This window comes from bacterium, assembly GCA_037143175.1.
In the GTDB taxonomy this organism is placed as follows: Bacteria; Verrucomicrobiota; Kiritimatiellia; order CAIKKV01; family CAITUY01; genus JAABPW01.
This window is the reverse complement of record JBAWZF010000021.1, coordinates 1-45361: the sequence shown is the minus strand read 5'-3', so window position 1 is coordinate 45361 and position 45361 is coordinate 1. Positions and strand designations below refer to the sequence as shown.

At 51.8% G+C, this 45361-nt stretch carries 38 protein-coding genes and 1 tRNA gene; 15 read left to right on the top strand and 24 right to left on the bottom strand.

The features are described 5' to 3' along the window. The first annotated feature begins 160 nt into the window (after positions 1-160). From WCI03_08580 to lpxB, 3 genes are read left to right on the top strand one after another with little or no spacing between them, the layout of a single operon-like run. A complete protein-coding gene (locus WCI03_08580) occupies positions 161-1255 on the top strand; it encodes a PilT/PilU family type 4a pilus ATPase (GenBank protein ID MEI8139908.1) in 1095 nt (364 codons plus the stop codon). A 2-nt stretch (positions 1256-1257) separates the two neighbouring features. Continuing rightward, a complete protein-coding gene (gene lpxI, locus WCI03_08575; protein MEI8139907.1) occupies positions 1258-2136 on the top strand; it encodes a UDP-2,3-diacylglucosamine diphosphatase LpxI in 879 nt (292 codons plus the stop codon). Further along, a complete protein-coding gene (lpxB, locus tag WCI03_08570; protein MEI8139906.1) occupies positions 2133-3305 on the top strand; it encodes a lipid-A-disaccharide synthase in 1173 nt (390 codons plus the stop codon). The genes lpxI and lpxB overlap by 4 nt, the downstream gene beginning before the upstream one ends. On the opposite strand, the gene WCI03_08565 is transcribed toward lpxB, so the two are convergent. From WCI03_08565 to WCI03_08510, 12 genes are all read right to left on the bottom strand, one after another. Further along, complete coding sequence (locus tag WCI03_08565; GenBank protein MEI8139905.1) at positions 3300-4706, bottom strand: hypothetical protein; 1407 nt, start codon at positions 4704-4706, stop codon at positions 3300-3302. The genes lpxB and WCI03_08565 overlap by 6 nt on opposite strands. Before the next feature lie 227 nt (positions 4707-4933). Next, positions 4934-5320 (bottom strand): HEPN domain-containing protein, encoded by a 387-nt coding sequence (locus tag WCI03_08560; protein MEI8139904.1) that lies wholly within the window; start codon positions 5318-5320, stop codon positions 4934-4936. Continuing rightward, on the bottom strand, positions 5301-5621 hold the full coding sequence (locus WCI03_08555) for a nucleotidyltransferase domain-containing protein (protein MEI8139903.1): 321 nt from the start codon (positions 5619-5621) through the stop codon (positions 5301-5303). Before WCI03_08555 ends, WCI03_08560 begins: the two co-directional genes overlap by 20 nt. Positions 5622-5840: 219 nt before the next feature. Next, complete coding sequence (locus tag WCI03_08550; protein MEI8139902.1) at positions 5841-11714, bottom strand: choice-of-anchor Q domain-containing protein; 5874 nt, start codon at positions 11712-11714, stop codon at positions 5841-5843. A 47-nt stretch (positions 11715-11761) separates the two neighbouring features. Further along, the gene (locus WCI03_08545) at positions 11762-12523 is read right to left on the bottom strand and encodes a DUF1566 domain-containing protein (protein MEI8139901.1); all 762 of its coding nucleotides are present in this window, start codon (positions 12521-12523) and stop codon (positions 11762-11764) included. Between the two features lie 41 nt (positions 12524-12564). After that, on the bottom strand, positions 12565-12957 hold the full coding sequence (locus WCI03_08540; protein ID MEI8139900.1) for a hypothetical protein: 393 nt from the start codon (positions 12955-12957) through the stop codon (positions 12565-12567). A gap of 46 nt (positions 12958-13003) precedes the next feature. Next, positions 13004-13468 (bottom strand): hypothetical protein, encoded by a 465-nt coding sequence (locus WCI03_08535; protein ID MEI8139899.1) that lies wholly within the window; start codon positions 13466-13468, stop codon positions 13004-13006. Positions 13469-13724: 256 nt separating this feature from the next. Further along, on the bottom strand, positions 13725-14543 hold the full coding sequence (locus tag WCI03_08530; GenBank protein MEI8139898.1) for a hypothetical protein: 819 nt from the start codon (positions 14541-14543) through the stop codon (positions 13725-13727). 56 nt (positions 14544-14599) lie between these two features. Next, entirely contained in the window at positions 14600-15904 is a 1305-nt protein-coding gene (locus WCI03_08525; protein MEI8139897.1) for a DUF401 family protein, read from the bottom strand. A gap of 10 nt (positions 15905-15914) precedes the next feature. Next, positions 15915-19070, bottom strand: a complete 3156-nt coding sequence (ileS, locus tag WCI03_08520; GenBank protein MEI8139896.1) for an isoleucine--tRNA ligase — start codon at positions 19068-19070, stop codon at positions 15915-15917. Position 19071: 1 nt separating this feature from the next. Then, on the bottom strand, positions 19072-19374 hold the full coding sequence (locus tag WCI03_08515; protein ID MEI8139895.1) for a Trp family transcriptional regulator: 303 nt from the start codon (positions 19372-19374) through the stop codon (positions 19072-19074). Positions 19375-19412: 38 nt separating this feature from the next. Then, positions 19413-19934 carry a hypothetical protein gene (locus WCI03_08510; protein ID MEI8139894.1) on the bottom strand — a complete coding sequence of 174 codons (522 nt, stop codon included), beginning with the start codon at positions 19932-19934 and terminating at the stop codon, positions 19413-19415. A 249-nt stretch (positions 19935-20183) separates the two neighbouring features. Here WCI03_08510 and WCI03_08505 point away from each other — a divergent pair, with 249 nt between their 5' ends. From WCI03_08505 to WCI03_08485, 5 genes are all read left to right on the top strand, one after another. Beyond that, on the top strand, positions 20184-20576 hold the full coding sequence (locus WCI03_08505) for a hypothetical protein (GenBank protein MEI8139893.1): 393 nt from the start codon (positions 20184-20186) through the stop codon (positions 20574-20576). Position 20577: 1 nt separating this feature from the next. Then, entirely contained in the window at positions 20578-22467 is a 1890-nt protein-coding gene (locus WCI03_08500) for a potassium transporter Kup (protein MEI8139892.1), read from the top strand. Beyond that, the gene (locus tag WCI03_08495) at positions 22464-24443 is read left to right on the top strand and encodes a potassium transporter Kup (GenBank protein MEI8139891.1); all 1980 of its coding nucleotides are present in this window, start codon (positions 22464-22466) and stop codon (positions 24441-24443) included. Before WCI03_08500 ends, WCI03_08495 begins: the two co-directional genes overlap by 4 nt. Before the next feature lie 67 nt (positions 24444-24510). Then, a complete protein-coding gene (locus WCI03_08490; GenBank protein ID MEI8139890.1) occupies positions 24511-25131 on the top strand; it encodes a hypothetical protein in 621 nt (206 codons plus the stop codon). Positions 25132-25180: 49 nt separating this feature from the next. Further along, a complete protein-coding gene (locus WCI03_08485) occupies positions 25181-26308 on the top strand; it encodes a hypothetical protein (protein ID MEI8139889.1) in 1128 nt (375 codons plus the stop codon). A 4-nt stretch (positions 26309-26312) separates the two neighbouring features. On the opposite strand, the gene WCI03_08480 is transcribed toward WCI03_08485, so the two are convergent. The 11 genes from WCI03_08480 to WCI03_08430 form a co-directional block, all read right to left on the bottom strand. Next, positions 26313-26756, bottom strand: a complete 444-nt coding sequence (locus WCI03_08480) for a hypothetical protein (protein MEI8139888.1) — start codon at positions 26754-26756, stop codon at positions 26313-26315. A 6-nt stretch (positions 26757-26762) separates the two neighbouring features. After that, a complete protein-coding gene (locus WCI03_08475) occupies positions 26763-27488 on the bottom strand; it encodes a hypothetical protein (GenBank protein ID MEI8139887.1) in 726 nt (241 codons plus the stop codon). Between the two features lie 92 nt (positions 27489-27580). Next, the gene (locus WCI03_08470; protein ID MEI8139886.1) at positions 27581-28279 is read right to left on the bottom strand and encodes a LysM peptidoglycan-binding domain-containing protein; all 699 of its coding nucleotides are present in this window, start codon (positions 28277-28279) and stop codon (positions 27581-27583) included. Positions 28280-28308: 29 nt separating this feature from the next. Further along, positions 28309-29328 (bottom strand): glycosyltransferase family 9 protein, encoded by a 1020-nt coding sequence (locus WCI03_08465; GenBank protein ID MEI8139885.1) that lies wholly within the window; start codon positions 29326-29328, stop codon positions 28309-28311. A gap of 20 nt (positions 29329-29348) precedes the next feature. Next, positions 29349-29648, bottom strand: coding sequence for a hypothetical protein (locus WCI03_08460; protein ID MEI8139884.1), 300 nt, complete (start codon positions 29646-29648; stop codon positions 29349-29351). 3 nt (positions 29649-29651) lie between these two features. After that, entirely contained in the window at positions 29652-30128 is a 477-nt protein-coding gene (locus WCI03_08455; GenBank protein MEI8139883.1) for a phage holin family protein, read from the bottom strand. Beyond that, the gene (locus WCI03_08450; GenBank protein ID MEI8139882.1) at positions 30118-30534 is read right to left on the bottom strand and encodes a peptide chain release factor-like protein; all 417 of its coding nucleotides are present in this window, start codon (positions 30532-30534) and stop codon (positions 30118-30120) included. Before WCI03_08450 ends, WCI03_08455 begins: the two co-directional genes overlap by 11 nt. A gap of 15 nt (positions 30535-30549) precedes the next feature. Then, positions 30550-33228 carry a valine--tRNA ligase gene (locus WCI03_08445; GenBank protein MEI8139881.1) on the bottom strand — a complete coding sequence of 893 codons (2679 nt, stop codon included), beginning with the start codon at positions 33226-33228 and terminating at the stop codon, positions 30550-30552. Positions 33229-33238: 10 nt separating this feature from the next. Beyond that, complete coding sequence (cimA, locus tag WCI03_08440; protein ID MEI8139880.1) at positions 33239-34822, bottom strand: citramalate synthase; 1584 nt, start codon at positions 34820-34822, stop codon at positions 33239-33241. A 4-nt stretch (positions 34823-34826) separates the two neighbouring features. Next, positions 34827-36182, bottom strand: a complete 1356-nt coding sequence (locus WCI03_08435) for an aspartate kinase (GenBank protein MEI8139879.1) — start codon at positions 36180-36182, stop codon at positions 34827-34829. Between the two features lie 26 nt (positions 36183-36208). Continuing rightward, on the bottom strand, positions 36209-37519 hold the full coding sequence (locus WCI03_08430) for a homoserine dehydrogenase (GenBank protein MEI8139878.1): 1311 nt from the start codon (positions 37517-37519) through the stop codon (positions 36209-36211). A gap of 168 nt (positions 37520-37687) precedes the next feature. Between WCI03_08430 and WCI03_08425 the strand changes: the two genes are divergently transcribed. The 7 genes from WCI03_08425 (at position 37688) to WCI03_08395 (ending at position 42826) form a co-directional block, all read left to right on the top strand. Then, positions 37688-38146 carry a divergent PAP2 family protein gene (locus tag WCI03_08425; protein MEI8139877.1) on the top strand — a complete coding sequence of 153 codons (459 nt, stop codon included), beginning with the start codon at positions 37688-37690 and terminating at the stop codon, positions 38144-38146. A gap of 63 nt (positions 38147-38209) precedes the next feature. Then, a tRNA-Ala gene (locus WCI03_08420) sits at positions 38210-38285 on the top strand. A gap of 94 nt (positions 38286-38379) precedes the next feature. Then, positions 38380-38814: an EamA family transporter gene (locus WCI03_08415; GenBank protein MEI8139876.1), complete on the top strand. Its 435-nt coding sequence runs from the start codon at positions 38380-38382 to the stop codon at positions 38812-38814. 150 nt (positions 38815-38964) lie between these two features. Continuing rightward, positions 38965-39150 carry a hypothetical protein gene (locus WCI03_08410; protein ID MEI8139875.1) on the top strand — a complete coding sequence of 62 codons (186 nt, stop codon included), beginning with the start codon at positions 38965-38967 and terminating at the stop codon, positions 39148-39150. Positions 39151-39415: 265 nt separating this feature from the next. After that, on the top strand, positions 39416-39724 hold the full coding sequence (locus WCI03_08405; GenBank protein MEI8139874.1) for a hypothetical protein: 309 nt from the start codon (positions 39416-39418) through the stop codon (positions 39722-39724). Positions 39725-40360: 636 nt separating this feature from the next. Further along, entirely contained in the window at positions 40361-42340 is a 1980-nt protein-coding gene (gene rpoD, locus WCI03_08400; GenBank protein MEI8139873.1) for an RNA polymerase sigma factor RpoD, read from the top strand. Positions 42341-42403: 63 nt separating this feature from the next. Then, entirely contained in the window at positions 42404-42826 is a 423-nt protein-coding gene (locus WCI03_08395; GenBank protein MEI8139872.1) for an RNA-binding protein, read from the top strand. 58 nt (positions 42827-42884) lie between these two features. Here WCI03_08395 and WCI03_08390 read toward each other — a convergent pair whose 3' ends face one another. Further along, complete coding sequence (locus tag WCI03_08390; GenBank protein MEI8139871.1) at positions 42885-45092, bottom strand: ATP-dependent RecD-like DNA helicase; 2208 nt, start codon at positions 45090-45092, stop codon at positions 42885-42887. Positions 45093-45361: the final 269 nt, after the last annotated feature.

The following is a 45361-nucleotide window of genomic DNA, read 5'->3' as shown; positions in this document are numbered from 1 at the left end:
CGCTGCCCTGTCACGGCAGAGGTCGCGGGTTCGAGCCCCGTCGTCCCCGCCAGTTTTGTTGAGACCTGTTCCAGCAAAACAACTCCCCCGGTTTCTGCATCCTTGCCCTCGCGCGGTGCTTTTGCTTTGATCTACGTAATTCCAAGATAGGAGTGACCGGATGTTCAAAATTGATGATTTCCTGAGACTTGCTGTAGAAATGCATGCATCTGACATTCATTTGAAAGTCGGACAATCCCCTTTCATCCGACTTCATAGCGAACTTACGCCCGCAGACCTTCCTGCCCTGACCCCCGATCATCTTCATAAAACCATCCAGCATATTTTGCCTGCCCATCTCGTGACCGATTTTTCAGAACAGCATGAGGCTGATTTTTCCTATTTTGTTGAAGGGGCCGGACGTTTTCGCGTCAATGCGTTTATGAGTCAAGGCCAGCCCGCGCTCGCTTTCCGCCACGTCAAAACCAAAGTTCCCACCGTGGATGACCTCAATCTTCCGCAATCCATCAAGCAAATTTCCGCCTCGCAACGCGGGATTATCATCGTCAGCGGGGCCACCGGCAGCGGAAAATCCACGACACTGGCCAGCATGTTGAATCACATGAATGAAACGGAAAATCTCCGGATCATCACCATTGAGGATCCTATTGAATATCTGTTTGAAGACAAGAAATGCGTCATTTCTCAACGCGAAGTAGGACTGGATACATTAAGTTTCGAGGCCGCCCTCAAACACATTCTGCGACAGGATCCGGATGTGATTATCATCGGAGAAATGCGCGACCAGACCACCTTCCGTACCGCTCTTTCTGCCGCAGAGACCGGACATCTGGTGTTAACGACGCTTCACTCGGGAAACGCCTCTATTGCGGTTCAACGGCTGCTTGAATTTTTTCCTGCGAATGAGTGGGATCAAATCCGTCTGAATCTTGCCAGCAACCTTCAGGCGGTTATCTGTCAGCGGCTGCTTAAAGGCGCCCAGGGAGGCGTCATCCCCGCAGTGGAAATCCTGATCAACACACCCACCGTGCGGAAACTTCTGGAAAAGAACAAACTGGACGTCCTGCCCGCAGCCATCGAAACCGGGGCAGATGACGGCATGCAGACCTTCAACCAATCCATCTATAACCTCATCAAGAACGGCATGATCACCCAGGAGGAAGGCATGATGTATGCCACCAATCCCCAGGCCTTGCGCATGAATCTGCAGGGGATTTTCCTGGATGAGGGCCGCCGTATTCTTTCAACGATTTAATCATGAACGACACCTCACCACATGAAGGAGCCTTCGGGATTCCCAAAGGAATCACCGAAATCGTATTGTTGGCCGGCAAAGGCGATTACCCGCTGTTATTGGCCCAATCGGCACGCGCCCAGGGCGTTCGCCGCATCACGGCCATCGCTTTCCGCCATGAAACGGATCGGGCCATTACCCGTTATGTCGATGATGTAAAGTGGATCTATCTGGGCCAGTTCGGCGCCGTCCTGGGCGCCTTGGACAGCTGGGGTATCAAGCATGCCGTCATGGTGGGCCAAATCACACCCACCCACTTGTTCAGCCTGCGATTCGACCGCATGACATTTGACCTCTTAAAAAACCTCAAACAGCGCAACGCCCACACCATCTACGGGGCGGCCTGTGATGCATTGACTCAACACGGCGTCACCCTGGTTCCGGCCCACCTGTTTATGGAAGCCGCCATGCCGGAGGCCGGCCTGATCGGCGGGCGGGCACCGACCGACGCGGAAATGATGGACATCCTGTTCGGCCTGAATGTGGCTAAAATCACCAGCAGTATTGAAATCGGGCAGACCGTGGCGGTCAAAGAAGGTACCATCCTTGCCGTTGAGGCTTATGAAGGCACGGATGAGACCATCCTGCGCGCCGGCCGCGTGGGCAAGGGCGGCGCCGTTGTGGTTAAGGTGGCGAAGAAAGGCCACGATATGCGTTTTGATATTCCCGTGGTCGGCATGCGCACCATGAAAATTATCAAAAAAAGTAAAACCCAAGTGCTTGCCGTTGAAGCCAAACGCACCATCCTCCTTGAACGGGAGAAATTGATCAAAGAGGCCAACCGGCTGGGAATCTGCTTTATCGCCATGAACACCGAGGACTCGCTTCAAGGCCGCTCATGACGAAACCCCGTTCCATCATGATCCTTGCCGGCGAGATTTCTGGAGACATGCATGCTGCCGGTTTGGTCCGTGCGCTTCGCCAAGCCGATCCCTCCCTCACCTTTTTCGGTATCGGCGGCCCCTTGATGAGGGAGGCTGGCGTCGAAACGTATTACGATGTCAAAGACCTGGCGGTCATGGGAATCGTCGAAGTGCTAAAACGCATTGTCTTTTTCCGCAAGGTATTCCGCCATATGGAGCGGGAGGCATGCGAAAAACGGCCAGATGCCGTTATTCTGGTCGACTACCCCGGCTTCAATCTGAGATTTGCATCCAGTGCCCATGCCATGGGGTTGAAAACCATTTACTATATCTGCCCCCAAGTCTGGGCATGGAAACAAGGACGGATCCCGACCATGGTTGCCGTCCTCGATCGGTTGATGGCGATTTTCCCCTTTGAACCGAAAGTATTTGAGGGAACAAGCCTGAAAGTGGACTTTGTCGGCCATCCCCTAATCGATGAAATTCGCGAGGCAATGCACACCCCCATGGCACCACTCCCCTGGGACGGAGAACCGCAGATTGGTATGCTCCCCGGGAGTCGCCATAACGAGATCGACCGGCTTCTCCCACCCATGCTTGGGGCCGCGCGTCTGATTGAACAACAATTTCCAACAGCCTCGTTTGTCATCCCTACCCCCTCGGATGAAATATCTGAACATGTCCGCCGTGTCATAGCACGCTTCCCCAATGGCCCCAGCCGACTTCAAATCATACGGGGTGAAGCCAGACAGGTCTTCCGTCAAAGCCGGGCCGCCTTGGTCAAATCAGGTACCGCGACGATGGAGGCGGCCCTCGTGGGATGTCCTGCCGTCATCACCTATGCTGTAGCTCCCCTGACCTATTGGATCGCCATTAGAATTATTAAGGTCAAGGTCAAGTTCGCTGGCATTGCAAACATTATTGCCAATCGCTACATCTGCCCCGAGGTGATTCAATTCGACATTACCCCGGAAGCGCTCGCCCGTGAACTGATCCCACTGCTAACAGACTCTCCTGCGCGGCAGACCATGCTGAATGGCTACGCCGAAATCCGGGCACTCCTGGGTGACGGAGGAGCCGCCCAGCGCGCCGCTCAAGTGGTGATGGATGAACTGGAAAAGCCGAAGACCGCAGTCAGTCGGTCATAGGGCTTTCAATTCGAAACGCAGATACTTGGTGAAGGCTTCGTGAACAGCCGCCGCCACATGCCCTGGGGTAACCCCTACATGATGGCGATACCCTTCGTGCCCGATGTACTCCAGTGCGTTTTGCAGGTTTTCAATCCGGACCACGCCGGCACACCCGAAATAATCATCCGCCAATTTGTCGGTTGTAAACTCACCCTGGCCAAGATAACACCAGAGTTTTCCCTCCGCCGTTTTGGCGCTGGCAAACGTCATTGGTGATGGTGCGATGCGACCCACATTGCACCCCCATCCACACCCGGCCCCCAAGGCCTTGGCAAACATCGGATGGTCAACCACCTGGCCTTTTCCCGTCATCAGGCTCTGGGGAACCGGGCCGCAATGGAAAAGCACACACTTGTCAGGATCATCCCCATAATTATTGTTCCAATCAAGGCAGGTTGCGGGGCGTTGGGATGCCAGCGATAACGCATACATCGGTACCGCATTACAAACATCAAGTTCGCAGGCGGAAACGATGCCGCGATCATTCATCTCACTGATAATCACACAAGGGGCCACGCCGAGCTCTTTTTCGAGCTCAATCCAGCAGCGCAAGGCCATACAGTCCATGTGGTAATCATTCATGATATCATCTAGAACAACACCGAGTTTACTGAGGGTCTCAAACTTTTCTTTCGGGATCTTCGTCCAGTTGGTGTAGTTTTTCAGCCGTTCGGCCTTTGCAATAAACTGATCGCTGCCCGTCTTGACATCCCGAATCCGCATGAACACTTCCGAGAGGTCAAGCGCCTCTGTCGTGATGCCGAGGCGCTGCAGTGTCAGCTCATCAAAACGCACCGTTTTAAAGGCAGTCGTACGCGCACCGATGGCACCAACCGTCATGCGTTTCATCTGGTTGGTCACACGGCAAACGGCGGCGAACTGATGAATATGGATTTCAAACGTCTTACTTGTCGGGGCCACGGTATGGGGCTGGAACGTGGTGAATGGCAGTCCGTACTGACAGAACACGTCCATCACGGAAAACTTCCCGCAAAACGCATCACGCCGGTCGGCAAAACCCATTTTCCCCAACTCGTCGGGATAGGCCTGAATCAAGATCGGCACCCCGCAGTCCTGAAGTGCGGCAATGGCACCGGTTTCATCGCCAAAATTCGGCAGACAGAGAATTACACCATCATATTTACCGCGGTTCTCTTCAAGAAATTGCGCGTATTTTAGACCTTCCCCGGTTCCCTCCACGGCACCGAACTTGGTGATCGATTCATCCATCACCAAGCTTCCGTATCCGAGCTTTTTCAGAACCGTAGTCAGTTCTGTCCGGGCTCCCGAGATCAATTTTTCAGGAAAAAAGCCACGATTGCCAAAATAGAGAGCAAAAGTCACCGGTTTATTTTTCATTACAGTATGTCCTTTGGGTTATGCATTCAGTCTGCCATAAAGCCGCCCGTCGCGGAATGGACAAGAAAACTATTTAATGTATAATCCTGCACATATTATTACATACCACGCACAACGGGAATTCGCATGATTCAATACGCGGATCGGCTGGGATATTACGACGCCTTCCATTTCTCCAAAACTTTTAAGCGCTTTTGGGAAAAGACTCCCCGTTGTTTCATCCCACCTTAACGTACAGACAAGGAAAGCAAATGTCGAAGTTCATCCCGAACAGCGCCACTCAACGTAATCGCTTCCTTCGCGACTTCCTGAGACGCACATTCGCCTGGATAACGAAATTCGACGGCATAAGCGGTCAGTGTGGCCATTCCCGAGCGCAGGACATCCAGCGCAGGAGTTGGGGGGATTTCGCTGAGCAGGCGCACGAGATCGTGAGTCTTCGGTATGGGGATATTCAATTCCTGCAAATATGCTTTGAGATATTTCTCGGCAGATTGCTGAGCGTGAAAACACGCGGCATCAAAATTCGGCATTTTGCGTGCCCGGCACTCCCGCTTGGCGCTTATGAAATCGCCCTCAGCTTTATCGACCCATTCAATGACTTCGCGCTTCATACAGCACAAGCCCTTTCTCCGCAATATCCCGCATGAAAAAGTCTTTCATTTTCAACCGCTCGCGGAATTTCTCAGGAGATCGAACAATGACATCGATAGAAACATCATGCGGAAGCGCCATCCGGATATCGGATGCCGCTTTTGCGGCGACGGATTCGTGACGGAGCACCACCAGTAGATCCACATCGGAATCCTCGCGCGGCTTTCCGTAGGCGTATGAACCAAACAATATAATACGTTCCGGCTTGAATTGTTTCGCCAAACACCGGCTCCAATCACGAATTTGTCTCATCTGAACCATTTCGATAAATTATCCCCCCAACTCACCGAAGTCACGAAAAAAGCAGTGACTACCAAACCGCCATGCAATATCTGCCCATTTTCAGGTGTCCAGATCGGTCCAAAGCGGTAAAGTGACGCAGCGGGTCAAAGAAAACTGGGCGCGAAATACAGGCTTGAAACAATATATGTCGTCGATAGACGATACCATGAGGCAAAATGAAGGCAGTACACAAAAGATTTATTCCCGAACGTCAATCCTGTAAAAATACGGCCCGACTCCCTGCACCACGTCAGTGTATATGTTCTGCGATGGCGTAGTTGGCATATTACTGGCACCGGGAAGAATAGTGAATGCGTTTGTGCCCACCATCAGGTTTGTCGACCGACTGAGGTTGTAGAACCGATTCGAGATGCTCGGCCAGCGGACAATCATGCCTTGGCCAAACGTGCCATTAGCGCTTGTGAAGTGGAATACGGAGTTGATGTTCGTGGGATCACTTCCCGCAACCCATTCTTGCCAAGTCAGCATTCCGTCATTATCAACATCCCGCATGGCGTCCACATTGAAGTTCGTGAGGCCAGACTGAGCAAGCCACCACTTAGGGACATTGTTGGTCACTAGCTGCACATTGAAAACCGCCGTAATCGCACGGGAAGCGTTCATAATTACTGTTATCCTGTTGCTCTCGATTGTGCAGCCGTTCGTCTGGCCCTGCCAAGTCCAGAAAGTGAAGTAACTCTCAGGAGTTGCGGTCAATTCAATATTCGCACCTGATGCGAGCCATGAGTTATTGGTGTTAACTGCCCCATTACCTGTCGCGCTCGTTTGCAGCCAGTAATTTGTGCTCCAAAGCCACGTCACTGTTGTGTGATTGGTTATCGTTATAGTACCGACGTTTGTTGTAGCTCCACTTGCTGAAACGCTACCGGTCCCTGTCCACCCCTTACAGGCAAATTGGGTGGTTCCGCCTAAAATGACAGGTGAATTGGTAATAACTACATTTACAGAAGCACCAACATCAAAAAGTCGCGTTCCGGCTTGCGGAAAACCACCAGCATAGGGGGGCATTGAGATGGTCAATGAGTACTGCAGCCCGGGTACATACTCATAACTCCCCATGTCCACAATGCCATCAACGGAAACACGCGGATTGCCACCCAAATCTTTTGAGCTAGTCATCCAGGACTGATTTGATCCAGCATTGATACAGAAGGATCCCGTTTGCAGCCTGTAGTTCCCAGAACCCGGATTTACAAACAGAGGTTCGTCAGCAATATTCCCAGCCCCCGCTGGCAATGGAGTAGTGCAGCTATAGTCAAGACTGGTGCCAGAATAGTTCGGCGCGGATGGTGCTACATTGAAATAGACAATACTGTTGTTCAGAGTGCTTCCGTATGCACCTCCACCAACACCTGCTGAGTTCCCGATCAATGTGCAGTTGGTCAGAGAACCACCCACGGAACCACCACCGGCATATCCTGAGGAATTGCCGGTCAACAGACAGCTATACAACGTGCAGTCTTTAACACCACCACCCCATGAATCTCCGCCTCCAGGACCTGTCGGATGCTCAACTGAATTGCTGGACAATATGCATTTATTGAGAATACTTCCCGCCGCGCCACCACCAGAAAAAGCCGAGTTTCTTGTCAGCGTGCAATTGTTCATTGTGGAATTTATTGCGCCGCCTCCTGAACTGTAGTTGTAACCGGCAGAATTGCCGATCAACGCGCAATTATTAAGCGTGCCTCCAGACACACCGCCACCATCATCATTTGCCGAATTCCCAATGATAACGCAGTTAGTCAATACACCCGACGGCTCCAACCATGCCCCACCACCAGCCTGCTCCAAAGCATGATCTCCACTATATCCCCGGGTTGCCCCGTTCGTGAGGGTAAATCCAGACAAGACCGCGTTGGTCCCCAAATACACACAGCGTATTGCCGCATCACCATGCGGACCTAAACCCTGAATGATCGTTGCTCCAGGGCCGCTAACACTTTGTACCGTGATGGTCTTGGTGATAGCCACGCGGTTTGTCAGAGAACCACGCGCCACTCGCCCACCTGATACATAGACGCCGTTGCTGACCATAATCAGTGAGCCAGGGTACGCCACATCAACGGCACTCTGTATGCGTTGTGCGGCCGTTGCCCAATTCGTATAAGGAATTTGCGGCGAAATTGAACTGGCCGAAACATAGTGAGTCATCGCATTCGTGCAGACATATATGTACTCAGCCTGTTCGTAAGCGCCAATGTCTACAACGGCATTCCCATTACCATCTCCATCCAAAGGCCTTATTTGACCCGCGTAATCGAGAGCCGGAGCACCGACAGAGGTTCCGGCGTCGATACAGGGTGAATTTGCCTGCAATTGATAACCGACACCACTTACAAACATGGGGTCGGTCGTCATGTTGCCGGTTCCGGGGTGAAACTCCTGAACGCAACTGTAAGTAAACGTTGCCGCCGCCTGAAGGTCAATTGGATCGGACGCAGCATCGGAATTACCCCAAACAATGAAATTCTTGAACAAGGGAGCCCCTACTGTCGACAGAGCACTGCCACGATTCGTGGCAACATTATACGCCACCGTACAATTAATACCGGTTGGACTGCATCCCGTGCCCACGTAGAGGCCGCCACCATCGTTGGTGCTACGGTTTCTCACGATAAGCGAATTCACGAGATACGGGTTCGAATTGTTTTCCATATACACTCCGGCTCCGCGGCCCGAGAAATTTGACTGAATAAGACAGCTGTCCAAGGTCGGCGAACTGCCATAACAGACAACGCCCCCTGCATTTGCCTCGATAATCGTCCGACGGATGATGGGGTTCGCCTGGTTGGTGCAATAGATCCCAGCTACCCCGCAATCCCATATCCTGCAATCCTCGATTGACGGACTTGCCTTTCTACACAGAACGCCTGGTTGCCCAAAGAATGATGCCCATGTGTGAATGGTAAACCCTTTGATGACCGTCAGGGCGGTCTCATTGCTGGCACAGATAAACCCACTGTTGACGCTTGCCGCGTCAATCACTGCCGAGTTATAGCCATGCCTCGAACGAACGGTTATGGGTTTCCCCTTCGTGGTGATATCCTGATTGCCAACCCCGGAATATGACCCATCCATTACCACAATGACGGAACCACTTGGCGCCACATTGATTGCCTTCTGGATCGAATCATAGGGATGGTATTGAGTTCCATTTTCATAAGGGGCACTTGTTTCGGGATCTCCAGGAACGGGGTCGTTAGGCCCATCATCATCAACCTGAATTGGGCTTGATGAATTTTTAGGATCTGTCATCAGAACAAAGGCTTCCTCATCATCAGGTATTCCATCTCCATCCCAGTCCCCGTAACCCATTGTGATATTAGCACCAGCAACATTATTGGTTAGATGAATGGGATTGCCTGCATAGGATCCAATTGGCTCAGTGGGGCTCCAGACACCGTCATCGTTTGAATCAATGAAAGCTCTCACCCAGTAGTCCGAGAGGACCGGAACTCCTTGAATCGAAAACCAACCTCCCGTCACTATAGTGCTGTACTGCATATTGTTGGTGGACTTCATATCAGAGTCCGTTGAGGTAAGCATCGCCACAACCCGAATTTTCCCCGGCTTTTCTATGCCGCCAGCAACGACGCCAGTGATCATCTGTGTGACAAGTGTCCAGTGAGCATAGAGGGATGCTTCATGAGCTTCAAACTGCGACTCGGGAGTTCCTCGTAGTTCAATCTCCGAAAACATTGTCCATTCAGAACCTCGTGTCGCCGAAATATTAAATCTGTCACTGACCGTATTAATGCCACCCAACGCAAGCTCAACTGTGCTACCACTTCCCGCCGGATTAGTCACAGAGAAGGTTCTACTGTAACCTACAGGGGTCGAAACAGTAATTTGTGTTGGCAGCCCAACACCTGAGGCATTGTCGCTGTCTGCCGCCCAAATCTTGATCTCTGAGACATTTACCGCTCCCGTAAAAACAAATGAGATGCTTGGATTAACATTCTGCCAACCTACTGTTGAATTCCCATCGGCAGCAATCGAGCCCCCCCAAACCGGAACGAGTGCCATGCCATCAGTCAGCTTGTTTCCGGAGCTGTCCGGATAAAGCGCCGATGGGTTAACACTATAACTATAGCCATACAATATCGGAGCGCTAACCACTGTTCCTGCGGTCACCAGGGTGCCAGCTGATGGAGCGGTCCACCAACCATCGAAATTGTACCACTCACGCGTTATGCTTGGCAGACTTCCGTAGGGCTCGTTGTAGATCACAAGTTTTGAGGTTGGCGCGGGCGTGGTACCACCCTGAGGATTGAAGGTCACCCCATATGTGTTGGTTATCCAGTTCCAATTTATTGATGATAGAAGATTTGTTAGAACAATGATTCCAGTATTGTTGGTTGATCCAGTGGCCGGCACCGATCCCGTTCCTAACCAACCGATAGGAGTGTATCCAGCAACGGACGAAACTGATGCCGTAACGGTAGATTTCCAATTGAAGTTTGAGTATGTATTGACGGCAGGTATAGGTGACCCTCGCATCGAACTCACCGAGAAGATATAATTCCGGGAATCTACACCACAACTGCTGGAAGATGTGAATTGTGGAGCTGTTGTATAATACACCATGAATCCCAATTGCCCGGCATTCCCATTCCAGTTGGTTCCCGCATTCCAAACGAGTGACTTGCCTATCCCGGGCGTAACATTCGTGCCGATAGCCCCAGAAACAACGTTGATTGGAAGTGCGACGCCATTAGATGTCACCACAAGAGAAATTGGAGCACCATTGGAAACAGCACTGATTATGTCGTAAACAATGTCCACCAGCTTTGTTCCAGGTCGCTGAACGGCCGCAAGGTTCGTTATCGATCCATATGTATTTATCCAGGTTTTACAAACGGAAACCAATTGCGTCACGGACGCATGCCTCACGGCAAAATTTAGTTCTGCAATACTGCCATTCCAATCAGTCCCTGCATTCCAAACGATCACGTTTCCGGTTCCTGGTAAAACATCCGCACCAATAGCCCCGGAAAAAGTGATGGCCGATATGTTGGTTCCATTGTTCGCCACGACTAGCGAGATTGGTGCCGCATTGGAGGCATCACTGATCAAATCGTAGGTAATATCCACTAATTTTGTGCCCTGACGCTGGGCTGCAGAAACATTCGTAATCACGAACAAATTCGCCCAATTCCAAGTAATCGAAGACACTAGATTGGATAGAACAACCAAACCCGTTGTGTTCGTAGTGCCTGATAAGGGAATCGAGCCTGTTCCAGACCAGCCTGTTGAACGCCAGTTTATGCCAGACACGACAACGGAGGAAACCGAGCAGGTCACCGCTGAACGCCAAGCATAGAGATTCGTCCCTGCCGAAGGAACTGGCGACCCGCGAACTGATGATACAGCAAGCGTATAATTCCGAGAGTCAACAAGAGCACTACCAGCCGAAACCAATTGCGTCACGGACGTATGCCTCACGGCAAAATTTAGTTCTGCAATACTACCATTCCAATCAGTCCCTGCATTCCAAACGATCACGTTTCCGGTTCCTGGTAAAACATCCGCACCAATAGCCCCGGAAAAAGTGATGGCCGATATGTTGGTTCCATTGTTCGCCACGACTAGCGAGATTGGTGCCGCATTGGAGGCATCACTGATCAAATCGTAGGTAATATCCACTAATTTTGTGCCCTGACGCTGGGCTGCAGAAACATTCGTAATCACGAACAAATTCGCCCAATTCCAAGTAATCGAAGACACTAGATTGGATAGAACAACCAAACCCGTTGTGTTCGTAGTGCCTGATAAGGGAATCGAGCCTGTTCCAGACCAGCCTGTTGAACGCCAGTTTATGCCAGACACGACAACGGAGGAAACCGAGCAGGTCACCGCTGAACGCCAAGCATAGAGATTCGTCCCTGCCGAAGGAACTGGCGACCCGCGAACTGATGATACAGCAAGCGTATAATTCCGAGAGTCCATCAAAACGGCAACCGTCACTGTTTGCGAAGAAGCCAATGAAAATATCGGCATCAAACAACATAAAACCCAGACCAACCAGGCGCATAATTGAATATTCATAATTTTTTTGTTAACAGATTGGCTTTAGATGAAAGCGCCGCCGTTACTTACTGTCCACGACATGGCCAGATCGGATAACTATTATATACAGGATTACCATCCGGTACACTTTGGGCTTCGCCACCATTGGCCATATTTACTAAGACCTTATAGCCGCTGGTGTAACCTGGGGAAGAAGACCAATAATACCCCAACTGCACACCAACAAAAAACGCATTCTGCAAATACATATTGCCTAATTGGTATTTGTCGGGCAGAAACCAGTTGTCGTATCCCGCATACACTAAGGCATTGCAAAGGTTATTTGCTTGAGTCCAGGTTCCTATGCCGTTAGTGCTGGCGTCATAGACCCACATCAAACCAGAATTGCGGTCATTCATGGTCACTGCGCCATTCGAATAAATATTCTTCACCCATCGCGCATCAACGACATCCCAAGCAATTGCCCTAGGGTCACCACCAATAGGCATATTGTCATGCGCGGTAAGTGAAAACGACACCATTGCCAGATTCCCGTTCCAATCCGCTCCCATATTCCAGATAATGGATTTTGCATTCCCAGTAGCAACAAAACCTATATCGCCCGAGAGACTGGACACGTTCACTGGCACGCCAGCAGTGCTGACTGTCACAACTATATAAACCAAATTTGTGGCAGAACTGCTAACATCGTACGAGATATCTACCAGTTTTGTTCCCGTTCGTTGAGCTACCACAAAGTTGGTGACCACAACTTGTGCCCACACATCTCCCGCCAACCAAAGCAAAGCAATCCCAGCCAAGACGCCCACGAGCATGCACTTTTTCATAAGAGCTCCATTCACATCCCAAGGACAAATTAGGATAAATATTAACGGTGCGAAATGCGCCCGATCTTCCATAAAGCGCAAACTACGTGCATTTGTCCGTTATGATGTTTTTTTTCACAAGAAGTGACTTTTCGCCACAAATCCATCGGTCTATCCTGAAAAGATGAATCTTTCTTCAGCAGTTTTACGGCTTCTACGGCGTAATGCTTGTTGATCTTGGATTTCGTATGATTTCCTGGCGGAATCCCCGTGATCATATTTGCGTCGATCAAACCGAAAAACACACACCGAGGACAGCATTTGTCCCGACTTGCATCCGCCCTCCCTAAAAAGAACGCCTTCGATGCAGCCGTCCAAGCTTTTACAGGATCAACATCGCGTGACTTCGAGACTGCAATAAGCGCAACTTCACCATATGATGAGTGTTTTTTCATTCGAGTTTTCATTGAGTGCAATTTGCCTGACATTTGTTGAAATTACTCACATTCTGTTGTTAAGCGGGGGCACCTCGCCATGATCAACTGCATAGGTGACGAGAAGCCGCTTTTCCAGCGAAATAACTACGGGATTACCCGAGGTAACGCAGCGGCGGTAGCATCGCTTGTCCCAGACCTGCAAATGCTGGAGAATAGGGTCGGCATTCTGGAACGGACAGTCTGTCTGAGCCGTAAAGTAGCAGATTACATTGGCCAAATTTAGATGGCCGAAAAGATGGGTCAGACGAATATTTGTATGTTGCGTGTTGCCGAGCGTATTGTTGACAGTCGTTTCTTGCCTAAACCGTCGACTCATGGTTTGCAGCGTCTTACCAATATAGAGAATGTCACTGCTCCCAAACAATCGGGACACTTGCCGATTCAACACATAAACATAAGTAACGTTGGCAATAGATTGCCCATCGTATTGCGCCCATTGGCGTTGATTCTGAATCGTTTTAAAATCCACAACTAATATTACTTGGAAATTGCGATGTGAGTCAAATCATATCAGTACCGACACGACCTTCGCGACACCCCTCACCTTCAGCATCACAGCAGGCACACTCAATCCAAGCTCAACGGGGATTTCCACTCCACTACCCATAAAGAGAAAATTGTCAATTACGGGTTTTCTATTGGACGCCCACGAATCACCTAATTTGTATAAGCGCTTTCAGGAAACTCCTCCCAGTTGTTACATCCCGAACTGACGTTCCCCCTCATCATCTCCGCCATTTGGCACCGGGGCGCATCTGGCGGGGGCCGGGCTGCTTCTGCTGCTTGGGCTCCTCCAGCAACAAGGCATACCAGGTCTCACCTAAATCAGCATTGGAGAATTGACCGGCCTTACCATTGGCGACAGCTTCCCAATTCTTTTCCAGAATCTCATCCTCGGTCGCGGTTTTCCCATCCACAAGAACTTGAAGGGCTTTGTCCGTTTGTTTTTTGCGAAGCAGCATCCAGGAATACGTGGCGTAAATCAGAACGCCGTCACGTTTGAATTTTTTGCGATACTTGTTATAGGTTTTATCGAGCGCTTCAAGCTCCCCCCGCTGATACTCGCGGCACATTTTCATGCAGCACAACACCGGGTCGCCCAGCAGGGTTTTGGGGAGAAGCCGATCCACCTCTTCGAATCTTTTTAATTGAAACAAAAACTGCAGACGAATGGCATTGATCTGACGATCCAACAGAATGCTCCACTTACTGTAGGGATCCATCTTTTTGCTGGATTCGAGGGCTTCCACCAGCATGACATCCTGATCCTTGCGCGCCTGATCCATAAGAAAACGGATATTGCCGCCGCGACTTGCCATCTGCTCATATTTTCGCCGCAACATATTGGTCCGCTCGGTTATACGGGCCTGAATCGCAGTCATCAGGGCCGTAATCCGGCGGCGAATCCATAGCGTCGCACCGATCTGAATTCCCAGCCCGAAAAGCACAGCCAGCACAATGCTCCAATTGCCCCAACGCAGCCCATAGTGGAGTCCAACCCAAATACCGACCATGCTCACCAACGACAAAAGTAACGTCAACATATCTACCTAACCCTTTCCAAACAGTCTAAAAAACCCGAATAATCCCCTTTTATATACTATAGCGCCCATTTCAACAGCAGAAAATAGGCAGCAGCAGAAACGGTCATCACCACGAATGGCCAGGCCAATAAACGGAGCGTGGCCCCGAAGGTGGCAGCAAAATAGCGGTTACTGACCACATAACAGAGATGAATGGGACTGATCATCATCCCCAGATGCCCGCAGGCATAAGCCAACACCACGTAGGGACGCATGGAGGGATGATCCGGCATGGACTCCACCAAACTCAACACCAGCGGGAAACTAACCCCGACAAACCCGAACGCCACCCCGGTCAACAAACCGGCAATAAAGGGCAAAAGGATCACCACCAACGTCACAGGCACATGCAACAACTCCAACTCACGGCCGATGGCAGTGGCCGCATTCACATCCTTCAACACGCTTTGATAGACCATGACGCTCAAGACCAGGCCCAGAAGCGGGACCATTTCCTTATTCCAGACCCGTCGTCCCAACTGCTTGAACGGGAAAGGTCTTGCCCATAATGTGTACACCAGACTCACCACCAGTCCGAAGATGAGCGGCGCGAATTTCTGCATGAAAGAGAGCCATCCCAGTGCGGTTCTTCCACTCTCAGGAGCCCCCCATATCAATTTTACCACAAGCCCTCCAAGGCACCACACGATCAGAACCAACCCGATGGGCGTCACCGACAGCAAAATCTTACGCTTGATGTCAGGAGGTGGAGGCGGGCCTTTTAAAAAAAGCGAGGATGGCGCGGAGCGAAACAGCAGCACTCCGCCTGCGAACATAAAGAGGCCCAGGGGAATCTGAAAAAAAGCGAACGTCAGCAGATCACTATTGGTCAGGCTCATGGCCAGGATCACACCGGGATACAGCGGCCACCAGTGCTCCCAGATATGACGCCACCAGTAGTTGATCGACGAAAGCATATTGCCGCCGAGTTCACTTCCCTGCGCCGCCTGGCGCACCATAGGTGCGGAGAATATCGCCCCACCCGGCATGGGTAACAGTCCTATAAGAGCGGGCAGTGCCGCCAGGGTGATGACCGGACGACGCGCAAAAGACTGGATCAAAGCGACCATACGCTCCATGCGCCCGGTCTGTCGCATCGCCTCCGACAGCATCAGAAGCAGAGCCACCGCCAAAAGCAATCCAATCGACGTTGACTGCGTCACCCCCTTCACGGCAGCACGCGTGAGCCCCTTGACATCCTCACCAAAAAAAAGGCCCAGTGAAATCGCCCCAGTCAAAATTGCCAGCCACAGCGGCACCTTGAGACGAACAAGAACTAAAATGATCCCGAATGAGAGTAATGTGAAGCCCAACGCCGACATTCAGGACTCCCTACTGCTGCTGGACTGCGGCTTCAAACTTGATCGCGCAGGGATGGCCATTCAGATCCCACTCGGTAGCGCCCTCAGGGATCACCTCAACAGCCTCACAAGAAAGGCTCAGGGTCTCGGTTGTAATATAGTCAAGATGGGCCCCTACCGCTTTCTTAACTTCCTCCGGACCGGTAAATTGAACGCGTATACGCTGCGTCACTTCCAAGTCAGCCGTTTTGCGCATATTTTGGAGCTTGCTGACAAACTCACGGGCCATACCCTCCGCCACCAGTTCCGGCGTCAGGGCGGTATCCAAGGCCACCACGATGCCGCCTTCGGCCGCAACCACGCTTCCCGCACGCGGAAGATGCTCAATGATCACGTCATCCAGCGTCAACTCAACTGTCTGCCCATCCAGAATGATCGCCAGGGGCTCACCCCGGGCCAGGACTTCAATCTGTTCGCTCTTGAGGCCAGCCACAAGTCCAGCCGCCTTCCTCATCAAGGGCCCCAATTTCGGTCCAAGCCGTGCGAAGTTAGCCTTGGCCTTTACGGTCGCAAAATCAGATTCGCTCAATCGGAATTCCGCCTCTTTGACATTCAACTCTTCCAGAATAATGTCCTTCAAATCACTCATGCACTTGAGCAATTCGGCATTCCGGCAGGCGACATGTAATTTCTTCAAGGGCTGCCGCACCTTCAAATCATGCGCAGACCGCAAGGTACGGCCCAACGCCACCACGGTCATCACCGCAGCCATCTGCCGTTCCAACGCCGGGTCACGGCGGGTCGCATCCCCGACCGGGAAATCACAGAGATGAACGGATTCAGGCATATCCGCCGTCCGCAAATTGCCATAAATGGCTTCACTGATAAACGGAATGAAGGGGGCTGCAATCTTGGACGTATTCAGGAGCACGTAATAAAGTGTCTCATAGGCCTGCGCCTTATCGACATCATCCTGTGACTTCCAGAACCGGCGGCGACTGCGGCGGATATACCAGTTGGTCAGATCTTCGATGAAGCGCACAAACGGCCGCACCGCACCCTGAAGGTCGTACCCATCCATGGCTTTGGTGACATTCGCCGACAGGGATTCCAGTGAGCTGCGGATCCAGCGATCCAGCAAATTCTCCTCCAGATTACTGCCTTCTGTCTTCTGCCCTCTGCCTTCCGGCCCCCACCCGTCCACATTGGCATAGGTCACAAAGAACCCATAGGCATTCCACAACGGGATCAGCAGATTCCGCATCAAATCCTGCACGCCGTCCTCGGAAAAGCGAAGATCTTCAGCCCGGACAACAGGTGAATTGATCAAATAGAGCCTTAACGCATCCGCCCCGTAGGTGTTGACGATGTGGCTCGGATCAGGATAATTTTTGAGGCGTTTGCTCATTTTACGCCCATCCTCGGCCAGCACCAAACCGTTCACAATGACGTTCCGGAATGCCGGCTTATCAAAAAGGGCTGTAGCGAGCACCATCAGCGTATAGAACCAGCCACGGGTTTGATCCAGGCCCTCCGCGATAAAATCGGCAGGAAAATGGCTCTCAAACTGTTCGCGATTTTCAAACGGATAATGCGCCTGCGCATACGGCATGGCCCCGCTTTCAAACCAGCAATCCAGCACCTCCGGAATCCGTTTGAGCATGCCCCGCCCTTCACGGGAGGGGATCTCGATCTTATCCATGAAATGCTTATGGAGGTCAGTCACCTTTTGACCGGAGAGCGCCTCGAGTTCTGCGGCAGACCCAACACAAATCACTTCCTTGCCATCATCGCTACGCCAGACAGGGAGCGGGGTCCCCCAATAGCGGTTACGCGAGATATTCCAATCCCGCGCTTGTTCCAACCACTTGCCAAAGCGACCATCCCGTAAATGTTCAGGCACCCAGCGGGTCTGACTATTGGCCTTGAGAATCCGGTCCCGCATCTGTTCAACCCGAACATACCACGCTGATATCGCACGGTAGATCAACGGCGTGTCACAACGCCAGCAGTGCGGATAGCTATGATTGATCACGGCATGATGAATCAGTTTCCCCTCAAGCTTAAGCCGCTTGATAATGTCATGATCAGCCTCCTTGACGGCACGTCCAATATAATCCGAAATCTCTTCGGTAAATCGGCCCTCGGCATCCACGGGGCAGGGCGCGGGGAGTTTCTCAATTTTTCCAACACGACTGTCTTCCTCACCAAACCCGGGCGCGATATGAACCACCCCGGTCCCATCCTCGGTCGACACGAAATCACCCGCAATAACCCGGAACGCCCCCTTGGCCTTATAGTCCGAAAAGTAAGGAAACAGCGGTTCATAACGCAGGCCGACCAATGCCGTCCCTGAGGTTTCTTCGACGACTTCGTAGACCGCGCCCTTTTTGTAATAGGCGGAAAGCCGGTCTTTGGCCAGATAGTAGAAAACGTCCCCATCCTTGATCTTAACGTAAGGGATATCCTTGCCCACAGCCAGGGCCATATTGGAAGGCAAGGTCCAGGGCGTGGTCGTCCAGGCCAGCACGTAGAGGGACTCCGCGCCCTCGACCTTAAACCGGATCGTCACGGCGGGATCCTGAACATCGGCATAGCCCTGATTCGTCTCGAAATTGGACAGCGGCGTGGTACAGCGCGGGCAATAAGGCACAATACGATGACCTTCATACACCAGCTCTTTTTCCCAAAGCGTCTTGAACACCCACCAGATGGATTCCATATAGGCAGGATCCATGGTCTTGTAATCGTGATCGAAATCGACCCACCGCCCCATACGGGTCACGACTTGACGCCATTCGCGGGTGTAGCGTAGGACAATGCTGCGGCAGCGCTCGTTGAATACATCCACCCCCATGGTTTCGATATCACGCTTTCCGCTAAGCTTAAGATCCTGTTCGACTTCGTACTCAACGGGTAGGCCATGGCAATCCCAACCGAACCGCCGATTCACCAAGTGGCCACGCATGGTCTGGTATCGGGGCACAATATCCTTAATGGTTCCGGCCAAAAGATGCCCAAAATGCGGTAAGCCGGTGGCGAAGGGGGGGCCATCGTAAAAAACGTATTCAGGAGCATCTTGGCGTTGCTCAAGAGATTTCTCAAAAATGTGCTGACGATCCCAAAACTCCAGAACCTCAACTTCCTGCCCTGGAAAATCCACTTTTCGCGAAACCTGCTTGAACATATTACTTCTCTTTCTTCTCCACGGCATGCCGGACCGCCTTACGGAAAGCGGCCGGGCCAAATTTCAATTCATGTGAGCCCCGCGTAATCTTGCAGAGGCTGATTCCCAAACGGGCGGCTATTTCCCGTTGCGTGATGCCCTTCTCCAGCAGGCAAACCAACTTCCATCGCAAAGCAATTTTTTCCCGTTCCCTGGAGGTCAATATAGCCTGAAACACATCATACACCTCAGCCGCATCCAACCGGGAAAGAACCGTGGCCAGTTCCCGGAGTACAAGATCCGGTTGATAATTGGATTTAGCCATAGGGCTGGATGGAACGGGATTGATGAACTCGGAACGACCTAGAACTTATAGCCCAGGTAACCACCGAACTCAATATCGCCGAAATCAAATTTACCCAGTGAACCCCAGTCTTCAAAGACATAATAAGCGTTAGCCTGGATGCTGAAACTCTTTCCCAGGGGGACGTTCACACCCAACACCCATTGCCAATACATATCCATCCAATCGCCATTGCCCTCGCCATCACGGGTATAGGTTGAGAGCACACCAAGTCCGCCCTGAAGCATTCCATCCTTCAGCAAAAGGTTGGCTTCAGGCGTAATTCCGTAGTCGATGTCTTTATGATCGGCGAACTCCGGGGTAAAACCGCAGGCCAGTTGCAGCAGGGCATTTTCCTCATGGATTTCATACGCCGGGACATAAGTCCAATCCCCATCGGTATAAGGTAGACTGATGAATTCCGAGTGTTTCTGATGATAACGGGCACCAAGATCCACCACCTGCGCGGTAGCCGCCATCGCCACCCCGGTAAGAGCCCCCATCAACAGACCGCCAATTAATGCAACTTTAAGTGTTTTCATAGGCCGAATCATAAACGCCACACCGTCCGGCGCAAGCTTTTTCACTTGCCTTTGACGTCCTTCTCGCCTTCCTTTCAAACATACGACCTCCTTGGACTTATATTTTTTCGCCAACCAGCACACTGTTGTTACGAGGTCAAGTTAGATTCATCACTCACTATTAATTTTATGAAGAATTTTATTCCGGCATAAACTTCAGGGTTAGGACTGGATTTTTTGCGAATATTCCCTTATGTTGGATGCTTATTTATGAGAAACATGCGATTGCTCAGTTATACCTCACTTGTTTTGTGGCTGGCCTTTTGCGGGTTAACCACCACCCTTCTGGCTGGACCAGAGGTTTCCAACTCATCGACGATCACCATGAAATCGCCCGCCACATTCATGGTTAATGACCGCGAGGTCGCCTCTGCGGATCTGATCAAAGCCTTGAAAAAAAACAAAATCTCACCCGATTATCCGCTAGTCATTGAACTCCCGGCCAACACCTCCATGGAGATCATCAAGGATCTCACCCAACGTCTGGCAACGGCCGGCTTCAAGCCCTTCTTCAAATATCCTCGCCATAGCGATGCCATTGTCAAAGATCCGAAATCCCCGCCCCTCACCCCCGCACCTCACCGAAAACGCAGAGATGGCTAAAATGAGCAGTAAAAACCCACTGTTCCCGCTGGCGTTGGCTGCATTGGGCGTTGTGTATGGAGACATCGGCACCAGTCCCCTCTACGCCTTTCGGCTTTGCTTCAATAACGAAACGCCCCCCACCGAGGCGGCCATTCTCGGCGTACTCTCCCTGATTTTCTGGTCCCTGGCCGGACTGATCTCGATTAAATACCTTTCCCTTGTTCTCCGCGCCGACAACCGCGGGGAAGGCGGTATTCTCGCCTTGATGGCACTTGTTCGCGGGGGAACAGCAGACGCCCCTGCCAGAGGAACCGTATCCCGGCGAAGCACCGTGATTGTTGCCCTTGGCCTGTTCGGCGCGGCACTGTTATACGGGGATGGATTGATCACCCCGGCGATTTCAGTATTAAGTGCCGTAGAAGGGCTTAAGGTGGCCTCACCTCACCTCGCGCCTTATGTCGTCCCCATTGCCCTCGTCATTCTGGTCGGTCTTTTCTGGGTCCAGAAACATGGCACCCAAAAGGTGGGATCCATCTTCGGCCCCATCATGGTGTTATGGTTCCTTACGCTCGCCATCCTGGGTTTGCCGCATATTCTCGGGACCCCGAAAGTACTGACGGCCATTAACCCGGCCTATGCCGTCCAATTTTTCATTGATCATCGTTTTCATGCGTTTGTAACCATGGGCACTGTTTTCCTTTGTCTTACCGGCGGTGAGGATCTCTATCTGGACATGGGGCATTTTGGACGGCTCCCCATGCGTGTGGGCTGGTTCACCCTTGTCTTACCCTGCCTGCTGATGAACTATTTCGGACAAGGCGCCTATCTTCTGCATCAGGGGGCAGGACAAACCGACACCTCCAACCTGCTCTATCATCTGGCCCCGAACTGGGCACTCTATCCTCTGGTATGCCTGGCCACAGTCGCCACCATCATTGCCTCTCAAGCCGTCATCTCCGGCGCCTACTCACTCACGCGACAAGCCATTCAACTTGGCTACTGTCCCCGCATGACAATCATCCATACTTCTGAAAACACGATCGGCCAGGTCTATCTTCCGGCGGTCACCGGCATGCTTCTGGTGGGCACCGTTTCGCTCGTGCTGGGCTTTAGAAATTCTGATGCGCTCGCAGGCGCCTACGGTCTCGCCGTCTCGATGACCATGCTGCTGACTTCGGTCATGATGACTATTTTCATTCTGCGCAAATGGCGATGGAATCCGCTACTCGTCACCGCCGTCATGATTCCCATCTTTTTGTTTGATGCCACCTTCTTCACGTCCAACATCCTGAAGTTAAAGGCCGGCGGCTGGGTGGGATTGAGTGTTGCCACCGTGATGTTCATCATCATGATTACATGGAATCGGGGCCGCACCATTATGGGTAAGAAGCTGAGCGAAGACAGCCTTCCCCTTCCTCTTTTTATTGCAGATGTCATTCAATCCAAGCCGTTACGCGTCCCGGGTACAGCCGCCTTCCTCACGGGAAGTATGAATATTGCCCCCCGGACCCTGCTGCACAACTTCAAGCATAACCGGGTCTTGCATCAGAACATTATCCTGCTCACCATCGTGAATCAGGATCTCCCTCGTATCCCGGACAGCGAGCGAGTATCCGTTGAAAAACTGGAAGCGGGTTTCACACGAATTTCAGCCCAGTATGGATTCATGGAAACCCCAGACTTATCCTTGCTGTTATCATCGCTTAAAATTGATGGCCTTGACTTGAATCCAGCCCGGGTAACCTTCTTTCTGGGGCGTGAAACCATTATCCTCATCCATCAAAAGAATATGTTTTTTTGGCGGAAGATTCTTTTTGCATTTCTATCCAAAAATGCTCGTGACGCTTCCCGGTATTTCAATATTCCGCCCAACCGCGTCATCGAGATCGGGATTCAGGTTGAACTATGAATCCTGCCGAAAGTACCCCTGCTGAGGAACATGGCCATTCAGGCCCCAGTGGCACGCCCCATGCCAAACGCGCATTTCTGGGATTAACGATTGCTGCCCTCGGCGTTGTCTATGGCGATATCGGCACAAGCCCTCTTTACTCCACACGTGTCAGCTTTACCCCAGGTTGCGGGGTTCCCCCCACGGAGGCCAATATCCTCGGCATCATCTCCCTGATCCTGTGGTCATTGATTTCCCTCATTGCCGTTAAATACCTGGCATTGGTTCTGCGGGCCGACAACCGGGGTGAAGGCGGAATCCTGGCACTGATGGCGCTAGTGAATCGCGAGCGAAAAGCCGGCAAAAAAACACTGTTATTTGTATTACTTGGACTCTTCGGAGCCTCACTGCTTTATGGTGACGGGCTCATTACTCCGGCCATTTCAGTGTTAAGCGCCATTGAGGGCCTGAATATGGGCTCCATCGCATTTTCAAACCACACAATCATCTTCCTCTCGCTGCTCATGCTTGTCGCGTTGTTCTGGATGCAACGGCGCGGCACCCAGTCCGTGGGCACCATTTTCGGCCCGATCATGTTGTTCTGGTTTTCAACGATTGCGATCCTCGGGATTATTTCCGTTTTCAAAGCTCCAGAAATTTTATTCGCCTTGAACCCATTTCATGCCGTCAAATTCTTCATCAATAACCAGTGGCAGGCCTTTGTGACCATGGGCGCCGTCTTTCTTGCTGTAACAGGGGGGGAAGCCCTCTATGCCGATATGGGCCATTTCGGCATCGGCCCCATCCGACTCGGATGGTTCACCCTGGTTATGCCGGCATTGGTGTTGAACTATTGCGGACAAGGAGCTTGGATGCTCCATCAATTGTCAGATTCTCAGAGCGTCACCCTGATCAATGGCCAAATCACCCTGAATCAGAACCTGATTGCGAATCTCTTCTATCGGAATGTCCCCCATTGGGCCATCTACCCTATGGTTGCACTCGCTACGGCAGCCACGATTATTGCCTCACAGGCCATTATTTCTGGCGCCTTCTCAATGACCCGGCAGGCCATTCAGCTCGGTTACTGCCCACGGCTGGCCATCATCCACACTTCGAAAAGGCAGATCGGACAGGTCTATCTCCCCCTGGTAAACGGGCTGATGTTAGTGGGCACCGTACTGCTGGTACTGGGCTTCAAAAACTCCGACAGCCTGGCTGGTGCCTACGGAGTGGCGGTCTCACTCACCATGCTGATTACCACACTGTTTATGCTTGCAGTGATGCGGCGCCTCTGGCTGTGGCCACGGATGGTGGTCGCCCTCATCGCCGTGCCATTTCTGGCTTTGGATCTCACCTTTTTCGGCTCGAATATCCTGAAGATCGGGGACGGGGGCTGGGTCCCTCTGGCCATTTCAGCTGCCTTTATCATCATGATGACGACCTATTATCGCGGACGCGGAATTTTGGGACGCCAAATGGCCGAAGCCGCCATCTCGATCGATCTTTTCATCAATGATGTAGCCATGTCAAAACCTCATCGGGTTCCCGGGGTAGCGGTATTCCTGACCGGGAATCCAAACGGAATCCCCCGCACGCTGTTACATAATTATAAACATAATAAAATCCTGCATAACCAAATTGTATTCATTACCATCCAGACAGAAGATATTCCCCATGTTCCAGACAATGAAAGAACTCAGGTAAAAGTGTTGCCAGAAGGATTCTATCAGCTACTGATCCGGTATGGTTTTAGCGAGGATCCCGATCTATCAACCCTTTTGAAAGGCCTCAAAATCGAGGGCCTTAACTTGGACCCCATGAGCGTCACCTTCTTCCTCGGACGTGAGACCCTTATCCTGGTTAATAACAAGAATATGCATCCCTGGCGAAAAGTTATATTCTCTTACCTATCCCGTAATGCTTGGGATGCCTCCAAGTTTTTCCGCATCCCCCCTAACCGGGTGATTGAGGTTGGGATTCAGGTTGAACTGTAGTTTGCATCTCGACACCTGAGCGGCTCTGGCAGTATTATACGGGAAATTTCAAAGAAGGAGAAAACTCATGTCTCAAACATCAACCACGGTGAAGTTGTCTTTAGTTATGTTGTCGGCCATCACGATTGGAAGTGGCTGTAGTGTCTTTCGCGCTTCCGTACAAAACGAAAATGTAAATACGGCAGCTGCGAAACCGTTGGATACCGGTTATGATTTTGCCGATCTTCGTAACCTTGCAGAAGCCGTCAATGTCGAGCTTATGTCTTCCGCCGTTCTCGACAAGAAGCCTATTCTCGTCGTAATGGGCATCGAAAACAGGACGGATGAACATGTTGATACAAAAGCCATCACCGATACGATCCGCACCAAGCTGATTAATGACGGGAAAGCCAGTTTTATCAATGAAAGCCGTCGTGACGCCCTCATGAAAGAACAAGGGTATCAACTGGTCAATTGCACACCTGAGACGCAGACCCTCATCGGGAAACAGCTCGGGGCCCGCTATATGCTCACCGGATCCCTCGTCAAAATCAAAAAAGATACACCTAAACAGCTGAGCTTATCAAAGAAAGAACAGGTCTACCTCCAGCTCACTGTTGAAGTCACTGACCTGCAAACCGGCCTGATCGCCTGGACCACCCAGAAGGAACGTGTCCGCGGCGCAAGCAAACCGATTTTAGGGTGGTAATCACTCACGAATCACCATTCGGTCAAAATGACCAAAGCAAGAGGAGCGGATGAAAATCCTGGAGATGGCGCATATCAGGGCATGCGGTCTGCTCCTCATGGCCCTGCTCTTGACAGTCGGCTGCGCCACAACAGTGCCGCTCAATACAGCGCGCCGTAACTTCAGCAATGGACAGCTTGAAGAGGCCGACAAAACGTTGGCCACCCTCCCCGACGATCAAAACAAGGTGCTGGGCCTTATGGAGCGGGGCATGATCCGTCATGCCCGTCACGATTACACCAATAGCACCTCCGACTGGCTCAACGCCGTCCGCATTGAAAACGAACTGGAAGTCAACAGTATCACAAAGGCAGGCACCAGCCTGGTGGTCAATGACTCAACCCTCGCCTTCCGCGGTTACCCCTATGAACGCACCTACCTGCATGTCTATCTCGCAAAAAATTATTTAGCCATGGGACTGTGGGGTGATGCCGGAGTTGAAGCCCGTGCAATTGCGCTTCAGATGGGAAAACTGGACGGCTTCCCGGATGATGCCTTCAGCCATTATCTGGCTGGCTTTTGCCTGGAGCTATGCGGGGATGACAGTAACGCCGCCATGCAATACAGGCAGGTGGCAAAATTGGTTCCAGAAAGCGGAATCGACGAAACGACCGGACGGTTCCGCACCCCTACCCAACCGACCAACCAACCTGTTCGCCTTGCCGCAAACATATCAGAATTGGTCTGTTTTCTGGATTTTGACGGATACTCCGGCATGATCCCTTACTCGGCCGCCATTTATGCTAACGGGCAACTCCAGGGGACCAGTCGCACCCTCACCAGTATCTATCAATTACAATCTGCCAGCAGTGAACGCATGGCGACTCGTAAGGCAGCCAAATCCCTGACACGTTTTGCCGTTAAAGGGGCGCTTGCACTTGCGGCCTGGTCACGCGATGAAAACCTTGGAATCCTAACCGGTTTTTTGCTGCTGGCGCTGGAAGATGATGATCTGAGACGCTGGGAGACCTTGCCCGCAAAACTCGCAGTTGTCCGCGTCCCCTGCCCACCTGATCTCAAACAATTCGAAGTAGAGTTCAGGGGTTACGCAGGACAGATGACAAGACGAATCACCGTAACAGCCCCTCTGCACAAAAAAGACCGTATCTTTGTCGCCCTCTGCCGCGATAACCCATGAGGGATCAAAAGATCAAGTTGATAACCCCATAGAGAAGCATTGCGGCCAGAATCAACATGATGATGGCCTTATTCCGTTGAACCCGTCGCTCCTGCCGCAGCGGACGGACCGAGTGGAGACTTCCAGTCCCAAAATAGGTCTGGAACCTTTGATCCGGTACAGGCTTGGGTATCACCATGTCCCCGCCCCCCGTTTGCGCAAAAGTGTCCATCATGGATTTTTCTCCGCCTGACATCCGAGGGGGGGCTTCTACAGTCGGCCTGGGTGTAACATCGACCGGAGGAAGTTCACCTACAACCTTGCGAAGTCGACGTATGGCCTGATCAGGATCAGGACTTTCGATCGCATGAGAAATCCCCTTGATGTCACGCTCCACACGGGCAATTTCCCGCTGGAGCGCCTCAAGTTTCTCCTGCAATCGTGGATTTTTACGCCGTACGCGTTGCATAAGCCTTTATCGCCCCTTTACAACCAAAATGACCACGGCCACGACAATCGTCAGGATCAGGGGCAAACTGACCGCGAACCCGACTTTGAACCAATGGCCAAATCCTTTTGTTGAAGGGGAAAATTCATCATCCTCGAGCGCATTCACCTTGCGGGTTTGATCATCGAAAAGCTTCACAGGCCCACCTACTGCCTCAATCGTGGCTTGAGCCTTGACGAAATCACTTCGGATGGCATCAATCTGAACCACGGCTTTATTCAACTCATCCCGAAGAACCTCATCCGCCCATTCGGTATCGTTAATCTTGTGGAGCTCTTCTAGATCAGCAGCCAAGCGGTCACGGGTGGTAAAATAGACTTCAACCTGTCGGGCGGCATGGTCCCCCATCTTCTGAAGCGCCACCAGACTCTCGGAAAGCCGATCCTGCATCTCCTGCTTCCCATGCTCGTACTGATCCTGCTTTTCAAGCAGGTCTGAAATCATTTGCTCTTCGCGCTCCATCTCGCTCTGCTTTTGTTTTAACCGCTCGACATGAAGTTTCGCCGAAGCCTTCCGGGTATTAAGTTCTTCACGATGGCGGGCCATCCGCGTCAGGCTGAGATCGGAAAGTGGCCGCCCTGAGGGGTCATCAGACTTCAAGTTCATCATGCCATCCGGCCCTGAACCCAATGTGGTGGATTTTACTGCTCCGCGGCGCTGTGCCAGATCTTCATCAAAAAAGTCCGTTCCCATACCATTCTCTCCTTATTGGCTCACTACAGCGCCAAATTTGAACGCTGACATCGGTATGCTAGCAATCACCCGCACCTGTTTCAAGTGCATCTTCACAACTCGGGCACAAGAATTATCTGTCCGACTCGTAAATCGCCTGGGGATTTCATTTTTTTCTTATTAACCTCGTAAATCTCGCGCCATAGTCCCTGATCCCCATAATACTTGGCGGCCATCTTCTTTAAGGTATCCGCCTTTTCGACTTTCACCATTCTGGCTTGTGATTTCGTGCCAGTTGTCACCGCCGGTGCATCAATGGGTTCAGAGGTCAAAAGGAGCGATTCCGGCACCCCATATTTAGCCCTGACAGCTGCCAATGCCGAACGTAACTGAACAGTCTGGGATTGAAGATTGGCCGCCCTGATTTTCAGGGTTTGGTGCTCACTTTGCACGATCCCCACCAACGCGAGCATATCGCTCTGGATATGACTCTCGATCATGGCGCGTTTTTCCGTATTGGGACGCAAGACAAGGTAACGTCGGTAATGATAAATGGCCCCGATATAATCCTCCCCGGATTTATCCAGAAGGTAAGCCAGCGCGAAGTGAGCCCGAGCTACAGTGGGATCACGATCCAATATCGATTCATACAGATTCCGGGCAGATCTCACATCCCCGGCCTCTTCCATCTCACGTGCCCTCATCATTTCAGGATGCTCCCGTTCAAGCTCATCCGTAACCCCGACCTTTTCAACACAGCCCTCCATGGCGATCAAAATCACTACAGATATGACTGATACAAGGACTCGCACTGTGAGTTTATATATGGATCTCTCAAAAATCATAACTTATGCTTTACTTCAGCCCTATTCAGTACTTCCCGAACCGCCACCAGTACTTGCGCCGGAGTGATACGCTCCATGCACTCAACTTGTGGCCATCGGCAATCCTTACCGAAACAGGGGCAACAGTCCATCCCAGATATAAGCACATGCGCTCCAGCCCCATAGGGTCCGGTACGTTTTGGATCGGTTGGTCCGAACATTGTGACCACAGGAGTACCTACTGCCACAGCCATATGAAGAGGGCCGGAATCGTTGGCCAACACCAGATTCATCTGGGAAAACCACCCGCCCATCTCTACCAAGCTAGTCTGTCCCGCAAGATTAATCACCACAACCGCATCAGATGTGGCCGCCAATTTTGCGCGCATTTCTTCACATCCGGCTCGATCCGCATTACTGCCGAACAGATAAATCGTAGCACCAAATTCCTTCTGAATCTGTCGTGCCGCCTCAACAAAATGGGCTGCTGGCCAATTCTTATTAAGCCTCCGCGACCACGGAACCAGCGCAACGCGCAGGGTAGACTGCGCCACTGACGGGGCCGGAAAGTGCAGGGGAAATGCCACAGGAAGCACAGGTAACCCCAAATAACGCACAACATCCAAATTTTCCTCCACGGCATGCCGATCCTTATTGCACCGCCCCGCTACCGCATCATAGAAAAGGCTGGCCCCTTCACGCTGAAAAGAGGGACCAATCCTTTTCCCTCCCCGGGCGACTCGGGCCACAATTGCGCTTTTGATCAGCCCTTGCAAGTCGATCACGTAATCATATTGATTTGCCCGAACAGCCTTAGCCAGTGCCCCGGCACGGCTCCAAAACTGCCGCCGGGGAAAGGGAACCACGTCCGACACCATCGGAAAACATTTCACCAGATCCACGTATTCCGGCTGGGTCACCCAATCCACTTCCGCATCAAGGGCAACCTGCAGGTTATTCACCGTAGGCAGCGCATGGAAAATATCGCCCAAGGAACTGAGCTTGATAACCAGAATTCGTTTTTTTTCAGACTTCATGGGCCAGCTGGTTTCACCAATCAGTTAGAACGGATGCGACCACGCTCAGATTCTTCTTTTTCACGCAACCGGGAGATTTCGTAGCGCTTTTCTTCCTCGATTTTGTCGGCCTTCCCGGTATCCCCGGCCGCTCGGGCTTCAGTCGCTTTTTTGCCATAAAGAATCTCAACTTCGGCAATTTTGGCCTTGGTCCGAGTGGCAATCTCAGACATCGCCTGTTTCTGCTCTTCAGTCAAGGCGGTGATTTTTTCACCCCGTTTTGCCATTCGCGCCATCGCGAGGTCAAAAGAACTCTTTAAACCTGATTCGTTATTTTTCATAAGTTACACGTCAATAATCGGACCTTTGCCGGGCGGCGGCTTTCTAATGGGGGTCGGTTCGGCATAAGCCTCGGCGGTCGGGGGCTTACGGGAGGGGTGCTGAATAGTCTTGCGGCTATTCCCCAAAATCATACTGACAATACTGATGACCAGCGACGCCCACATGGCGGAACCGAACCCCAACACATGGAACCCGGGCACCAACTTGGCCGTTAGCAGCAACAGAAAGGCATTGATGAACAAGAGCATAAACCCCAGCGTCAACACGACCAGAGGCATTGCCACCATGACCAGTATGGGCTTCACAAAGGCATTCAATATCCCGAGAATCAGGGCGGCCGCCAATAAGCTGGGCCAATCGTCCGTATAGACACCTGACACCAGAAAATCCGACATCCACACCGCTATGGCCATCAACAACCATCGGATCACCCACTCCCTGAGTTTTTGCCCGGCTGTCTGAAAAGGTTCAGGATTCAAAGTTTCCACTCCGTCTGGATTGTTTTTTTACAGAATGTTTTTTCTTGTCGTCCAGAACCCGTTCCTTCTGACGCCGGGAACGCCGGCGTTTCTGACGACGAATTTTTTCATTGGCCTGCTGGCGGGCACTTTGTTGTCCGAGTATGCGCTCCTCCAAACGATCACACAACTCACGACGGGCGACAAACCGGTTCAGTTCCCGCGACCGCTCCCGCTGACACTTGATTTCAAGCCCGGATTTGAGGTGCTGCAGGAATACACAGGACGATGTCTTGTTGAGCTTCTGGCCACCGGAGCCAGCTCCGAGAACGAATTTCTCAATCAGATCCTTCTCGAGGATACCTAATCGGATCATCCGCTCTTCAAGTGCCTGCTTCTTTTCAGATGTAATGAAAACGTCTGCCATAACTCAACCTGCGTATTACCCCATCATTTCAAGCAAGCGCTTCACTTTGTTATACTTTTCCTGAAGTTCCTGCCGTGATTTTTCGAACTGCGCTACCACCTCAGGCTTGGCCTTATTGAAGAAATTTGGATTGTTGAGCTTAAGATTAGCCCGTTCCAGATGTCCGCCAAGTTCTTCCAGTTGTTTCGCGAGTTTGGCGGATTCAGTCTTCGCATCTACCAGCCCCTCAATGGGCATATAGAGTGCTCCGATCGGGGTCAACGCACTTGGCATGGCTGTGGCAGGCACAAACGCAGGATCAACCGTGATTTCACGGGCCTTGAGCATCGCCGTAAGCGAGCTCACATCTGCCTTAAGTTGAGTCGCCAGGTGAGGCGTGTTCGCCTTGATGATATAATCCAGCTTCTGTCCGGGTGCGATACTGCAATCGGCTCGCAACATACGGCCAATACGGATCAATTCATGCCGGGCATCCACGTATTGTACCACATCAGGGGTGGCGCCCCATTGGGCGAGCTCTTCCGTAAGCGCTTTCGGCCAGGGAGCCAACATGATGGTTTCCTCATCCGTACCGTAGCCCATGCCGTGCCACAACTCTTCAGTGATGTGCGGCATGAAAGGATGGAGCAGACGCAGCGCTGTTGAGAAGCAGTAATGCATCACCTTCAGCACTTCAGCGCGCCGGGCGGCATCCTGCCCATACAGAACTTCCTTGGAATACTCGACATACCAGTCACAGTACTCATGCCAGATGAAGGCATAAAGATCCTGCGCCGCATCATTGAATCTGAAACGTTTCAGATTCTCCGTACAGGAGGCAATGGCCTGACTCAGTTTGGCCAAAATATGCCGGTCATCCGCACTCAGTAACGCCGCATCAATCGTGGCCCCACTACGCACATACCCGGCGGGATCCTGCATCTGCATATACCGGGCGGCATTCCAGATCTTGGTGCCAAAATTGCGACCAATCTCGAATTTGTCGTTTGACAGGAAGACGTCCTGCCCCGTCGCAGTGATCATCATCAGGCTGTAGCGAAGCGCGTCGGCACTGAATTCATCAATGATCGTCAAGGGATCAATGGAGTTCCCCAGACTCTTGCTCATCTTCCGGCCTTTATCGTCGCGCACCGTTCCGTGAATATAAACTTCACGGAAGGGAACCTCACCCATAAACTCAATGCCGGCCATGACCATCCGGGCCACCCAGAAGAAAATAATCTCCGAGGCCGTCACCAGGGTATTGCCGGGATAATAGAGCGAGAGATCCGGATTTTGATGAGGCCAACCAAAGGTGCTGAAGGGCCACAGCCAAGAGGAGAACCAGGTATCCAGGACATCCTCATCCTGCCGGATGTCCGTGGAGGCACACTGGGCACACTGGGCGGGTTTTCCACGGGCCGCCCACTGATGATTACACGCATCACAATAAAACACAGGGATGCGATGTCCCCACCAGATCTGACGGGAGATGCACCAATCACGGATATTCCCCATCCACTCGGCATATACTTTATTCCACCGTTCCGGCACAAACCGGACGCGCCCATCCACAACCGCCTGAAGCGCGGGCTCCGCCAGCGGCTTCATCTTAACGAACCACTGAAGGGACAAACGGGGTTCAACCACAGTATCACAGCGATAGCAATGCCCGACGGCATGCTGATGTACGTCAATTTTCTCAATCAATCCGGCGGCAGTCAAATCGGTGACAATGCGCTTACGACATTCAAAACGATCCAGCCCGGCATAAGGCCCGGCCCCTTCGTTCATCGTGCCGTCCGGATTCATGACATTGATGGGAGTCAACTTATGGCGCTGCCCCATCTCAAAATCGTTGGGATCATGCGCGGGGGTCACTTTGACTGCCCCCGTCCCGAAGGTCGCATCCACAAAGTCATCCGTAATCACCGGTAAATCCCGATGCAGCACCGGCAGACTCAGTGTTTTGCCGATCAGGGCTTTGTAACGCTCATCTTTAGGGCTCACGGCCACCGCCACGTCACCCAGGAGGGTTTCAGGCCGGGTCGTAGCCACCACCACAAATTCGCTGGCCGTAAGCTTACCGTCCCGCTTCACCGGATAGCGGATGAAATACATTTTTCCGTCCGTGTCCTGATGTTCGCTCTCTTCATCCGACAACGCCGTACGACAACGGGGACACCAGTTCGTAATGTAGTTGGCGCGATAGATCAAACCCTTGTCGTAGAGACGGCAGAACACTTCTTCCACGGCTTCGCTAAGCCCCGCATCCATCGTGAAGCGTTCGCGCTCCCAGTCACAGGATGCACCCAACCGCTTCAACTGCCGGATGATCGTCCCACCGTATTCCTCTTTCCATTCCCACACCTTTCCGACAAAGGCTTCACGGCCAAGATCGTGCCGCGTTTTACCCTCTTTGCGCAAAGCACGTTCCACCACATTCTGAGTGGCGATGCCCGCATGATCCGTCCCGGGCAGCCAAACCGTATTTTTGCCCTCCATGCGCTGCCAGCGCACAAGAATATCCTGAATGGTATTGTTCAGGGCATGACCGATATGGAGAATGCCAGTAACATTCGGCGGCGGAATAACGACACAATAAGGAACCCCACCCTTCTCTGCATCCCCATGAAAGTAACCCTTCGCCTGCCAGGTATCATACCAACGGGATTCAACCATTTTGGGGTCATACTGTTTCTCAAGTTCTTTCATAGGTCATCCGTCATTTCTTTTTTTCTTCACAGAAGAGCTTATACTCGACGCTATCCACCAGGGCTTCCCAGGAGGCCTCAAGAATATTGACAGAGACGCCCACAGTACCCCAATGATTTTCCCCGTCACTTGATTCAATGATCACGCGAGTCTTGGCCGCCGTGGCCTCCTCAGGATCAAGAATACGCACACTGTAATCGGTCAAAAACACCTTTTCAATTTCAGGATAGAAACGAACCAGCGCTTTGCGTAACGCGCGATCCAGGGCATTGACGGGGCCATCGCCTTCAGCCACAACATGTTCGACCTCATCCCCGACACGCACCTTGATACTGGCTTCTGAAACGCAGGGCTTGTCCGCGCCCTCCTTTTCCATGATCACTCGGAATCCCTCCAGCTCGAAAAAGGATTTATGCTTCTTCAGCACCTTTTGTACCAGCATCCGGAAAGAGGCGTCTGCCGCCTCATAGGTATAGCCTTGCTGCTCCAGTGCCTTCAGCGCCTCAAGGATATCCTTCACCTCCGGCGAAGATTTCTTCAAATCAACGCCCATCTCGATAGCCTTCAAGAGCACACTGCTCGATCCGGAGCCCTCGGAGATCAGAATCCGGCGCTCATTCCCCACACTCTCAGGAGGAACATGCTCAAAACTTCGGGGGATTTTCTGCACCGCATTCACATGCATGCCGGCCTTATGCGAAAACGCACTCATCCCGACATAAGCCGATTTGGAATTGTGCCGAACATTCACCAGGTCATCCACAAATTCAGATAATGAACGCAACTGATGAAGAGCGCCTTCGGGCACCGCCCGGCATCCCATCTTAAGCTCCAGTGTAGGGATGATGGAACATAAGTTCGCATTCCCGGTACGTTCCCCATACCCATTGATGGTTCCCTGCACCTGAACCGCACCAGCCCGAACCGCTTCCAAACTATTGGCCACCGCCAATTCCGAATCGTTATGCGTGTGAATCCCCACCTGAACGGTCGGAAAGGCCTTGATAATTTCCGCGGTGATCCCATGGACCTCATGGGGCAGCGTCCCTCCATTGGTATCGCACAGCACAATTGTATGTGCCCCTGCCTCGACCGCCGCCTTCAGCATATCTATCGCAAAGGTCGGACTATCCTTATAGCCGTCAAAGAAATGTTCGGCATCGAAAATCACTTCCTTTTCGTGCTTTTTTAAAAACTGAACGGTTTCGGAAATCATCAGGCGATTCTCGACGACGGACGTCCGCAGCACCTCAGAAACATGAAGTTGCCAGGTTTTCCCGAAAATGGTCACCACGGGCGCCCCCGACTCGATCAGGCGCAGCACATTGGCATCCTCACCCACGGCCACATCTGCCCGCCGGGTGCTCCCAAAAGCCGCCACTTTGGCATGGTGCAGCTTATGCTTCTGGATCTCATGAAAAAACTCCATGTCCTTGGGATTAGACCCGGCATACCCTCCCTCAATGTAATCCACGCCGAATTCATCGAGTTTGAGGGCCAACTTGATTTTCGATCCACCGGAGAAGGAAATCCCCTCCCCCTGCGAACCATCCCGCAGGGTCGTATCATAGATAAATATTTTTCTTCGATGCATGATATCAACCCGCCTTAAAGAAAGCCTCATATAGGGCCAACACGGCTTTTTTGCGATCTCTAGCCTGTACACCAAACATCATACTGATCTCAGAAGAGCCCTGATTGAGCATCTCGATATTCACGCCGGCAGCCGCCAAGGCGGTCGTGGCGCGGGCCGCGACACCAACGGAATAATGCATCCCCTCGCCGACAATCATCACCAGGGCCAATCCTCGATCCACGTCAATGTTATCCGCCCCAAGTTCTGTTCTGATGCGCATAAGTACGCGCTCTTCCTTTTCTTTCGAAAAGTCCTTTTCCCGGAAAACAACCGAGACATTGTCAATCCCCGTGGGCGCATGCTCGTAGGACAACCCTTCCTCCTCCATGATCTGAAGCAGGCGACGCCCGAATCCAATTTCGCGGTTCATTAGATATTTATCCACATAGAGCGCGCAGAACCCATCAGAACTGGCAACCCCAACCACCGCCCCACTCATGTAATCCCGTTTCGGCACAATTTGGGTCCCCGGCGCTTCGGGCCGATTGGTGTTACGGATGCAAATCGGGATACCTGCTTTGACGGCTGGCACAATCGCCTCATCATGAAACACCCCGAACCCGGCATAGGCCAGTTCGCGCATTTCGCGGTAGGTCAATAATTCAATAGCTGCGGCTTTGGCAACGATACGTGGGTCGGCCGAGAAGACCGAATCCACATCCGTGAAATTCTCATACACATCGGCTTTAACCGCCGCCGCCAGAATGGCACCGGTGATATCAGAACCACCCCGCGAAAAAGTCGCCACCGCACCGGACTTCGTATATCCAAAAAAGCCCGGAAAAATACTGATACCCGGAGCCTCCTTAAGCGCGCTCAACTTCGCATAGGACTCCTCCAACACCATCGCATTGCCGAAGTCATCATTCAGAAACATCCCCGCATCCTTGGGATTGATGTAATGGGCATCCACCCCATTGTGGCGAAAAATCTCAGCCACCAGTTTCGCGCTATTATCCTCACCCGCCGCCTTCATCAGGTCCAGGAAACGACCCCGATGGGAGGTCTCAGACGCCAGACGCTGACGGAGATCCGTTTCGATCTTCTGGATGACCGCCCCACCTACCCCGGCTGCGCGCTGGATATCCGCATACCGTTCAACAATGGCCTTGAGTTCTGCCTCGGCTGTCTTGCCAGCCAGCTTAGCCTCGGCACAGGCTATCAGCATATCGGTCACCTTGGTATCATCGGCCCGACGCTTGCCGGGAGCCGAGACCACCACAATACGGCGCTGCGCATCCATCTTAATAATGGAACATACTTTCAGAATCTGGGCTGCATCAGCCACAGACGAGCCACCGAATTTCGCCACTTTCAAACCACTTGCCACTGTCGTTGTCATGATTATTTCTCTATTCCCGGGTCTTCGATCCGTAAACTTACCGGCTTCGAACCCAGAGCATTCCGCTCCTCCAAAGTACGAAGCGCTTCCATTACATTCTTCTCCAGTGCCTTGTGGGTCAGCAATACCACTGACACATGCCGGCCCGACCGATTGGGTTCTTTCTGCACAATAGACGCCAAACTAATCCCATGTTGACCCAACACGGAAGCCACCAAACCCAGAACACCGGGTTTATCCAGCAGAGAAAGACGCAGATAGTAACGGCTCTCCACCTCCGCCATCGGACGGAAGGTGACAGGGCAGGCAGAGGTCACCGAACTGTTGCGAGTTTTTTTGCCGCCATCCATCAACGTGCGAGCCACATCGGCGAGATCGCTGACCACTGCGCTAGCCGTAGGTAACCGGCCAGCACCCCGTCCGTAATACACGGTCTGGCCGACAATATCGCCATCCACCACAACGGCATTATAGACCCCCATCACCGAAGCGAGCATATGCTCGTGCGGAATCAGCGTCGGGTGCACGCGCACCTCGACCTCGTTGCCATTCGATTTAATAATCGCCAATTGTTTAATGCGGTATCCGAATTCACTGGCGTTTTCGATATCCGTTTTGCTCAATCCGCGAATCCCATCCACGAAAATCTTTTCTTTGGGGACGTGAACGCCATAGGCCAACAAGGCAAGAATGGCCGCCTTGTGAGCCGTATCAAATCCATCGATGTCCAAACCTGGATCCGCCTCGGCAAATCCCGCTGCCTGGGCTTCCTTCAACGCGTGATCAAAGGTCATCTGCTCTCGTTCCATTTGGGTAAGGATATAATTACAGGTGCCGTTCAGAATACCGCAGATCCGCTCAATTCGATTCGCCACAAGCCCTTCCTTGAGAGCCCGGATAATCGGCACACCACCCGCCACACTGGCTTCGAACCAGACGCCCGTATTCTTTTCGGCTGCCAGAGCGAAAATCTCCTGGCCATACTCAGCAAGCAGAGCCTTATTGGCAGTCACAACCGCCTTGCCAAGACGCAGTGCCCGCAGAATGAACTCCTTGGCAATGGTCGTTCCCCCGATCAACTCGACAACGACATCGACGGAAGGATCATCAATAACCGCAGCGGCATCCTTGGTCATAATGGCTCGCTCGACCTTGACCCCGCGATCCCGATCCAGATCGACATCGGCAATACGACGCACCACCAATTTAACTCCTGTCCGACTGGACAGCAAATCGCCATTACGCTGGAGGGTTTCCACCACCCCGGCGCCCACTGTGCCAAATCCAAGTAAACCAACGCCAATTTCTTTCATACTTCATCCCCAATTCTTCGGAACCCGGTCATGCCCCTATAGGAGCCCTGTCGGGCAAACCATAAAAGGCAATTACTTTATAAGGAAACTGGCTGGATACAAGTATAAAGCCATGGTTCGCTCTTTCTCATTGACCCAAAAGAGTGAAAAAGAGAAGATCCCCGCCCTATGCATTACGATGTTGGAGCATTTTTCAAATCGCCTGTTTTCTGGTCGGCCTTCAGCGCTTACGTTGTGGCCTCATTGTTGAAGTCGCTGGGCAACCTGAAGCGCACGGGCAAAGTGGACTTCCACTACCTCACCACATTGGGCGGAATGCCAAGCGCACATTCGGCCATGGTTTGCGGGCTCACCACATCGATTGGGCTAACTGATGGATTTGAGTCCACCGCTTTCGTCCTTTCATTTGCATTTGCCGTTGTTGTCATGTTTGATGCCTCGACTGTTCGACGGGCCACAGGGCTCCAGGCTCGACTGCTGAATCAGATTGTTGATGAGGTTTTTCAAAACCACCATCTTTCCGCACAAAAGCTTATCGATATTCTTGGTCACACCCGACTTGAAGTCTTTGCCGGCATGATGGTTGGCATCCTCATCGGGCTGCTGACGACCTATCTCTTTAATTAAATTCCATTCCGTGCTTTACATTTCCCCTGCGAATCAGGTATACGAATACCTCCTTTTCACAAAGGGGCGGTAGCTCAGTTGGTAGAGCACCACGTTCGCAACGTGGGGGTCACGAGTTCGAGCCTCGTTCGCTCCACCATCCTTCGCTCGCAGCGCAGCGTAGAGCGAAGGATGTCCACCGGAGACCCTGTATTTCAGGACGGAGGTGGACTTTGGAGGAAATAATTCCGGATATGATCACGACCAACAGCTGGCTCCATTGGGCGATTCTGTCTGCTATATTCGCAGCACTTACTGCAATATTCGCGAAGGTTGGCATTAAAGGTGTCGATTCAGATTTGGCTACTTTGGTTCGAACTGCAATCATCATGGTCGTCCTCTCGGCTTTCGTCTGGTATGCGGGAAAGTGGAGCAATCCCCTTGCCTTACCCTCCAAGACCTGGATCTTCCTTGGACTATCTGGTCTCGCTACTGGTGTCTCCTGGGTGTGCTACTTTCGTGCACTCCAACTCGGCGAAGCATCTAAGGTTGCACCAGTGGACAAACTGAGTCTGGTGCTCGTTGCCATCTTCGCGTTTGCATTTCTCGGGGAAAGACCAACACTACGTGAATGGACTGGCATTACAATGGTCGCTGGTGGAGTCATCATTCTAGCGATCAAGCGATGAGGAGAGACTGTGCCTAATAGAGGACAAATTTGAAGATCGGGAATGGATCAGCGATTTAATCAGGATAACCGCAAAGGAACTTCCCAATCCCAAACCGAAATCGAACAAAATCAAGAAGCCTAAAGGCAACCCAAAGAAGGCAGGCTGATCATGGACAAAATCGAGAATATTGAGAAGACTGTGAAGTTTGTGATTGAAAAGGAAACCAAGCACACGGTCAGATATGAAGAAGTTCCCCGTCAGGGACAGCCGCCGATTATTGGTTCCCTCTATGTCCAAAAATGGTTTGCTGGCAATGCCACGGAGATTGAGGTCACTGTGAGGAAGGTGAAGTAATGATCGGGGTATTCCTCACAATACGAACTGATGCCGTACTTACCCTTGTTGAGAGTGCTGAACGATCAGATGGCCGCCGACTCTGATTAACCAGCCTTGGAATACTTGCCCTGGTGATAATAATCGGTCTGGCTTTATCGATTCTACGTAGTGGGAACAACGGAAAGCCATGGTTGCCCAATCACAAAGGGGTTGAGGTGAATAGAGTCTTCATTCCCAAAGAGACGAACACTATTGATGCCGGATACTGGCATAACACACCGGGATGGCAATTGCCTACCTGCTTGTTCCCTATTTTGCAGGAGTGGGAAAGAGCCTATTGCAGATGATAGGCTTCCTGGCCCTCCCCATGGCCTGCATCTGGTACAGCGATGAATTGGGGAGCTTGACAGGGAATATGGGAAGAGGAAAAATCACCAGCACAACCCCAGGCTGCCTTGTCGCATTTGGCGGATGGCTGTTGCTCAGTATGCCTGTTATTGTGGGATTGGTAATATTACCAAAAGAATCTGGCGGGGCCTTGGCTCAATCCTTCTTTCATTCATATTGGGGGTTGTGGTTTTCTCCATCATGATACCCTGCGGCGGCCATAATTATGGAGAAAAGGCCAAACGAGCTGTCTGCATGAACAATCTTAAACAAATCATCCTGTTCACCAAAATGTATGCCGTTGAACATGATGATAAATATCCACTCTCCCTGAATGATCTAGTGGGAACCAATTACGTGAGGTCCGGTGATTTTATCACGTTCGTTTGCCAAGCAAATCGAGCCTCCCACGCTTCATCAAACCTAACATTCTTCTTATCCACAAACATACACTCATGGACTGACTACGCCTATGTCTCCGGACTCAAAGACTCAGACCCTGCAAACCTTACAACGAATCATCACCGGGATAACATCCACCAACTTTCCAAGAACTGACAAACTCCCCTGCTCTCTTCTATGGAACGACCAATGACAAAACCGAATCAGGGTTTACCAATTGCGTAAGCAGCTATTAGTTGCTCATCCTCACCACCTCCCGTTGACTTTTCGTTTGGATGCCCTATCCAATTTGAGAGTAGCCGCCACCAATGATTCGTTTTATAACGCTCTCCACCGTATTCTGTTGTCATCCGCAATAACTTGTGACATATTTGACCAGTCGACGTTGTATTCTGCCTTTTTTTGGCATTTTTGAGTTTGACTGTCATCGAGGAAAACTATGGCGAAGAGTAAAGTAACCGCATCTAAAAATGTGGCAAAGGTTGTAAGTAAGGCAAAAAAGCCCCAGAAAAACGTTTCACACGCCGCAGCGAAAGCCGAGGTGAAAAAGAACAATTCCAAGAAAACAAAAGCAACCCCAGCTGAAGTGATACCTATCGTTGCGCCTGCTTCCAAGGATGTGGCCACTCCCCTTGCCCTGCCAGCCAAAAAAAACAAACTCAAGGCGATCTCCATTCCCAAAATTACCGAGGGATCACCAAGCGGGGCACTTCTTGAAGACTCGCCTGAGATCGAAACAAAAGCGGATCCCGATGCCAATAATGATGAGGCGGGGGCGGCCCCTTCCGGGAGTTTAAGCTGGGAAGAGCGCAGCCAGCGGATCAAGGATCTTGTTAAACTGGCCGAAGAACAGGGATATCTGACATTTGATGATGTCAATGAGATGATCCCTAACTCCGTGATCAACCCCGAGGAATTGGAAGGGTATCTCGAACTCCTGCGAAGCATGGATATTGAGATTATCGAAGCTTCTGACGCCGAGAAATTCCGTAAAGAACCGGCCAAGCAGACTACTTCCGTAGCTCGAGCCGAACGATTAGATATTTTTGATGATCCCATCCGCATGTATTTGCACCAGATGGGCCAGGTTCCCCTTCTCACCCGTGAGCAGGAAGTGGAAATCTGCAAACGGATCGAAACGTCTGAAGTATCGGTACGATTGCTTTTTGATGAACTCGGCATCGCGGCAGACATGTATCTGACTACCGCTGAACGACTTGAAACCGGTCGTGATCGTTTTGATCGCGTGATTGAGGATAAATTTGTCGATAGTCGCGACACCTATCTCAAGGCTCTCCCCCGCCTGAAGCGGGAAATCCTGAAAAACCGCGACAAACTTCTGGAAACCTCTGCTATTTACCGGAAGAGCAAATCTACGGTTGCCCAGAAGGCCGAGGCCAAAAAGGATTTGGATAAAATTCGCAAGCGGCTTTCCGAGCTTTTCGAAAGTCTCTATTTTAAGCAGAAAATCATTGAGACGCTCGCCGCCAAAGCGGAGGATGAATACAAAGAAGTCCTCGCTTGCCTGTCTCAAATTGATATTCAGACAAAAGCCAGGAAATCTCCCAAACAGGCCGAGGCCTTGGCTACCGAGCAACGCAAACTTCGCAAACTCGAAGACACGATGGGCCTTGATTCCGCCGAATTTGTGGCGAAATACAAGCAGCTCAAGGATGCGATGCGTAAGGGAATGATTGCCCGTACAGAAATGGTGGAAGCCAATCTGCGACTGGTTATCAGCATCGTTAAAAAATATATGAACCGCGGACTCTCCTTCCTTGATCTGATTCAGGAAGGTAATACCGGCCTGATGAAGGCTGTCGAGAAGTTCGAGTATCGCCGCGGCTACAAGTTCAGCACCTATGCTACCTGGTGGATTCGTCAGGCTGCCACCCGCGCCATCGCGGATCAGGCCAGAACCATCCGGATACCGGTGCACATGATTGAAACAATCAATAAGTTGATGCGCGTCCAGAAGAAACTCGTGCAGGAACTGGGCCGCGAGCCCACCCCGGAGGAAGTGGCCGAGGAAATGAGCCTCCCCGTGGATCGAGTTCGTGCCGTTTACAAAATGGCTCAACAGCCGATTTCTCTCCAAAGCCCGGTAGGCGATGGGGATGACGCGCATTTTGGTGATTTTATCGAGGACAAGGGCGCTGAAAATCCGTCCGAAATGACCGCTTATAGCTTGCTGAAGGATCGCCTGAAAGACGTCCTTGGCACGCTGACTGAGCGTGAACAGCAGGTGCTGAACCTGCGATTCGGCCTGGCGGATGGATATTCGCGCACCCTCGAAGAGGTAGGTAAGCAGTTCAACGTCACTCGTGAACGAATCCGCCAGATTGAAGCAAAGGCTCTCCGTAAATTGCGCCATCCAACGCGCATACGGAAACTGGAAGGGTTTATCGAGATGAAGTAACCGGTCCAGGACGTCGTACCTCTCGACGTAACCCCCCGGAACTTAGGAAACAGGGAAATAAGAATGAATGAAATGTGTGCAATGAGTTTGTGGTCCTGGATGAGCGTGTCCGCAGTCGGTCTGGCCATCTTTCTGGCGGGTGTACTTGCCGGAATGAAGATGAATAACCGCCGTAGTGGTGGTTCCAGTGGCGGAAGCAACCGCCCGGTGCGCTCTCCCGATCTGTATATCGGGAATCTGATCGAGGACATCTCTGGTGAAGAACTGCAAAAACAGTTCAGCAAATACGGCGATGTCCGTGAAGTACGTATGGTGCCGCCCCGTAATGGCGAAACCAAGACCTTCGCCTTTATCACCATGGGCAGTGTCGAGGCAGCTCAAGCCGCCATGAATGGAATGAATGGCAAAGATATCGACGGCCGTAAAATCGTCGTCAGCGAAGCTCGCTCACGTGGCAGCAGTGGCCGCCGCGGCCCGCGCCGGTAAGACTAGGCAAAAAAAAGAGGCAGGCAGGTTCAGTGAATCTGACCTGCCTTTTTTTTGCCTATATCCGACCCTTCAGCCGATCTTTCAAAGCTGTTCTCCGGAACGAAACATGGTTGTTGCTTATGGCCATGTGTACCGCCTTTTTTGATCCAATCAGACATACCAGTTTGCGACCTCGGGTCATGGCCGTGTATAACAGATTACGCTGCAACAGTTTGAAATGCTGGGTCGTCATCAACAAAACCACCGCCGGATATTCACTTCCCTGCGATTTATGCACCGAACAGGCATAGGCGAGATCCAGTTCATCCAAATCTTCTGCCGAATAAACCACCCGCCGACCGTCGTAATTCACGACCACTTCCTGAGCGTCCAAATCTACCACATCGATCTGTCCGATATCACCATTATAGACATCTTTGTCATAATTGTTGCGAATCTGCAGGACACGATCCCCTTCCCTGTACTCGCGTCCGAATCGACGGATCACAATCCCACCGGGATTTAACGTCTGCTGGAGAATCGTATTAAGGTTTTCGCTACCCAACTGATTCCGCCGCATAGGCGTCAACACTTGAACTTCTGTCATCGGATCAAAATGGAACTTTTTGGGAATCCGCGAGGAAACGAGTTCCAGCATCTTGGCGATCACATCCTCCGGCGTATCGGATTCGATGAAAAAGAAATCAGGTTGCCCCCCGTTTTCAGGGAACTCAAAGGGCAAACCGCTATTTACCCGATGGGCGTTCCGTACAATCCAACTCTGCGCCTCCTGCCTGAAAATGGTTTCCAGGATGGTCAAGGGAATCACTCCAGAATCAATCATATCCCGCAGAACGTTTCCCGGGCCAACACTTGGGAGTTGATCCGCATCCCCCACCAACACCAATGTCGCGGTGGGGGGCAAGGCTCCCAAAAAGGAATTCATCAATTGGATATCAATCATCGAGACTTCATCCAAAATGAATACTTCCCCTTCGATTGGATTTCCCGGACCATGCTCAAAGCGATTCGTACCGGGGGTGTACTTCATGAGCCGATGCAGGGTTTTTGCCGGCAACCCGGTCGACTCTTCCATACGTTTGGAGGCACGGCCCGTTGGGGCGGCAAGGCAGATGTCCAGCTTGCGTGCATCATAAATATCCACCAAGGCACGCACAATGGTGGTTTTCCCTACACCGGGTCCACCAGTAATGATTGAGACTTTCTGAGACAAAGCCATTTCCAAGGCACTGCGCTGGGCGACAGCAAACCCGAACCCCATCCGCCCCTCCGCCCACGTTATCGCCTTATCAAGATCAATGGGCGGATAGGAAACCTTGGTTTTTACCAACCTTTCCAGAGTTTCCGCCACACCTGTTTCGGCCTGATAAAGTGGCGACAAATAGACATTACCACGCTCATCAACAAGGGTTCTGTCCTCCACGCCATGCAAAATGGCTTCTTTTAAAATTTCACCGGGAATCTCCAGCATCTGCTCGGCCGCTGGAATGAGATCTTCACGCGGGCAAAAGCAATGCCCTTCCTCCGACATGGTCTGCAATATATACAGGATTCCCGCCCGCGCGCGATTTTGGGAATGAGGTGGCACCCCTAAACTCAACGCAACCCGATCGGCTGTTTTAAATCCAATCCCCCAAACTTCGTAACACAGCCGGTAGGGATTTTCCCGCACAACGGTGATGGCGTGCTCCCCGTATTGCTTATAAATCCGCATCGCACAAGCGGTCCCCACCTCATGAGATTGAAAAAATACCATGATGTCACGGATGGCTTTCTGCTCCCGCCAGGACTCCTTGATCATCTCACGACGCGTTGCCCCAATGCCTTCCACCTCTTGCAAACGCACGGATTCCTTATCAATGACCTCCAGGGTACGACTCCCAAACGCCGCTACCAAACGTTCGGCCAATCCGGCCCGAATCCCCTTGATCATACCACTGGCAAGATAACGCTTAATTCCCTCGGTGGTTACCGGGGCATGACACTCTATACGAGTCGCCAGGAACTGCCGGCCATGTTTCGCATGATGCGTCCAACGGCCTTCAGCCTCAATCGTCTCTCCCTCAACGACCGTTGGCGCATTCCCAACTATCATGACCTCGTTTTTCTCGAGTTTCCCTCTAGGGATTACCCCGCACACACAATAGCCGGTTTCTTCGGAACGGTACACAACACGGCGTACGGCACCCTTCAGGATTTCAAGAGCCCCGTCCTCAGGAACGGCCGAAGCGCGATTTTGTGTAAAATCAATTTCCTCTTGCACAATGGTGAAGGATGCTACCTGCTCACCGGCAGTCCGTCAAACCGTGTCTCCCACCCACCGCAGGGGCATTTCATCTGCCATAGTCAAAAGGGGTTCATAATCGTCGTGTAGGCGATTTGTTTTTCCGGTAGATCCTTTCGGCGTGCCGGACGTTGTCTGCGCCGGCGCCGGAGGCACCCCCGGTTACCTCATGAGCCCGGAGAACAAGGTGACGGAGAACAAGGTGACAGGTTAATAGACTGTAAGGCGTGAATTTCCGAGCAATCTTT

Excerpts from the sequence above, each read along its gene's own strand:
- WCI03_08565 (MEI8139905.1), bottom strand. The coding sequence starts at position 4,706 with ATGAAAAATAAACCGGTGACTTTTGCTCTCTATTTTGGCAATCGTGGC.
- rpoD (MEI8139873.1), top strand. The coding sequence starts at position 40,361 with ATGGCGAAGAGTAAAGTAACCGCATCTAAAAATGTGGCAAAGGTTGTA.
- WCI03_08450 (MEI8139882.1), bottom strand. The coding sequence starts at position 30,534 with ATGGCAGACGTTTTCATTACATCTGAAAAGAAGCAGGCACTTGAAGAG.
- WCI03_08530 (MEI8139898.1), bottom strand. The coding sequence starts at position 14,543 with ATGTTGACGTTACTTTTGTCGTTGGTGAGCATGGTCGGTATTTGGGTT.
- WCI03_08445 (MEI8139881.1), bottom strand. The coding sequence starts at position 33,228 with ATGAAAGAACTTGAGAAACAGTATGACCCCAAAATGGTTGAATCCCGT.
- WCI03_08580 (MEI8139908.1), top strand. The coding sequence starts at position 161 with ATGTTCAAAATTGATGATTTCCTGAGACTTGCTGTAGAAATGCATGCA.
- WCI03_08505 (MEI8139893.1), top strand. The coding sequence starts at position 20,184 with ATGAGAAACATGCGATTGCTCAGTTATACCTCACTTGTTTTGTGGCTG.
- WCI03_08500 (MEI8139892.1), top strand. The coding sequence starts at position 20,578 with ATGAGCAGTAAAAACCCACTGTTCCCGCTGGCGTTGGCTGCATTGGGC.
- WCI03_08555 (MEI8139903.1), bottom strand. The coding sequence starts at position 5,621 with ATGGTTCAGATGAGACAAATTCGTGATTGGAGCCGGTGTTTGGCGAAA.
- WCI03_08430 (MEI8139878.1), bottom strand. The coding sequence starts at position 37,519 with ATGAAAGAAATTGGCGTTGGTTTACTTGGATTTGGCACAGTGGGCGCC.
- WCI03_08510 (MEI8139894.1), bottom strand. The coding sequence starts at position 19,934 with ATGAAAACACTTAAAGTTGCATTAATTGGCGGTCTGTTGATGGGGGCT.
- WCI03_08465 (MEI8139885.1), bottom strand. The coding sequence starts at position 29,328 with ATGAAGTCTGAAAAAAAACGAATTCTGGTTATCAAGCTCAGTTCCTTG.
- WCI03_08415 (MEI8139876.1), top strand. The coding sequence starts at position 38,380 with ATGATCACGACCAACAGCTGGCTCCATTGGGCGATTCTGTCTGCTATA.
- lpxI (MEI8139907.1), top strand. The coding sequence starts at position 1,258 with ATGAACGACACCTCACCACATGAAGGAGCCTTCGGGATTCCCAAAGGA.
- WCI03_08485 (MEI8139889.1), top strand. The coding sequence starts at position 25,181 with ATGAAAATCCTGGAGATGGCGCATATCAGGGCATGCGGTCTGCTCCTC.
- WCI03_08525 (MEI8139897.1), bottom strand. The coding sequence starts at position 15,904 with ATGTCGGCGTTGGGCTTCACATTACTCTCATTCGGGATCATTTTAGTT.
- WCI03_08550 (MEI8139902.1), bottom strand. The coding sequence starts at position 11,714 with ATGAATATTCAATTATGCGCCTGGTTGGTCTGGGTTTTATGTTGTTTG.
- WCI03_08545 (MEI8139901.1), bottom strand. The coding sequence starts at position 12,523 with ATGAAAAAGTGCATGCTCGTGGGCGTCTTGGCTGGGATTGCTTTGCTT.
- lpxB (MEI8139906.1), top strand. The coding sequence starts at position 2,133 with ATGACGAAACCCCGTTCCATCATGATCCTTGCCGGCGAGATTTCTGGA.
- WCI03_08480 (MEI8139888.1), bottom strand. The coding sequence starts at position 26,756 with ATGCAACGCGTACGGCGTAAAAATCCACGATTGCAGGAGAAACTTGAG.
- WCI03_08540 (MEI8139900.1), bottom strand. The coding sequence starts at position 12,957 with ATGAAAAAACACTCATCATATGGTGAAGTTGCGCTTATTGCAGTCTCG.
- WCI03_08410 (MEI8139875.1), top strand. The coding sequence starts at position 38,965 with ATGGACAAAATCGAGAATATTGAGAAGACTGTGAAGTTTGTGATTGAA.
- WCI03_08475 (MEI8139887.1), bottom strand. The coding sequence starts at position 27,488 with ATGGGAACGGACTTTTTTGATGAAGATCTGGCACAGCGCCGCGGAGCA.
- WCI03_08495 (MEI8139891.1), top strand. The coding sequence starts at position 22,464 with ATGAATCCTGCCGAAAGTACCCCTGCTGAGGAACATGGCCATTCAGGC.
- WCI03_08425 (MEI8139877.1), top strand. The coding sequence starts at position 37,688 with ATGCATTACGATGTTGGAGCATTTTTCAAATCGCCTGTTTTCTGGTCG.
- ileS (MEI8139896.1), bottom strand. The coding sequence starts at position 19,070 with ATGTTCAAGCAGGTTTCGCGAAAAGTGGATTTTCCAGGGCAGGAAGTT.
- WCI03_08560 (MEI8139904.1), bottom strand. The coding sequence starts at position 5,320 with ATGAAGCGCGAAGTCATTGAATGGGTCGATAAAGCTGAGGGCGATTTC.
- WCI03_08490 (MEI8139890.1), top strand. The coding sequence starts at position 24,511 with ATGTCTCAAACATCAACCACGGTGAAGTTGTCTTTAGTTATGTTGTCG.
- WCI03_08405 (MEI8139874.1), top strand. The coding sequence starts at position 39,416 with ATGGCAATTGCCTACCTGCTTGTTCCCTATTTTGCAGGAGTGGGAAAG.
- WCI03_08515 (MEI8139895.1), bottom strand. The coding sequence starts at position 19,374 with ATGGCTAAATCCAATTATCAACCGGATCTTGTACTCCGGGAACTGGCC.
- WCI03_08460 (MEI8139884.1), bottom strand. The coding sequence starts at position 29,648 with ATGAAAAATAACGAATCAGGTTTAAAGAGTTCTTTTGACCTCGCGATG.
- cimA (MEI8139880.1), bottom strand. The coding sequence starts at position 34,822 with ATGCATCGAAGAAAAATATTTATCTATGATACGACCCTGCGGGATGGT.
- WCI03_08395 (MEI8139872.1), top strand. The coding sequence starts at position 42,404 with ATGAATGAAATGTGTGCAATGAGTTTGTGGTCCTGGATGAGCGTGTCC.